Here is a 54,450-nt window from a genome sequence, read left to right as displayed (position 1 = left end):
GATGCCGGTGCGCTGGGCGGCGTGCCTGTTACGGTGAAGGTCAATATCGACCAGCAAGGTTTTGCCACCACCAACGGGCTGAAGCTGCAGCGCGACGCGATCGCCAAGAGCAACAGCCCGGTGATCGACAATTTGCATAAATCCGGCGCGGTCATTCTCGGGCGCACCAATTGCCCGGCGTTCTCCTATCGCTGGTTCACCACCAACCTCATCCATGGCGACACCAAGAATCCCCGTGACCCCGGCATCACCCCAGGCGGCTCGTCCGGCGGCGCTGGCGCGGCGGTCGCAGCCGGCATCGGTCATATCGCGCACGGCACCGACATTGCGGGATCGATCCGCTATCCGGCTTACGCCTGTGGCGTGCACGGGCTGCGGCCGACCATGGGACGCATCGCGGCGTTCAACGCGGCGCTCCCCGAACGGCCGATCGGGCCGCAGATCAGCGCCGTGTCAGGCCCGCTGGCCCGCACCATCGGCGATATCAGGATCGCACTGGCTGCGATGTCGGCGCAGGATTATCGCGATCCCTGGTGGGTGCCGGCGCCGCTCGAAGGGCCGGCAATGCCGAAGCGCGTCGCGATGTGCCTCAACCCTGGCGGCCTTGATCCGGTACCTGAAGTGAAAGCCGCGGTGACGGACGCCGGCAAGCGGCTCGAGCGCGCGGGCTGGATTGTCGAGGAAATCGCCGACACGCCGCCGCTGCGCGAAGCCGCCGATCTGCAGACAAAACTCTGGCTCGGCGACGGCTACGAGGCGCAGTTGGAAGCCGCCGAGCGCGAAGGCGATCCCGGCGCGCTGGCGTGCCTGCGCGGCAACCGCGCGAAAGTGCATCCCTTCGACCTGTCGAAAGCGTTGACACGGCGTGCGACATTGACGCGCGAATGGCTGGCGTTCTTTGAAAACTATGCCGTGCTGCTGATGCCGGTATCCGGCGAATTGCCGTTCCCTGATCAACTCGACGGCAAGGACGAGGCGTCGTTTGCGCGCGTCTGGCATGCGCAATTGCCGCAGATTGCCATTCCCTTCATGGGCCTGCCTGGGCTAACGGTTTCGACCGGGCTGGTCGGACGCGTTCCCGTCGGCGTGCAACTGGTTTCCGGGCGCTATCGCGAAGATCTCTGTCTCGCCGCGGGCGAGGCGGTGGAAGCCGGCGGAACGCCCTCGGCAGCGATCGATCCGGCGAGCTAGCAGAGAGGACGATGCCAGGCGTTTATGATTTTACGGCGCAGTCGCTCGCCGGCGAAGACATTCCGCTGAAGCGGTTCAAGGATCAGGTGCTCCTGATCGTCAATACCGCCAGCGCCTGCGGGTTCACGCCGCAATACAAGGGCCTGGAGCAGTTGCATCGTGAACTGGCGCCGCGCGGCTTTGCGGTGCTTGGGTTTCCCTGCAACCAGTTCGGCGGGCAGGAACCGGGCGACGCCAAGCAGATCGAGCAATTCTGCGCAGGCAAATATGACGTAACGTTTCCGATGTTCGCCAAGATCGACGTCAACGGCAGACATGCGCATCCGTTGTTCAATCATCTGAAGAACGCGAAATCGGGACTGTTGGGTTCGTCGATCAAATGGAATTTCACCAAATTCCTGGTCGACCGCTCGGGCAGGGTGGTTGGGCGCTACGCCCCAACCGCGACGCCCGAGGGAATCAGAAGAGAAATCGAGGCACTGCTGTGAACGAGACCAACAAAGCAATGAGCGACCAATTCCCCGACCGTCTTTCGGTCGATCCGAGCAGCCCGTACTACAACGCCGAGATCCTCGCGCGCGACGTCGGCATTCGCTTCAAGGGCGTCGAGAAGACCAATGTCGAGGAATATTGCATCAGCGAGGGCTGGGTGCGCGTCACCGCCGGCAATGCCAAGGACCGCCACGGCAATCCGCTGACGATCAAGGTGCATGGCCCGGTCGAGCCGTATTTCCGGGACAAGCCGAAGTCCTGAGCCAAATCTGCATCAACCGCCATTGCGAGGAACGAAGCGACGAAGCAATCCATCCGTCCTTATGCAGCGGCTCGGCGACCAGCCCTGCGCCTTCAGCACCGCCAGCGTGCGCTGGTATTCGCACAAGCCAGATGTCGCTCAACGTCGCGGCGGGCCCCGGCCTCGGCGGCAATGAAAGCTATCCCGACCTGTTCCAGCCCTATGGCGGCTTCCCGGATGGCGTCCGTGTCGAGAACGGTCACATCACCATGCCTGACCTGCCGGGTATCGGGTTCGAGGGGAAATCCGATCTCTATGCCGAGGTGAAGGCGCTGGCGGCGTAGGGCTGGATGCCATAGGAAAGGCCGGAATCGGTGGCCTGGACAGGGCGTTCGCCCTGCCGCCGATCGTGGATTTCCGGGCCGCCAGTTTACCGTTCATCCATCACTGAAGGACGCCGCGATCTTGGCCACCACGCTTCCCCAACTCTCGCTTGCGAAGGACAAGATCCGCGTCTTGCTCCTTGAAGGTGTCAACGACAGCGCTGTGCAGATAATCGAGGCTGCCGGCTATTCCAACATGACACGCCTGTCCAAGGCGCTCGAGGGCGATGCGCTGAAAGAGGCCATCAAGGGAGTGCATCTGCTCGGCATCCGCTCGCGCACGCAAATCACCAAGGAGGTTCTCGACGCTGCGGACCGCCTGATCGCGGTCGGATGTTTCAGCGTCGGCACCAACCAGGTGGACATTGAGGCCGCGCGCCGGAGCGGGATTCCGGTGTTCAACGCGCCGTTCTCCAACACGCGGAGCGTGGCAGAACTTGTAATCGGCGAGATCGTCGTCCTGCTGCGCCGGATCGTCGCGCGCTCCAACGCCGCCCATGAGGGACGTTGGGACAAGTCGGCCAACGACAGCTATGAGGTGAGGGGCAAGACGCTCGGTATCATCGGTTACGGCAATATCGGCTCGCAGCTCTCCAACCTCGCGGAAGCGCTGGGCATGCGGGTGATCTTTTATGATCACACCGATAGGCTTCGTCACGGCAACACCGAGCCGACCGCGAGCCTGCATGAGCTTCTGACGCAAAGCGACGTCGTGAGCCTGCATGTGCCGGAAACTCCCGCCACGAACGGCATGATCGGGCGCGAGGAGATTCGCGCGATCAAGCATGGCGCGTATTTCATCAACAATAGCCGCGGCACGGTCGTGGACCTCGAGGCGCTCGCCGAGGCGCTGCGGGAAAACCGGCTCCGCGGCGCCGCGGTCGACGTCTTTCCGGTCGAGCCGCGCTCGAACTCCGACCGCTTCGTCTCGCCGCTGCAGGGCCTGGAGAACGTCATCCTGACCCCGCATATTGGCGGGTCGACCGAGGAGGCGCAGGAGCGCATCGGCGCCGAAGTCGCGCGCAAGCTGGTCGAGTACAGCGATTCCGGCTCGACCATGGGCGCCGTCAACTTCCCGCAGGTTCAATTGCCGCCACGGCCGTCAGGCACGCGTTTCATTCAGGTGCAGCGTAACCTGCCGGGCATGCTCGGGCGTTTGAACGAAGTGCTGGCCCGTCATGCCGTCAACATCGCCGCGCAATATTACGAGACCGCGCACGACGTCGGCTACGTGGTGCTGGACGTCGATGCCTCGGCCGCCGACGGCCAGCGCGTGCTCGCGGACATCCGGGCGCTGGAAGGCACTATCCGAGCCCGGTTGCTCTATGAGTACAAGTCCTGAACGAACGCCCTGTCATCGTCCACGAAGGCGGACGATCCAGTACGCCGCGTACTCTCGCTTCTATCGCTGACGTCAGCGACTACTGGATGCCCGCCTGCGCGGGCATGACACGAGAGGCAGATCGGCGATGATCCACGATCAGCCCTCGGACAACAACCCTTCTCGATGGCTGATTGCCTGTTCTTGAAAATGGCCATCGCGGTCTTCATCCGCAGGAAGCCGAATTTCGCATACAACGGCTCGCGGCCGGCGACCGCATACAGGATGATCTTCGCGTGTCCTTGCGATTGGGCAAGCAGTCTTTCGATAAGCTGTTTTCCGAGGCCTGTTCCTTGATGGCTCGGCAGAACCGCGACGTCGCAAAGATACGCGCAATCGCGTCCGTCAGCCAGAACGCGGCCGGCGCCGACGAGCCGGCCGCCATCGCGGGCAAAGCAGCAGAACATGCTGTTGCCGAACACCACTTCGAGATCGGCCGCGTTCTTGGTGCCGAGCGGGGCGGCCCGATAGAGCGCTTCGAGTTCCTGCCAGTCCACGCCGTCGCGGCTGTCGCTCCAAATGACCGTCATCGCGAAGGGCTCCGCGCCGTCCTACGACAGCCGCATGTCCAATAACCGGCGGCCTTCGGTCTTGAGCAGTTTCTTCACCGCACTTGATGCGGCGATCTCGCCCTGGTTGGCGTAGGCCTCGTGGTTCTTCTCGATGTCCTCGAGCCGGTAGAGGTAATTGACCATAATCCCGGCAGATTCCCGCAGGCCCTTGGGCGAGAGGTCGCCGAGCCAGTCGATCTTCTCCAGCCGTGCGCCGTTGCCGATGTGGAAGCGGGCCACCGAATCGACCAGCCGGCCCTTCGGCGTGCGGGCTTTCAGGAAATAGTACGCCGCCAGCGGTTCCAGCACGGTGCGCAATTGCGCGGTCAGTTCGGTATTCTCGAACCAGTCCGGCTTGTCGAGGCTTTCGAGCAGTATCCGGTCCTCGTCGCTCACCGGAACATCGTCGGCCTGTTTCAGCCATTGCATGAAGCCCGGCACCGGCGACAGCGTGATGAAGGTGTCGAGCTTCGGCAGTTCGCGCCGCAACTCCTCGACCACCTGCTTGATCAGGAAGCTGCCGAAGGAAATGCCGCCAAGCCCTTTCTGCGTATTCGAGATCGAATAGAACACGGCGGTGCGCGCGCGTTCGATCGGCACCGGCTGCCGTTCGGCGGCAAGCAGCGGTGCGATCGCGGTCGGTATAGTCTCGGTCAGCGCGACCTCGACGAAGATCAGCGGTTCGTCGTTGAGCTGGGGATGGAAGAAGGCGTAGCACCGCCGGTCGACGGGATCGATGCGGCGGCGCAAATCGTTCCAGTCGCGAATTTCGTGCACGGCTTCATAGCGAATGATCTGTTCCAGAATATTGGCCGGCGTCGACCAGTCTATCCTCCGCAGCACGAGAAATCCCCTGTTGAACCAAGAAGACAGCAAATGCACCACGTCGCGGTCGAGCGCGGCCAGATCCTTGTTGCCCTTCATCAGGGAAAGCAGGTCGGCGCGCATCGCCACCAGCTCGCTGGTGCCGCCGGGCGCACGGTTGAGCCGGCGGATCAGCTCCTGCCGCCGCGGCTCGGACGCAAAATGAAGGTCACTGGCATCGCTGTCGTTCGGCTGGCTGCGCCAGCTCTCGATCGCCTGGGACAGCTTCTCGCGGTCGGGGCCGAAGTTGCGGGCCAGCGTTTCGAAGAAGGTGAGCCGGCCGGCGGCGTCGAGATCGTGGTAGCGATCGAGCACCTCGCGCGCCATCGCGGTACCGGAGGCTTCGCCGCGGCCCGACAGCAGCGCTTCGCATAGTTCGATCAGCTCCGAAGCGTCCTGGCCGTCGTCGGACGGTCCGGCCCGCCGCAGCAGTGTACGGCCGCGTTCTGATATCGTCGCGAGAAGATCGGAGAAAAAGGCATTGGCCATGTGGCGGATCGAATCCAGCGGGGGTTTTGCGGAATCTTACATGGGATTTAGGTCAGTGCCGATCACAATCAAGAAGTCCAGTTCGTCATACCGCGCCACCGGTCTCGCCTTCGGCGAGCCCGATGACAGGCTCCTGTGGACATCCAGTACGCCGCCGCCTATCGATTGATCATCGACGCCTCTGGAATACTGGATTACCCGCTTCGCTGATAATGACGACAATACAATGTCACGGCCTCACTCCTTCCCCGCGAATTCCGTCGGTGTTTTGCCCGTAACCTGCCGGAAAGCATGGGAAAACGCCGGCACACTGGCATAGCCCAAATCAGCGGCAAGCTGCTTGACGGACACGCCGGCATCCGTCGACAGCTTCTCGATCGCCGCTGCAATCCGGGCGCGCTGGCACCAGCTCTTGAAGCTCAATTGCGTCTCCGACGAGAACAGCCGCGACAGCGTTCGCACCGAGGTGCCGACCTCGCGCGCCAGCGTTTCGATCTCATGGTCGCCGGTTGGGTCCGCGAGCACGATGTCGGCGGCGCGCCGGCAGCGCAGCTCGCGCGGCAGCGGGATGAAGGTCGCTGAATCTTCCGCCTGGTCGAGCTCCATCATGGCCAGTCGCAGCAGAAGCTCGGTTCGCTCGTGGTCGCCGCGATCGTCGAACAAAGCCAGAATGGTCTGATGCAGGAGCGGCGACACCCGCACCACGAATTCCGCATCCAGGCTGTGGCTGCGCACCTCGCGCCGTAGCCAGTCGAGTTCGAAATAGAGCGTCCGCATCTCGATATCGGCGAGCACGTCGATCGCATGCTCCGATAGCGCGGGCACCCACACCGCCCGGTCCGGCGGTACCAGCCAGCGACCCTTCGGCGTCGTCACCTGCATGGTGCCCTTCGCCGCATAGACGAGCTGCGCTTCGCGATGCATGTGGGTGTCGATCCGGAAGCCCTTCTTATAGCCGTTGGCGATCATGTGGATGCCGTCGCCGGTCGAAATGCGGCGCCCGATGATGGCGGCAATTGGCTTTTCGGCGATATTCATTGGCGACATCCCGTCAGGACAACCCCGTATAACCTATTTCGCAAAATTGCGGGATTCGGGAATCGACCATGAACAGCCCAAAGAACAGCCCGAGCCGGGTGATCACTTTCGTCAACGCCGCCCATTTCATCGACCATTATTCGATGCTGATCTTTGCCGCCGCCGTCATCATCATGGGCCCGGCGCTCGGCATGGCCTATTCGGAGCTGTTGCCTTACGCCACCCCGGGCTTCGTCGCCTTCGGCGCGGGCTCGCTCGTCACCGGCTGGCTCGGCGACCGCTGGAGCCGGCGCCACATGATGGTGATATTTTTCCTCGGCATCGGCGCGTCGATGATCGCCGTCGGCTTCGTGCAGACGCCCTTACAACTTGGCGCGGCGCTGCTGGCGATCGGCCTGTTCGCCTCGATCTATCATCCGGTCGGCACCGCGATGATCGTGTCCTATGCCGATAAACTCGGCCGCGAGATGGGCCTGAACGGCGTCTGGGGCAATCTCGGCGTGGCGTCCTCGGCGCTGGTCACCGGCGTCATCGGGCAATATCTCGGCTGGCGCTGGGCCTTCATCGCGCCGGGAATTGTCACGATCCTGATCGGCGCGGCCTTTGCGCTGATGGTGATGCACGAGGACCGAACCGGCACCAGGCAGGCCGCAGCGCAGGCACGGGTTGCGAAAGAAGACATGTGGCGGGTGTTTTTGGCCCTTCTGATCGTGGTGATCGCGATATCCACGACCTTCAACGCCATCACCGTGGCGATGCCGAAACTGTTCGCCGAGCGGTTGGCCGGCCTGACCAACAGTCCGGCCCTGCTCGGGGTGATCGCGGCCGGCGTCTATGTGTTCGGCGCGATGACGCAATACACCATCGGCAAGCTGATCGACCATTATTCGCTGAAGGCCGTGATGCTGCCGCTGTCGTTCTTGCTGGCGCCGTTCATGTATTTTGCGGCGACGCTGTCGAACCTGCCGCTGATCATCGCTTCCATCGGCATCGTGATGGGCGCGTTCGGCCAGGTCACCGTCAACGACGCCATGGTCGGCAAATACACCACCGAGGAATGGCGCTCGCGCGCCTATTCGGTGCGCTACTTCGTCGGCTTCACCGCGGCCGGCGCCTCCGTCGGCCTGGTGGCGTGGCTCTACGAAAAGGGCGGCTTCGTCACCATGCTCCAGACATTCGGCGCGCTCTGCCTTTTGGTGATCGTGGCGGCGATCATCCTGCCGCAGGAGATCAAGGTACCGGCCGCGCAAACCGCGCCGTGACATCACTAATCAATTGATCATGCACCACTTTCTGTCATGGAAAGGTGGGGGCGAGGTCGGACATGACGAACAGATGTACTGGCGCCTGCGACCCGTGTTGCGGCGCAATAGCTTCGCGTGCGGCCGTGAACTCAAACAGAACACTTGACCATCGCCACCCTCCTTGTGTGAGGTGCGCGCATGACCCGAATCCGGCTTTTCCTGTTCATCATTGCGGTGTTTATGCCTTCGCTGGCGACGGCGCAGACCATGAAATTCGAGGAGGCCGCGGCCATGCTGGCCGCGAGCTGCGGCAAGGACATCGATGACAATTGCCGCGGCGTCAATCTCGACGCGACGCGCCTGAAGGAGTGCCTGGGCCGCAACCAGGACGTGGTGTCGGCGAAGTGCAAGACCGATTATCCCCAGGCCCTCGGCGCCATCCAGCAGCGCGTTACCGCGCGCACCTCGCTTGTGAAACTCTGCAATTGGGAATTGAACCGCTTCTGCGGTGAGGTACGGCACGATCCTGTCAAGGGGCTGCAATGTCTGTTGGAATCCACCAAGAAGGCGACCCCGAACTGCAACAAGGCGATCAGCGCCGCGGGGTATCGCTGATGCTTGGGGAAGAAAAGCTGTGCGGTATCGGTCTCGTGCTGGGCGCCATGGCCGCCTTTGCCCTGCCGATAACGGCGAGCCGGGCGCAGACCGCCATGTCGAGCGGGGATATCATTGAGAAGCTTGCCGTCGAAGCCGAGTCGGATATCGACCTGGCTGCCTTGCGCCAGCAGGCTGCCGACCGCATCAAGGCGAGAGCGGACGCCCAGCCGCAGAAGCGGCCGCCGATCGCGCCGCAACTGACGAAGCTGCCGCAAATCCGTGTCGATGTCGTGTTCGACCAGGATTCCTCCCTGATCCGGCCGGCCTCCTATCAGACCATCGGCAGCATCGCGGACGCGCTCACAGATCCGAAGACGCGGCCCTATCGCTATCTGATCGTCGATCACGTCGAATCCGCCGGAAGGCGCGACCACAATCTGATCCTGAGCCAGCGGCGCGCCGAATCGATCCGCGACGTTCTGGTGAACACCTTCAAGGTGTCGCCTAAACGGCTTCAGGCGCTTGGACTTGGCGAGGAACAGTTGCAGGATGTCAATCGCCCGGCATCATCAGCCAATGCGCGCGTCCAGATCATGGCGATCGGCAAGTTCGAAACGGCCGAGCCGGCAACGCCGGCTGCGGCTCCAAAAGGCGCGGCTGCGGCAAAGAAGAAGCGCTGATCATCCGCGCAGGGATGAATGGGACGCCAACCGCCGGCTGGGGAAGGAGCTCCCGATGTTCAATCAACTCTCGCCGGCAACGGCCGGTCTCTTGCTGGGATTGACGGCCATGATGACGATGCCCGCTACAGCCGATGCCCTGAAGGATGAAATTGCGCCGACCGGCAAGCTGCGGGTGGCGATCGCGATCAGTCCGGCCGGCGGCGCATTCTGGTCGACCAAGACCGAAACCGGTTATGCCGGCGTGCCGGTCGATCTCGGCAAGGCGATGGCGGAACAACTCGGCGTCCCCGTCGAATATGTCGCGCACAACAATTCCGGTCAGATCGTCGATGCGGCGTCGAAGGGCACCTGGGACATCACCTTCCTGCCGAAGGATCCGGAACGCGAGGGCAGGATGTCGTTCGGACCGATCTATGAGGTGTCGGATGCGACCTACATCGTCAAGCCTGACTCGACGGTGACGAATTTCGCAACACTCGATCAACCCGGGATCAAGGTCGCGGCGGTCAACAACACGACCACGATGCGCGGCGCGATCGCGCATCTGAAGAACGCCAAAGTCACGGGCTACCAGACCTACGACGAAATCTTCGGCCTGCTCAAGAATGGCGAGATCGATGCGTTCGCGCTGTCGCGCGACCAGCTCAACGCGATGGCAAAGAGGATTCCGGGCACGCGCGTGCTGGATGAAACCTTCAAGCAGACCGTGACGGCGGTGGCGGTGCCGCCCAACCATCCGCTGTCGCTGGCGTTTGCGGTCAAGTTTCTGAGCGAAGCGATCTCCAACGGCACGCTACGCAAGGCCTACGACAATAACGGCCTGAAGGATCGGCCGATCCGGACGCAGACGAAGTAGAAGCTTGCTCCGCTGTCTGCGAACGCAGGGACGCATAGCCACAGGATCGAGTTGTTAGAAGACGCTGGGGCGCCAGCGTTCGCAAACCTTGTCCTGTGGTTATGGGTCCCGGATCGGCGCTCGCTGTGCTCGCTTGTCCGGGACGACAGCGAGTTTTGCGAATTCAGATTTCATTGCGAGGCGAGGCTTGTACCGCCGTCGTCCCTGCGAACGCAGGGACCCATAACCACAGGATTGGGTTGTTGGAAGACGCTGAGGCGCCAGCGTTCGCAAAACTTTGCCCTGTGGTGATGGGGCCCGGATCGACGCTCGCTGTGCTCGCTTGTCCGGGACGACAGCGAGTTTGTGACGAGGCGCTGCGCAGCAGGCGCTAACATATGTGCAACTGCACAAATACAAGGCAGCGGTTCATCTCCGGGCACCGCGCGATAGAACCATAACCACGTAGAAATACGCGCCTTTTTGAGCCTACGGCTCGATTTCGGGTTGGCACATCGATTGCTTAATCCTGTCTCAGTCAATGACGACTGCCGTCCGTTCGGATTGCCAAGGCCAGCGTTGGCCGAAGGCGTTGGGATCAAGCGGCCTCGCGTGAGGCGCTGCGAGCAGTCTTCGGGACCACCTCACGACAGCTCGCGCATCCTTAAGTTCCTGTCGGGCATGACCCCGCGTCGTTCTGTGCCGTTCAAAGGCGGCGCGGGATCTGTCGCGCACGAGGACGGCAAGATTTTTCATTCAATCGGTGCACGGCTGCGCAGCATCCGGCGCGCTTCAACGTTGTCTCGAAAGGGGAACTGGAATGGCCTATCTCGCGCCTTCGGAATTCGTGACCAAGATGGTCGACGCCGGAGAATCCAAAATCTTCATGTCGACGCGCGATACGGTCATCCGCGCCTACATGGCAGGAGCGATCCTTGCGCTTGCCGCGGCGTTTGCGATCACCATCAATGTGCAGACCGGTGTGCCGATCGTCGGCGCCGCGCTGTTCCCGGTCGGCTTCTGCATGCTGTATCTGCTGGGTTTCGACCTGCTCACCGGCGTGTTCGTGCTGGCGCCGTTGGCGCTGATCGACAAGCGCCCTGGCGTGACGATTGGCGGCGTGCTGCGCAACTGGGGCCTCGTCTTCATCGGCAATTTCGCCGGCGCCTTCACGGTGGCCGTGATGATGGCGATCGTGTTTACCTTCGGCTGGTCGCAGCCGCCGGATAAGGTCGGCCAGGTGATCGGCACAATCGGCGAGAGCCGCACCGTCGGCTATGCCGATCATGGCGCGGCCGGCATGCTCACGCTGTTCGTCCGCGGCATGCTCTGCAACTGGATGGTATCGGCCGGCGTCGTCGGCGCGATGATCTCCACGCACGTCAGCGGCAAGGTGATCGCGATGTGGATGCCGATCATGCTGTTCTTCTTCATGACCTTCGAGCATTCCATCGTGAACATGTTCCTGTTCCCGTCCGGGCTCCTGCTCGGCGGCAAGTTCACCTGGTGGGATTACATCTTCTGGAACGAGATTCCGACCGTCATCGGCAACCTCGTCGGCGGCCTCGCCTTTACCGGGCTGACGCTGTACGCGACCCACGTCAAGACCGGTCCGTCGCGCAGCGCGTCGGCTGCGGCATCTTCGCGGCCGTCCTCGCGCATTGCCGCTTGATCTTAAGATGAGGATGGGCCTCTCCTCGCAAGGGGAGAGGCCCATCGTCGTGAAAGCCGGGAATGCCGCGCGAGCTGAAAATATCGGTTGGACAATTTTCCGATAAGGGCCTCAAGGAAACCAACCAGGATTTCCATGGCGTCCTGATCCCGGACGAGCCGCTGCTCAGCCTCAAGGGCATTTCCATCGTGCTGGCCGACGGCATCAGCACGAGCAAGGTCAGCCGGGTCGCCGCGGAATCGGCGGTCAAGGGCTTTTTGACCGACTATTACTGCACCTCGGAATCATGGTCGGTGCGCACCTCGGCGCAGCGCGTGCTGGAGGCGACCAATTCCTGGCTGCATTCGCAGACGCGCAGCCAGTATGCCTATGACAAGGACCGCGGTTACGTCTGTACGCTCTCCGCCATGGTCATCAAGTCGACCACGGCGCATCTCTTTCACATCGGCGATTCCCGAATCTATCGTCTCTCCGGCAACACGCTGGAGCAATTGACCAACGACCACCGCATCGTCATCTCCTCGCAGCAGAGCTATCTCGGCCGGGCGCTCGGCGTAAATCCGCAAATCGAGATCGACTACCAGATGCTGCGGCTCGAGCCGGGCGACGTCTTTGTGCTCGCGACCGATGGCATCTACGAGCATCTTAGCGCCCGTCGCATTGCAAAGGCGGTGAACGAGGGCGGCGCCGATCTCGATGCGGCCGCGAAGGGGATTGTCGACCAGGCCTTTGAAGCTGGCAGCAAGGATAATCTCACGGTCCAGATCGTGCGCGTTGATGAGGTGCCCGACGGCGCCGCCAGCGAAGTGTTCGCCCAGCCGCACGAACTGCCGCTGCCGCCGCTTCTGGAGGCGCGGGCGGTGTTCGACGGTTACCGAATCGTCCGCGAGCTGCACGGCTCCAGCCGCAGCCACATCTACCTTGCCGTCGATATCGAAACCGACGCGGTGGTCACCATCAAGATCCCGTCGATCGATTTGCGCGACGATCCCGCTTACCTGAAGCGGTTCATGATGGAGGAGTGGGTGGCGCGGCGGATCGACAGCCCGCATGTGCTGAAACCCTGCCTGCTGCAGCGCAAGCGCAACTTCCTCTATGTCGCGACCGAATACATCGACGGTCAGACGCTGACGCAATGGATGATCGACAATCCGAAACCGAGCCTGGAAACCGTGCGCGGCATCGTCGAGCAGATCGCCAAGGGGCTGCGCGCCTTCCATCGCAAAGAGATGCTGCACCAGGACGTCAGGCCCGACAACATCATGATCGATGCTACGGGTACCGTGAAGATCATCGATTTCGGTTCGACGAAAATCACGGGCGTGGTCGAGGCCGAGCCATCCGGCATCCGCAATGACATTCTCGGTACCCAGCAATACACCGCGCCCGAATATTTCCTCGGCGAGCCGGCGACGACGCGCTCGGACCTGTTTTCACTCGGCGTCATCACCTACCAGATGCTGACCGGAAAACTGCCCTACGGCGCGCAGATCGCAAAGGCGCGGACCAGGTCGCAATTCAACAGGCTGGTCTATCGCCCGGCGTCGCATGGCGATCGCGAGTTGCCGCAATGGATCGACGGCACGCTGGAAAAGGCGGTGCATCCCAATCCCTACAAGCGCTACGACAGTTTCTCGGAATTCTTGTTCGACCTGCGCCATCCCAATGCAAACTATCTGAGCACGTCGTCAACGCCGCTGATCGAGCGCAATCCGCTGCTGTTCTGGAAAACCACGACGGTCGTGCTGGCGCTCGCCGTGATCGTGCTGCTCGCCATGCAGCACGGGATGCATCGCTAGCTCCGCCGTCATGCTCCGCCAACGGGTCGCGCGAATGCGCGCCCGATGACAGGCTCCGGCGGGGCATCCAGTACGCCGTGTAGCTAGTTTTTTTTAAAATGTGCGCCGCGGCGTACTGGATCGCCCGGTCGAGCCGGGCGATGACGGGTCAATTCGCCGCGATCGAATCCACGTCGGTATCGAAGTGGATTTGCCTGCCGCCCCATCCGATAATTTCCTCTCTTCCTGCCGAGGCCGACGCCGATACTCTTTCAAAGATCCTTAACGGCACTTTACCTGACGAAAGCGAGATCGAGTGAGCGCGACAATCCGGCGTTTGCCTTTATGGCTCGAGAGCCCAACCGCGGCAGATCACTCTCCTCCCTTCATGAAGCGTTAGGGCTCGCTCCTGATGGTCGTTTGCAACCGGTAGGTGCGACGTCTAACTTTATCTTCGGGAGACGAATCGGGCGTACATCCCGCATGAAGGGTTGGCGACATGATGGAGACAGGTGATGTCGAAGGCCGGCTCTGCGGTGAGCTTGCCGCCTCAATCGCGCGCCATGTGACCCTGCATGGGCATAAGGGAGAGGCCTTCTATCACGAGACAACGTCGGACCGTGAAGCCGCGACGGTCGCGTTGACGAAGTTCGGGCTGCTCGCGCCCGTCCCGCGGGCGGATATGCCCGGTGAGATCTGGTATTGTGAGCACGCCTTGACGATGGACGCCGATGCGATGCCGGAATATCTGGCAGGGCGTGTCGGGAAAGATGACCCACGCTTTGCAGAATTGCTGCAAGCATGGCTGTGGGTCGTTTGTGATAGCGCATCGCCGATGTCAACGCGCCGCGAGCCGATTGACTGCCTGGAGATACATCGCAACGTCGCGCGGGCGCTCGCCGAAACGGGCTATCTCGAGCCGGTGGGCGCGCAGTATCGTTGGACAGACAAGATCGGTCCGGCGATGGTCGCCGCATACTTCTGGAACGAGAACTTCGAGTCGGTGGAGGAGATAGAACAGCGCGAGCTGGAAGCCGCATCCGATGAAATCGTGCGGACAATGCCTGACCTGGTCGTGGAGATCTTCAGGGACCACCCTCACAATCTGCTGGGCATGTGGGTTGTTCTCGGCAAACTTTGGAGGGATGGCATGTGGCGGCTGGATGCGCCATCGGAGAACGAGCATGACATCGACGTGCCAGGAGGAACCGTTCTCGCGGGGCGCGTGCTGGAAAAATTCAGGGCCAAATATGGCATCGCAGAGGAGCGCGGCACATGAGCGTTGCGGCAAGCCTTCCGGCTCTGGCCTGTATCTGCAGCCACCGGAAGGTGTCTGAAGGCATGGAGGGGTGGCCGCATGGTTGAGACAGATGGTATCGAAGGCCGGCTTTGCGGTGAGCTTGCCGCCTCGATCGTGCGTCACCTGACCAAGCATAGCCAGGATGGCCCTCCAAGACGCAAGGGCGCGACCTTCTATCACGACTCCATGACGGCGTTCGAAGAAGCGACGGCCACGTTGACGAAGTTCGGGCTGCTCGCGCCCGTCCCGCGGGCGGATAAGCCGGGCGAGACCTGGTACTGCCTGCACGCCTTGACGATGGATGCCGATGCGATGCCAGAATTTCTGGCAGGGCGGGTCAGGAAAGATGACCCACGCTTCGCAAAAATGCTGGAAGCCTATCTGGGGGTCGTTTGCGGATATGGCGACCCGCCGATGCCTACCGGCCGCGAGCCGTTTGACTGCCGGGAGATACATCGCAACGCCGCGCGAGCGCTTGCCGAAGCGGGTTATCTCGAGCCGGTGGGTGCGCAATATCGTTGGACCGACAAGATCGGTCCGACGATGGTCGCCGGCCATTTCTGGAACGAGGACTTCAAGTCGCTGGCGGAAATAGAAGAGCGCCAGCTCGAATCCGAATCCGACGAGATCGTGCGGACGATGCCTGACGAGATTGTAGAGATATTCAAGGATCACGCTGACGACCCCCTCTCCTTGACGGTCGTGCTGAATAATCTTTGGCGGGATGGTGCCTGGCAGCCAGACGCACTACTGCCGGAGGGCGGTTATCAGTGGATCGCCCCCTCGCCGGGAGGAGGCATCATCCTCGCGCGGCGCGTGCTGACAAAATTCAAGGCCAAATATGGGATCGGACAAACGCACGGCTCATAAGCGTTGCGGCAGGCGTTCCGACCGTGTTGGTACACTCGTTGCGAAGTCTGAGGAAGATGGCGGCATGACGATCATACTCGATCCGGAACGACGACGCTCCACGCATGTGGAAAGCGGTCTGGCGGTTCAATGGGTGCGCGATGAGCCTCCGATGGAGCGCAGGACGCACTTCAAGTTGATCGTCGGCGGTGCCGATGTGCCGTTTGAGGCGTCATATGATTTTGGCTATTACAAAATAAAGCAACAGTATCCAGACGCCGACGCGGTGGAGCTTTACCGACGGTGCAGCGAGCTTTGTGAAATGAATTATAGAGCGGTCAACATAAGGACCCACTTCGACAAAGAGGTATTCGTTCAGGTCTGGCAAAATCTCGTTCAGCAAGGAGTTAGCCCGTATCGCGTCTCGACGTACTACACGGAACTTGCTGGACCTGATCCGAGCACCCGCAAGGAGTGGAAGTGCGAAGGATGAGCGGCAATCCACTGAAGCGCGCCGGCACCATGAAGCGGGTGTGCCGTCGCATGGACCTGGCGCTCGTTGCTGCGGTCGCATTGAGGGTGTTGGGCGGCTTCTGCGTCGATCTCGCCCATGCCGACGAAGTGCCCAATCTGGGCCGGGCGGATTATCTCCACTTCTTGCTCGACATGACCCCGATCCGCATCAGCCTCGTCAACGATGTGGTCGGCAAAGCCAACTTCCCAGACCTCGTCGTGCCGCGAGCCTATGTGGTTTTCGTCAATCGTGCGCCACACAGTGGCCAAGGGCCGCTGCCGCCGCAACTGAGTTCGAACGAGGTCGAACTCGTGTTCGCTGACGGTAGCGGCGAGGCCTGGAGCGTGGCGGTGGCGGAGCGGGCGCGGCGAGACGGCCTTGACCGTACGACTGCCGGCCAGCGCATGCGCACCGAACAGACGTCGGTTCAGATCAGCCCCAGCACAAAGCCAAATGAAGCCTATGCCGCTGATGTACGTGCCAATGTTACGCGATCCGCGCCGAATCGGCAGGCCGACAGTTTTGAAGGCTTGGCGCATTACCGGGGCGTCTCCAGCTTCTCCTATTATGTCGGCGGATCCGACGACGAGTTTTTCTCAGCGCGCTGTCAGGGGACGCTGAACCCCGTGTTCCAGTGCAACTACACGATGTCGATCACCGAGGGTGTCGTGGCCTTTGCCACGTTTGTCGACTTCCGCCTCTATGGCGGCCGCGCCTATGCCAACCGTCGCCTGCGCTTTGCTCGCGAGGTGGCGTGCCGTTATCTCACCCGCTGCTGAGCGCACATCCGGAGACCGACCAGCTACCTGGGTTGCTGGTGTGATGCCAGACATGGACGATGAGCGAGCTTTTTCTTCTCGTGCCCGGACGCAGGTCAGCACGAGTGCTGCGAGCCGGGGCGCAAGCCTACTGTGCATGGGGTTGTTTTCGCGATTTTGTGTCCAGGCCCTGCGGTGCTTTAGTTCGTCGCGCCCGCCGGAATCGGGTCCAGCCCGCTCTTGACGATTTCGGGACGCGCGGCGGGTGAGGCTAGGAACTTGATCAGCGCCTTGCCGGCCTCGGGTTCTTTCGAGACGCTGGCGATCCCTGCGGAGAACACCGTGATCTTCTGCAACTCGTTCGGCAGCGGGCCGACGATCTCGATGCCTTCCACCGGCTTTAATTCGCTCATCTGCTGAAAGCCGATCTCGGCATCGCCGCGCGCGACGATCTCGCCGACCGGCGTTGCCGGGATTTTCCTGGCTTTGTCTTTCATGGCGTCGGTAATGCCGAGCTTGCCGAACATCTCGGTCGAGACATAGACGCCGCTGGCGCTGTCGGAATAGGCGACCGTCTTCACCGCCAGCAGGGCGCGCTTGACCGCATCCGCCGTAGAGATGTCGGGCTTCGGCGTGCCCGACTTAACGGCAACCCCGATCGGCGACTTGACGAGATCAACGCTGGAGCCGGCAGTCACTTTGCCTTTCTTGGCGAGATCGTCGAGCGCATAACCGACCATGATGAGGACGTCGGCCGGCTCGCCGCGCTCCAGCCGCACCGGGATAGCATTCGTGGTCGTGCCCATCGACGGCCCGTAAGCGGTCAGCACCTTGTGGCCGGTGCTGCGTTCGAATTCCGGAATCAGCGCCTTGTAGGCGGCCGACAGTCCGCCCGAGATCATCACGCGCACCTCGGCAGCCGTGGCTGTGACGGTCAGCAGGAACGCACTGAGAGTGGCGAGCGCGAGGGTGCGAAGTGTTTTTGAAAGCCGCATCATGAATTCCTCCCGGGACGACTCTTGAGCGGTCGATCTTGGCAAATGCTAGCGCGCGAGAGGGAGGACGGCTAGACCCGCCACTCCGTCATTGCGAGCGAAGCGAAGCAATCCATCTCTCGGCGCACGGGGAGCCAATGGATTGCTTCGTCGCTTTGCTCCTCGCAATGACGTGGAGAGAGCGGTGCGCCCCTCACGAATTCAAATGCACGAAGTCCCGCAGCAGCGGATAGATCTCGTTGTTCCAGCGCTTGCCGGAAAACACGCCGTAATGGCCGACGCCGGCCTGCATGTGGTGCACCTTGCGATAGGCGCGCACGCCGGTGCAGAGGTCCTGTGCCGCCAGCGTCTGGCCGATCGAACAGATATCGTCCCTCTCGCCTTCGACCGTCATCAGGCCCATGCGCCTGATCGCGGCCGGGTCGACCTTCCGGCCGCGATGCATCAGTTTGCCCTGCGGCAACAGATGGTCCTGAAACACGTCGCGCACGGTCTCGATATAGAATTCGGCGGGCAGGTCCATGACTGCAAAATATTCGTCGTAGAAGGTCTTGATGATAGCGGCTTTTTCCTTCTCGCCCCTGGCGAGATGATTGGCGAGGTCGACGTGCTGCTTGATGTGGCGTTCCAGATTCATCGATACGAAGGCGGTGAGCTGCACGAAGCCGGGATAGACTTTTCGGAACGCGCCCTTGCACTGCACCGGCACGTAATTGATCAGGTTCTTTTCGAACCAGTTGATCGGCTTGCTCTTGGCGAATTCATTGACCTTGGTCGGCTGGATCCGGGTGTCGATCGGCCCGGCCATCAGGGTTAGCGTCGCCGGGCGGGCGGGGTGATTATCCTCCGACATCACGGCAGCCGCAGCCAGCGCCGACACCGACGGCTGGCAGATCGCCACCATGTGCGCACGCGGACCGATCTTGTCCAGGAAGGTGATCAGGTGGTCGGTGTAATCCTCCAACCCGAACCGGCCGGCATGAAGCGGAATGTCGCGCGGATTGTGCCAGTCGGTGATGTAGACGTCGTGGTCCTGCAGCAACGTCTTCACGGTGCTGCGCAATAGCGTGGCGAAATGGCCGGACATCGGCGCCACCAGCAACAGTCGCGGCTGCTCCGGCGCGTTCTCCTTCTTGAAATGCAAGAGCGAGCCGAACGGGGTGGCGAAGGTGACTTCCTCGGTTACCTCCAGCTCCCGATTGCCGACCAGTACGCTGTCGATGCCATAGGCTGGCCGGTGATAGGTGAGCGTGGAGCGCGAGATCAGTTCGAGCGAAGCGGCCAGCCGGCCGAACAATTTGTCGGAGACGCCCTGCGGCACCAGGTTCAGATATCTGAGCGCCGCTGCCGCCCCGGTCCGCCATGGCGACGTCAGGTCCATGTGGTTCTGATAGGCCTGGTACATCATTGACATCATTCACATCAGCCCCTGTCGCGTGATGCCATGCAATATCGACGCCAGAGCCGGGCTGGCCGCCTCTGAAACTGGCACGTGGCTTGCTGTACAAATGCCCGACGCACAGGCATTGGGCGGCGGCGCGGTCGGCCGTCCTTGCCTGGCAAAGGCGTTTTGGGTTCGAGGGAAGGCCATATGGCGACGACCACACTGACCATATCCAGCAAGAATTACTCGTCCTGGTCGCTGCGCGGCTGGCTGCTGGCGAAGTTCTCAGGGCTTGAGTTCGAGGAGGTCATCACCGCTCCCGACGATGCCTCGGCGCGGGCCGAAATCCTGCTGCTGTCGTCGTCGATCCTGGTGCCGTGCCTGCGCCACGACGGCGCCACCATCTGGGATACGCTGGCGATCGCGGAATATCTCAACGAGGTTATGCCCGACGCCGGCCTGCTGCCGGCCGACCGGATCCGGCGCGCCCATTGCCGCTCGATCTGCGGTGAAATCCATTCCGGCTTCACCACCCTGCGTGCCTCGCTGCCGGTCAACCTGAAGGGCCATTTCCCGGGCTTCAAGATCTGGTCGCGCGCGCAGGCCGATATCGACCGGGTCTGCACCATCTGGCGCGAATGCCTTGCGGAATCAGGCGGGCCGTTCCTGTTCGGCGAGCGCACCATGGCGGACGCCATGTACGCGCCCGTCGTGACCCGTTTCATGACCTATGACGTCAAGCTCGAGCCCGAGCTCGCGGCCTACGCCAACACCATCATGGCGATACCAGAGATGCAGGAATGGATCGAGGCCGCCAAAGCCGAGCCGGCCGATATCGAGGAACTCGAGGTCGAATATTAGGCAGGCCTGGCGCGGCCATGCCCGTTTGGACGGCTCAGGCAACGGGCAGGCTTTGCTCAAGCCCGTGCCACCCGTGACCGGCGCAGCGCCCGGTCCCCTCACCGTTTTCGCAAGCTGCTGAAACCGGATTTCTGCCTCCGGCCAAGCTGTTCACTGAACCGATGCCGGCCAGATCGCTGCATCGCAACGCGACTGGCGTGGATTTCGCATGGCAGCATGCAGCCGTGAACGCGACGATGCGACGCTGCCGAAAATTTGGACGCTCTTCGCCTGTCGCGGTCCCGCCAACGCGAACCGTGGAGGCTTCGATGAACAAGCAGGCCGTCGTCAGTAAATTCTCTCACGTCAAACCCGGCGATACCGAGTTTAAGGGCGGAGGTCTGCGCGACTTCTTCCTGTATCGCGATCTCGGCATTGCCGATGCCACCGGCGGGCAGGTGATTTGCCATCTGGTCAAGGCCAACCCCGACTTGCCGCCTGAAGAGGGCACCGGCTGGCACAAGCACGAATGCGAATTCCAGATCGTGATCATGACCAAGGGTTGGGCGCGCTTCATGTATGAGGACAAGTCAACCCTGGTGCAGGCCGGCGATGTCGTGCACCAGCGACCCGGCATCACGCATTACCTGTACGATTACTCGAAGGACATGGAGTACCTCGAGATCGTCAGCCCCGCCGACTTCAAGACCGTCGACGTGCCTCCGGCGGTCGACAAGGTGCCGCCGCCCACGCCGTGGAGCTGACCGCCGTGTCGTCGCCTGAGGAATTAACCTTTGTCGTCGGCCGCTGGCTGCGGCCGATTGCTGTGGTGCTTTATGTGGTGCGCCGGCTGGGATGGCGCCCGACATTTAGCCGTGAACAGGAGCGTACGACGCCAAATCAGTGATTCGGGCGCGGTTCGTTCCGTAGCTGTTCCGAACCTTAAAGTTCCGCGCGCGTCCGTCGCATTTTGACGCAATCTGCGACGGGTCAGGGCCTTTCCGCGGCATTTTCAGATCTCGGCCGCGGCAGTCGCCAACCGACCACGGTGGCCTCTACCATGCCGCCGGTCCTGTCATTGCGCCATTGACCGTCGATCCATCGACAGGCGAACGGCAGTTGATAGGTTCCGCTGTGATCCTCGCAAAGAACTTCCACCGGCAGGTTCTGCGGCGGCTCCCCATTGCCGTCGAACTGCGCCAGTCGTTTTTCACGCGTTGCCATCAATCAATCTCCACTGCCGCACCCGGCAAACACACCGGTTTGAGGTGCGGCGAAATCCATCCACTGTTAACGGGATGAAGCACAACGCCTGAATGAGGTATCAGTATGGTATCTCTGGGGACGGGGCCCTGCTTCGCGCAAATTGCTGTGATAGACGTTCCCCTGCGTGAGATGCTTGTGGAACGAGGATTTTGATGATTGCTCCGATGCCCAGGATCATGATCGTCGCCATCGCGCTGCTGATGGCTTTGTTGCCGGCGAGCGTCCACGCGCAGGACGTTCCCGGCATCGAGATCTGCACCGTCGAAAGAACCATGGAGCGGCGCACCTCTTGCCTGCAGAGCAATGTCGACTTCCTGCAGAAGACGATCACAAAACTCACCACCGATCATCAGCAGAAAATTGATGCCAGCAACCGGCAGATCGAGGCGCTGAAGAGCGCGGTCATTGGCTTGCAGAAGCTGGTCGGCGAGTTGCAGGCGGCGCAGAACAAGGCGGCGGAGGATGCGAAGAAGACCGCTGCGCCCACGGCGAAGGATTCAGCGCCTGCTGCGAAGGATGCGGCGACGCCGAAAGACGGCACCAAGTAGGGCTGCCTCGCGGATTACGCCACGCGGTATTGCTCCATGACGGCCTTATCCGGTTCGTAACCAAGTCCCGGCCCCTGCGGCACCTCCACATTACCATTGGCATCGACGTCGATGCGGCCGCGCCACAAGCAGGCGGCGCGTTTCATGGAGAACACCTCGACAAAGCTCGAGTCGTCGCGCAGCGACATCAAGTGCAGCGTCGCCAGGAAGCCCGGGCCGAAATACGGTGAATGCGGTGCAAGCTTGACGCCGAATTCGTCGGCGAGGTCGACGACCCTGAGATACTCGGTGATGCCGCCGACCTTGATGACGGAGGGTTGCGCATGGCTTACCGCGCCCGCCTTCAGCATCTGCCTGAATTGATGAACCGTGCAGGCATTCTCTCCGGCCGCAACGTTAAGCCCGCCCTTGCTTCGCACGTCGGCCAGCGTTGCAAAATCTTCCGGCGGCCAGACCGGCTCCTCGAGGAACATCGGCGCTGCGTCGCGGCAGGAATGCGCGAAGGCGATCGCGGCCTCGCCATTCAGCGGACAGTTCAAGTCGACCATCAGCGGAATGCCGGCGCCGATCGCCTGCCGCGCGGCATATACCGCAGGCGTTGTGGTCTCGTGCAGCTTGATCGCCTTGTAGCCCTCCCGCAGCGCGGTCTCGCATTCACTTGCGATCAGCTCTGGCTTTCCGATCCGCAGCAGGCTCGCATAGGCAGGAATCCGAGTGCGCCTGGCTTCGCCGATCAGGCGGTGCAACGGCAGGCCCTTGACCTTTGCCGCGAGGTCCCACAGCGCAATATCCAGCGCTGAGATCGCAAACATGGTGATCCCATAGCGGCCGAACAGATGCAGGTTGCGCTGAATCTGTTCCATGAAGGCGGGAATGCCGGCCGCATCTGGGACTTCCTGTCCCCGCGCCTGCGGCGCAATCATTTCGTCGATGGCGGCGTAGCTGGTTCGCGGGCAGACATAGGCAAAGGCATCGCCCCAGCCGGTGACGCCGGCGTCGGTCGAAACTTCCACCATGACGATTTCCAGCGCCGAGATGGCGGACGCGCCCTGCTTGAAACTCGCGACACCGGCGTCATAGGGAATACGGATATGGTGCGCCCGGACATTGGTGATCAGCATGGTACCCTCCGAAAGCGTTCCCTACCTTGTCAGTGGCACGATCGGAGAGCAAGGACTGTCAAATGAAGCGCGGCGGAACCGCCGATAATGCCAACGCTTCGCATGAGAGCTGTCCGTCATGAATCCAGCCCAGAAGGCGCTCTGGTACATCGAAAGCCATCTCGCCGAGCCGCTGACGCTCGATGAGATCGCGGGCATTGCCGGTGTCTCGCGTTTCCATCTGGTGCGGGCGTTTGCCGCCGCGACCGGCCTTTCGGTGATGCGCTATGTGCGCGCCCGCAGGCTGACCAAGGCGGCGCAGGCGCTGGCCGCCGGCGCGCCCGACATCCTCAGCCTCGCGCTGGATGCGGACTACAGTTCTCACGAAGCGTTCACCCGTGCGTTCCGCGACCATTTCGGCACAACGCCCGAAGCGGTCCGCGCCACAACGTGCCTTGATCATCTCAGGCTTCAGGAGCCCATCATGATGGATTCAACCCTGCTCGATACTCTCAAGCCGCCGCGTTTCGAAGCTTCTAAGCCGTTGCTGATCGCCGGCATCAGCGAACGCTGCACGCATGAGAACGGCGGCGCCGGCATTCCGAACCAGTGGCAGAAGTTTCACCAAACTGTCGATGACATCCCGAACCGGGTCGGCAACGTGGCCTACGGCGTCTGCTGCAATGGCGACGATTCCGGCTTCGATTACATCGCCGGCGTCGAAGTCGCCGACTTCTCCGACCTGCCGCGCGAGTTCGCCCGCGTGCGCATTCCGGAACAGAAGTATGCGGTGTTTACCCACACGGACCACATCTCGACCATTCGCCGCACCGTCAACACCATCTGGAATCACTGGCTGCCGGCATCCGGCGTGAAGGCGGCAGATGCGCCGAGCTTCGAGCGCTACGACGAGAATTTCGACCCCGCCACCGGCAATGGCGGGCTGGAGATCTGGATTCCGGTCAAGGAGTAGCGTCTCCGCAATGCTGCCCTGCGCCGCTTCGTTGCCCGTGATTGCTTGGCAAGCCAAACCGACTTTGCCATAACAGCCGCAACGAATTGTTGCGCGTGCGGGGCCGAGCCAGAAATCCGCCTGCAGCCAAAAGCAAGCCGGGAGGATTCATGGCCGATATCCGCGTTCTCGCCACCGATCTGGAGTTTCCGGAAGGCCCGGTTGTCATGCCGGACGGATCGGTGGTGCTGGTCGAAATCCGCGGCAAGCGGCTGACGCGGGTTTATCCTGATGGGCGCAAGGAGGTCGTCGCGCAAATTCCCGGTGGCCCCAATGGCGCAGCGCTCGGCCCCGACGGCAAGATGTACATCTGCAACAATGGCGGCTTTAGCTGGATTCCGACCGGCAAGATGATCATGCCGGGGCCGCAGCCCGATGATTATCAGGGCGGCTCGATCCAGCGCGTGGATCTGCAGAGCGGCAAGATCGAGACCGTCGTCACCAAATGCGGTGAGCACGCCCTGCGGGGCCCCAACGACCTCGTGTTCGATAGGCACGGCGGCCTCTGGTTCTCCGATCTCGGCAAGCGTCGCGCCCGCGAGATGGATGTCGGCGCGTTCTATTATCTCAAGCCGGGCATGACGGAGATCGTCGAGGCCGTGCACGGTGTGCTGCCCGCCAATGGCATCGGCCTGTCGCCGGACGAGAAGACCGTGTACCTCGCGGAGACGCCGACCGCGCGGCTGTGGGCCTATGAAATCTCCGAGCCCGGCACCATCAAGCCGCGCGATGTGATCTATCGCGGCGAGCGCGGCAAGCCGATCGCGGGGCTCGGCGGCTACCAGATGTTCGACTCGATGGCGGTAGAAGCAAACGGCAATGTCTGCGTGGCGACGCTGGTGTCGGGCTGCATCTCGGTGATCGCGCCCGATGGCACCCTGGTCGAGCAGGTGCCGACCGGTGACCGCGTCACCACCAACATCGCATTCGGCGGGCCGGAGCTAAAGACGGCGTACATCACGCTGTCTGGCAAAGGCGAATTGATTGCGATGGACTGGGCGCGGGCGGGACTGGCGCTGAATTTCTTGAACAAATGACGATTGCGCGACAACGCAATCGTCATTCCGGGATCGTCCGTAGGACCAGACCCGGAACCTCGAGATTCCGGGTCTGGTGCTAGCGCACCATCTCGGAATGACGGGGAGGATGGATCGCGACCGCTCCACAATGAGTGCGTGACAACGGAGTTTTTGAATGGCCTTTCTTGAACCTGTTACCCTTCGCGGCGAGCACGCGCGGCTGGAGCCGTTGTCGCACGATCACGTCGACGGCCTGGTGGAAGCGGTAAAAGACGGCGAGCTGTGGAAGCTCTGGTACACCGCCATTCCGACCGCCGAAAACATGAAAAAAGAAATCGATCGCCGTCTCGGCCTGTTCGCGGCGGGATCGATGCTGCCGTTCACGGTCTGTGACGCCGAGGGCAAGATCGCGGGCATGACGACCTATATGAACGTCGATGCCGCCAACCGTCGCGTCGAGATCGGCTCGACCTGGTACGCCAAGCGCGTGCAGCGCAGCGCGCTCAATACGCAGTGCAAATTGCTGCTGCTGACGCACGCGTTCGAGAAGTTGAATTGCATTGCAGTGGAGTTCCGCACCCATTTCTTCAATCACCAGAGCCGGCGCGGCATCGAGCGCCTGGGCGCCAAGCTGGACGGCATCCTGCGCAGCCATCAGATCGCGCCGAACGGGACATTGCGCGATACCGTGGTTTACAGCATCATTGCCAGCGAATGGCCGACGGTGAAGGCGCATCTCACCTATCAACTCAACGATAAGCCGCGGTAACCAAGCCGCGCCAGAAAAGAGACGATGGAAACGTTCGATTATGTGATTATCGGCGCGGGCTCCGCAGGCAGCGTGCTCGCCAACCGGCTCAGTGAGGATCCTTCCAGCCGCGTCTGCGTGCTCGAAGCGGGTGGCAAGGACTGGCATCCCTACATCCATCTGCCCGCCGGCTTCATCAAGACGTTCCACATGAAGAGCGTCAACTGGGCCTATCAGCAGGAACCGGGGCCATGGACCGGCGGGCGCAGCATCTACGCGCCGCGCGGCAAGACGCTGGGCGGCTCGTCGTCCATCAATGGCCATATCTACAACCGCGGCCAGCGCCAGGATTTCGATACCTGGGCGCAGCTCGGCAATCGCGGCTGGGGCTATCCGGACGTGCTGCCCTATTTCAAGCGGCTGGAGTGCCGCGTCGGCGAATGCGACGAGACCTATCGCGGCCGCGAAGGCAGCCTCACCGTCACCACGATGGATTGGCAGGATCCGCTGTGCGAGGCCTTCATGGAAGGCGCTGTCAGCCTCGGCATTCCCAAAAATCCCGATTACAACGGCGCGATCCAGGAGGGCGTCTCCTACTGCCAGCGCACCATCCAGAATGGTCTGCGCATGAGCGCCGCGAAGGCGTTCTTGCATCCGGCGCGGAAGCGGCCGAATGTCGATGTGCGCACGCACGCGCATGTCACCAACCTCATCTTCAAAGGCAAGCGGGTGGTCGGCGTGCGTTATCTCCGGGGCGGCAGGGGCGGCACGCCCGTCGAGGTGCGCGCCAACAAGGAAGTCATTCTTTGCGGCGGCGCTTATAACTCGCCGCAGGTGCTGCAATTGTCCGGCATCGGCTCGCCGGAGTTGTTGCAATCGCATGGCATCGAGGTCCGTCACGCGCTGCCGGGCGTCGGCGAAGGCCTGCAGGATCACTATGCGCCGCGCTCGGTCGCTCGCGTCAAGAACATCAAGACCATCAATGAACTCAGGCGCGGTTTGAGCCTGTGGGTCGAGGCGTTGAAATGGGCGACGACAAGGCGCGGCCTGCTGTCGCTGTCGCCCACCATGGTCTATTGCTTCTGGCACTCCGGCGAGACCACCGAAAGCTCCGACCTGCAGCTCACCTTTACGCCGGCGAGCTACAAGGAAGGCGTGCAGGGCCAGCTCGAGGACGAGCCCGGCATGACGGTCGCCTCCTGGCAGCAGCGCCCGGAGAGCCGCGGCTATGTCCGCATCCGCTCCGCCGATCCGTTCGCGCCGCCGATCATCCAGACCAATTATCTGGTGGAAGAGATCGATCGCCGCGTCGTCGTCGCCGGCATGAAACTGGCGCGCCGGCTGCTCGCGTCCAAACCGCTCGCGCCATATTACGCCTATGAGGATTTCCCCGGACCCAAGGTGCAGAGCGACGACGAATTCCTGGCGGCCGCCACCGAGCGCGGCACCACCACGTTTCATCCCGGCTGCACCTGCCGCATGGGCCCGGCGGATGCCAAATGGGCCGTGGTCGACGATCAGTTGCGCGTGCACGGACTGCAGGGCCTGCGCGTCGTCGACGCCTCGATCATGCCGCGTATGATCTCCGCCAATCTCAACGCCTCGACCATGATGATCGCCGACAAGGCCTCCGACATGATCCGCGGCAAGACCGCGCTGGAAGCCGTCAGATTCCCGGTGTCGGCCTAGCATTGGCACGAGGAGCATGGCGTTCGCGATCAAGGCCGAGGTTTCCGATCTGCGGCCGAAGACGTTCGCATTCACCGCGCAAAAGACCATGTACGGCGGCAAGCGTATCGCCGAAGGCGATATGGTTTTCGTGTTCGCGAGCGAGAACGAGGGCGGGCAGGGCCTTATCGCGCGCGGCGTTGTTATTTCAGCCGAAGCGATCGCCAGGAAGCGCGGCATCATCAGGCAAACACCGCGCGTGAGCGTCACCATCAGACGCACCGCGCTCGCGAAGCGGCCGCTGGGCCGGAGCGAACTCAAGCATTTCACCGACTGGAATGACGGCCAGCCCGGGACCGAGCTCAATTTCAAGTTCTATCGTCAGGCAACGAACAAGATCGCCGGCATCTCGGACGAAGCGGCCGCGTTCCTCGACGAATTCTTTTAGGGGCGTGGACTCATAAGGGCGTAGATGTCCGCTTCTGAGAGAAGCGGACAGCTTACGATCAGTTGGAGTATTGCCGCTCGTGGCCCAACTCGGTCATCGAGGGCAGCAAATGTCAGGGATGGCGGCACGGAGGCTCGGCTGGCTTGTCGCCCTCCTGGGCGCAACCTGCCGGACTGCCATAGTTCGTTCGCGCTACGTCCAGTAAAAAGTAAGAGAAGGCGCACGGATGCGTTTCGGCTTTTTCTAACCAGCTATGGCTTGAGGTTCAAACGAGCGGCTAATCGGGGAGGGATGGACCCGGGAGACAAGACGAGATTGGTGACGAGCCGACGCTCGCGCCAAGGCATTTAGGGCTAGCGCCAGACCAAAGTTTCAAAGCCGCGATCGCCCTTCGCAATAAGTTCCGGCGGCTCCAAGCGATGCTCACGGGCCATCGCTTTCGCCGCGGCAAATTGCGCGTAGAACGCGCGCTTGGGGAGGATACAGTGAATTATTGAATGTGACCCAGGGCGGGTCACAAGGACATGACGATTGGCATAAGCCGTTCGGCGACGCGCGCGAGCAGCGGCTCGACCAGATGCTGACGCAGCCGTTCCGAGAAGACGACCGCAGCTACCCACTTCGGGCTTGGAAGCCTGGCGCATGATCCTGTCCGCTCTCATGGGGCGCATTCGCAACGAGGAGGACATCGCCATGACGCCCACACGTTTCGTTTCGACTGCCAGCGTGCTGGCGGCAATCTGGCTCGTGACCGGAGCCGCGACAGTGCGCGCCCAGGACAGTGCGCTGCCGGCCGGCTTCAAGACCCAGCCGTTGCTGAAGACAGGTCAAACCCGAGACAAGCAGCCGATTGTTTATCCGAAGACAGACAAGCCAGAAATGATCTCCGTTATTGGGACCATCGAGCCCGGTGGCCGCACGCCACTGCATGAGCACCCGGTACCGACCTACGTCTATGTCCTCGAGGGCGAGGTGGAGTTGCAGAGTCACGGCGGACAACCGTATCAATATAAAACCGGCGAAGCCTACATCGAGGCTCTCAATCACCAACACCAGCTTTTCAATAAGGGCAATGTTCCGGCTAAGGTCCTGGTGGTCTTCGTCGGCGAGGAGGGTAAACCCACAACCATCGCGGCGAAATAGCCGCCGGTCCTAGCGCCAGTCGGCACGCCCGCTATCTAAAGAAGCCCGCGCCGCCGCGCTGATCAGGGTCAACGTCGTGGCCGCGGATTGACATTTCTCTCTACGGGAGATCGCCCGGCGCGCACAGCTTGGCTTTACGGACCTCGTCATGAAGCTTATTGCGCATCGTGGATGGTCCGCAGGTCCGGGTGAAAACTCGCTCGCGGCGTTCGCACGTGCCGCCCGTGACGGCAGAATATCTGGCGTCGAATTCGACGTCTGCCTTGCAGCGGATTCCGACACATTGGTGGTGTCACACGACCCGCCGCTTCATGTCGAGAATGCGCTTACCCTCGATGCGGCACTGTCGCTTCTTTCACCAACTGACCTTGAACTGTTCGTGGAGGTGAAGGAGACGGGACTTGTCTCTGGAGTCATCGAGAGGCTGGTTGCTAGCGACGTGGCCCGTCGCTCGGTCGTATTTGCCTTTGCCGCCGTCGCGAGATCCTTTCCGTGGGAGGGTGCGCGACCGGTGCGCCTGGGCATCATCGTCATGTACCCGTGGAACCTGAATCGTGCGGTGCGCAGGTATGCGCCGGATGTCCTCCTGCTCGGCTGGGACGCACGCACTTGGACACGAGTCGCTTTTCGCGCCTGGTGGTCCGTTTTCTCTCTTGAGCAGCTTGTGCGACGCCACCACGTGCCGGTTGTGGTAGGAATCGTGCAACGCATGGACGACCTTCATTGGCTCTCACGGCAGCGCCTCTACAGGGCGGTTGCCGACGTCGACAGTACTATCGGCCGCAGCACCATGCCTGATTAGGCCGCGCAAACCCGTTCGTGGCCCGTGAAGTTATGACAGATCGGCCTAATCTGGCGTGGCGGACCGGCTGTTTCGGTGATGTCGCCTTTTCGCCCCTTCGAGACATGCCGACCGGCCCCGAAAACATCTACTAGTCGGGGAAGAGCGGAAGTGATTGGCCTTCGATTCGAATGTCGCTAATGACCCTCAACGGACTTTCGCTCGCATCTGCTGAGTTCAGGAAAGGTTCTGGAATTGCCAATCTCTGCCATGCGCGGCCGGGTGCTGGCTTGATTTGATCCCTATTGGCCTAGTTTGAAATTTCGGGTGGCCTAGTATGGATGATTGCCAGAATGGAGTAACCTAAGCTTGGGGCCGACGGTTAACTTACGGCGGAGCCACTTGTCATGACGCCTCTCAATAGAAACATACTGATCGCTGCCGTGGTGGTTATTCTTGCTGGAGTGCTCATTTATATTTACGGCGGATTCGATACGACTACGACAACGCCCTCGCCGCCTGCAACGCCGCCCGCGCCAACACAGAAGTAGCCGTCGAAGCGACGATCACGATGGGCAACGTCTGTTCTCGCGGCAGAACGAAGTGCCGGAGATAGGCTGCAAGTTCAGCTAATGCTCCCGCGGTGGAAATGCCGATCCGTCCGATTGGGTGTGCTTGCCGGGGTAGACCGGACATGGCCAAGTAAACCGCCACTTCCGCTCAACTGACAATAGCCTGAAATTTTCGAACCAAGCCGGCTCCGCTGACGTTCGAAAATTACTGGCACGCAACGAATTCCGCACCTCGTGAACATAAAACATTTGACGCGTCGAATTTTCTCTGCGCTTAGATCATGACATTCGTCGCGGGTGAAATTGCCTGCACTCTTGAGGACCGCAATGCGTAACGCGCGCACACACATCGCAGAGACTGCCGCCCGCGTCCGGCCGCTTATTCGGCTGGCCGATTGGTCGTGCATGCCCGTGATGACGCGGGGTCCGAATTTTCAGCTCGAAGCGGGGCTGATCCGCAAAGCAAGAGTGTAACTCTCGGCGCAGGGCCGCTCCCTCCGCCGAACCGGCAGGAGGGCAAGATGAACGCCCGCAACGACGTCAAGAAACCATGCGATCAGAGCTTGGGCGCGAGGCCTGTGCTAGCAGCGGCTCAACGGCGATTTGCCGCGCGGGTTGATTTTCTCGTGGCTCGCTGGCTCGAGCGGTGCGCCACAAACGCCGAGGCCGCACAACGGTTGTTGGGGACCGATCCGAAGCCCACACGTGAGTTCGGGATGGGCGTGAGCCTTGTCGTTTCATCTCCACGTTGGGATGAGTCCCCATGACGGGGCCAGGCGACGGTGTGGGGATAGCTTCAAGGCATCGAGAGGCTGCCCGCATGGCAGCCTCTGTTACTCTATTGCCGATCACCTCCGGACTTCCCAGTGTGACTCTAAGCCGAACAACGGAGGCCCGTCGTCAATGTCGGCTTGGCATCGCCATCGGATGGATTGGGCGCGACACTGGCGTTCGGCTATCGCGCCATAGACCCAATAAGGGTCGAGGTTCCCGCGTGTCTCATATCTGCCGCACTGCAGACCTATCGCTCGAACCTGTCTGATCTGCCGCACTGTAGACGTATTCCGACGGTCATGCTCACGGCGGGTCTGAGGGGAACGCGAAGCAGTCTACTGCCTCGTTTCTTCTAACCTAGAGGAAAAGTACCGTGATGAAGATTGTGATTGTTGCCGGTGCAACGCTTGCCGTGGTGACTGCCGCTGGTGCTGCCGACATTCCGCGCCGACAGCCCGTCTATCAGACGGCCCAAATCGGCAAGATGCCGATCGGCAAGACCCCAATCGGGAAGACGCCAATCGGCAAGACGCCTGTCGCACCGCCGCGGCCCTATGCGCGGTATTGACTTAAGGTCTCGCTGAATCTGACCTTTATCGTCGACAGTTGAAGGGCGAAGCGTGTCAAATAGGCCGAAGAGGTTGGGAATATGCTTGCTTGCGGGATTCACACTCGCTGTCCTGCTTCAGAGCAACATCCAATCAGCTTCTGCACGCGAGATTGACACTCGCGCCCGCTCGGAACGTGTCATTTCCCAGAAACGGGAGGTCTACAAGCGCGCCGCCGCCGCGAACGCGCTTGTTTCCAGTGATGCGCCCATTGAATCGAAACCGGCGCCACAGTCGACTCGAAAGCCGAGATCGGGATCAGCAAAGGGGCCGTACTACGTTGATTTCAGAGCCAGGACGGCGGCGAGCTGGGGACACGCTTTCGTCTGGTTCGGGAAGACAAGCGAGCGAGCAGTTGAAGTCGCGGGCCTTACCCCTGCTGGAGACACTGCAGCTTATGTCCTTGGTCATTTGTTGTGGGTGCCGTCCGAGACCACGGCAAGCTATGGCGATCTTGATCCGCAGTACTTGACCGCTAGTTACCGGGTTTACTTGAATGAGCCGGATGCAAAAAAGGTTTTCGCATACATCAAGAAACTACAGGCGAGTTCACCGGTTTGGAACGCTGAGACAACCAATTGCACTGCGTTTATCGGTAGCATCGCGGAGTTCATGGGACTAAAAGTTCCTCACCGCTGGCAGCGCCCTGAGGAGTACGTCAACAATCTCAAGGCGATGAATAGCGGGCGCCAGATAATCCAGCTGTCGTCACAACAATAGCTCGCGTTCGTCCTTGGCCCTAAGGATGAACTTAGACAGCCTCAGCCCGGTACAGCGTATCGATGGTCACGACACCGATCGCGCGTGACACGCAGGGGCAGATCTTGCGGTTGTCCTGCTTCTGCTGATCGCTGAAGAACACGTCGCGATGATCGATCTCGCCCTCGACGGCCACGACATTCACGGCGCAGACGCCGCACTCCCCGCGCTGGCAGTCCGATATCACCTCGAAGCCGGCGCCGTTCAGCGCATCCAGCATCGAGCTGTTCTGCGGCACGATCAATTCGGTGTTGGTATCCTTCAGCCGCACGCGGAATTCAGCCGTTGGCTTCACGCCGCTTGATCCAAAAGTTTCATAGCGCAGATCGGCGGGCGCTCTACCTGCCTCGTTCCAGGCGCGCCGCGCAGCTTCCAGCATCCGCATCGGTCCGCAGATGACGGCGATGGCGTCGCCCGGCAGTGCGCGGAAGGTGGCTTCGAGATCGAGCCGTGCGCCTTCGTCGGAGGCGTAGACGTTCAGCCGGTCGCCGAGCAGCGCGGAGAGTTCGTCGACGAAGGCTGCATCACCGCGCGATTTCACCGCGTAGTGCAAGGTGACGTCGATATTCCTGCGGTACAGCGCGGCGGCGATACCGGTGATCGGCGTGATGCCGATGCCGCCGGCGATCAGGCAATAATTTCGCCTCGTCCAATCGACATGCAGCAGAGAGCTCGGGTTGCAGATTTCGATCCGCGCGCCAGCTCGCAAATTCCACATGCCGCGCGAGCCGCCGCGGCTGTCCGGCGCCAGCCGCACCGCGATGCGATAAGTGCCGGCATCGTCATTCTCCACCAGCGAATAGGAGCGCCGCGCCGGCTGTCCATCGATCAGCACGGAGACGCCGATATGGCTGCCTGCCGAGTAGGGCGCCACTCGGCCGCTTTCAGGACGCAGGCGGAATTCGCGGACCGTCGGCGTCACGTCGCGGATCGATTCGACGGTGCACCAGCTCCATTGCTCAGCAAAACGCATGGGCTATCTCTATTCGACTGGCGATTTCAAAAGGGCGAGCGCGGGCAGCAAATCGAGATGCGTGCGGTTTCGGATCGCGAGCCGCAGGTTGCGCGCGGCGAGGCGGGAATGTTCGCGCATCACGGCTTCGGCCCGCGCGCCCTCGCGGTTCTCGATCGCATCGACCACGACGCGGTGATGATCCTGCCCGATCAGCAGGATCTGGTGCGCCTCGGGCAGCGCCGACTGCGCCATCACGAACGCGCTTGGCGAAGCGAACGGCAGCGCCGAGACGCGGTCGATCTCCCGGATCAGCGGCGCGCTGGCGGACAATTCGTTCAGCAGCGCGTGAAACCGCGCGTTCATCGTCACATAGGCGGAAAAGGCTTCGACCGAGATCGGGTCCTGCCGAACCAGTTGGTCGAGATCGGCAAGGCACTCCTTGAGCGGCTCAAGGCTACGCGCGCTGACGCCGCGCTCGGCCGCAAAGCGCGCGGCGAGGCCCTCAAGCGTGCCGCGCAACTCGATCGAGTCCAGAATGTCGCGCTCGGTGAATGCTTTCACCATGAAGCCGCCGGACGGGATCGCTTGCAGCAGGCCTTCATCCTCCAGCCGGACCAGCGCCAGCCGCACCGGGGTCCGCGACACGCCGGTGACGTCGACCGCCTGCAGTTCGGAGATGCGTTCGCCCGGGCGCAGCCTCCCGGACAGTATCATGTCACGCAGCGCGAGCTGCGCCCGCACGGTCTGCGACACGGAGCGTTCGGCGTCACGCTCGCTCATTTCCTCACTCCGCAGCCTGCATGGTCTGCGGTGCGCTCTCGCGCGCCACCATCCGGTCGATCACGCGCCGCGCCCACATCGCTCCCGCATCGATGTTGAGATTGTAGAACGTGCGGTCTGGATTCTCGTCCATCGCGCGCTGCTGCGCTTCGAGGATGGTTTCATCCTCGTGGAAGATGTTCGACACGCCTTCGCGAATTTCGGTGGTCAGTTTCTGTTCGGTCGTCCGGTAATTGCGGACGAAGGCCCAGAAGTAATGACAGGTGGTGTCGGTCTCCGGCGTCATGGTGTTGAGCACAAAGCCGTTGACGCCCTGCGAGCGGTCGCCCTCCGGCGCGCCGGTGCCGGCGGGCGCGACGCCAACGTCGATATTGACGGTGCCGGGCGCCTGGAAATGGATGATCTGCCAGCGGTCGACCGGGCCCGGCTTCTGCAACTGCGCGGACCAGAACGGCGGCGCGTCGATACCCTTCATCCAGCGCGTCACGGTGACGGTCTTGTCGCCATGGGTGACGTCGAACGGGGCTTCGGCGACGTGATCATTGCCGATGCTGGAGCCGTGCACGAAGGTTTCGTGGGTGAGGTCCATCAGATTATCGACCACGAGGCGGTAGTCGCATTTGACGTGAATGGTCTTGCCGTCACCCGCCCAGGCGGGGTCGTCGTTCCAGTGCATGTCAGGCACCAGCGCGGGATCGGCCAGTGCCGGGTCGCCCATCCACAGCCAGATGAAGCGATGGCGCTCGACCACCGGGTAGGACCGCACGCAGGCGGAGGGATTGATAGTCTCCTGCGAGGGCATGTAGGTGCAGCGGCCCTGCGCATTGAATTTCAGCCCGTGATAGCCGCAGACGACTGTATCGCCGTCGAGTCGTCCCTTCGAGAGTGGCACCAGACGGTGCCAGCAGGCGTCCTCCAGCGCGCAGACCCGCCCGTTGGACTGGCGGTACATCACGACATGCTTGCCGCAGATCGTGCGCGGAAACAGCGCGCGCTTGATGTCGACGTCCCAGGCGGCGGCGTACCAGGCATTGAGGGGGAATGAGGACGGCATTGATGCACTCCTGACGTTCTGAGTTCAGAGTGTATACAGTACTATAGGCTTTAAGGCAAATTTCAGCAGTCTAGATTATCATAATACCTACAAAGTATACATGGCGCTAAGCCCGCATCAAACAACGCGATTGTCCCCACCGTCGAACTATCGTAAGAATTCTTATTATAAGAATATTCAGCGTATGGGACATGTCAGAGCATCACTCCCGGCCACACAAATCATTGGTCCTGCCGTCGCACCGGGTGCCGGCTCATCTGGCTCGGCGCTTTCATCAAATCTGTCTCGGTGTCACGGCCGAGATTCTCGCGCCCGAAGATCTGACCCCGCTGCTCTGGGGTGTGATGGCGTCGGTCCAGGAGGCCCCGGGAAGCGGCCAGAAAGAGGCTGCAAATCGCATGGGAGTTGACGCGGTCAATTTCGGCCAAATGATCGACGTGCTCGAAGGGAAGGGCCTTGTCGAGCGAAAGATCGATCCCGAAGATCGGCGGTCACGCAAGCTCTATGTCACGGCGCGAGGCACTGACTTGCGCCGCCGCTTGCGTCCCACGTTGCTGTCGGCCCAGGAGCGCCTGCTGGCGCCCTTATCGAAAGCTGAGCGTGCCGCCCTTCTGGATATGCTCGTCCGCGTTATCGAAGCAAATGATTCCTACGCTCGTCCCGGCAACGGACGACGGAAGCCGAAGCGCAAATCGAATCCTGAAACCAAAATGGGAGGTCGCCGTGAAAGCGGTTTGGAAGGCGCTTAGTCGATCGATACCGTCAAATTCTCAAAAAGCCAGCCGTTGCAATACGCGAAGACGGCGTTGCTTCTCAGCCATCTCGGTTTGCGTCGTGGCTCTCGCCTGGTCACTTCCCGCAAGTGCGGATTGGCCTGAACGTCAGGTCAAATTGATTGTAACTTTTCCGGCCGGAAGCGCCAACGATGCGGCGGCTCGAATATTCGCCGATGCTCTCAGCAAAAAATGGGGCAAGCCTGTCGTGGTTGAGGTTAAACCCGGCGCTGAAGGCACCATTGGCGTTGGATCGTTTGTCGCGAGCCGTGACGACCATGCGCTGCTGTATACCGTTGGAGGGTCGATCACTGTGGCACCGTTGCTCGTCGACAAGCTGCCGTACGATGTCAATCAGGATCTGGTGCCAATCGCAGCCACCACTTCGATCGTACTGACCCTTGCTGTGAGCAACCAACTTCCAGTACAGAGCATTCCGGAGCTGATCGCGGTACTGCGATCCAACCCGGAGAAATATGCATGGACGTCCGGGCCGACCTTACCGCGATATGTATTTGCGGCGTTTCTGAAACAAAACGATCTGAAGATGAACTTCGTCAGCTACCGGGACGCTTCGCAACCCCAAGCTGATCTTGGCGAAGGCAGGATACAAGCGCTGCTGACGTCTTTGACGGCGTCCTCCTCACCAGTGCAAGCCGGAAAGGCGCGCTTCCTCGCGGTCGTAAACCCTAGTCGCGCCGCCGCGCTGCCAGAGATCAAGACTGTTCGCGAGCTAGGTCACCCCGAACTTGAAATTGATGGGCTGGCCGGAATTTTTGGTGGCAAGGACATGCCTGCAAATCTGCGAAGCCGAATTGCGGCGGACGTTGCCGCAATCTGTCGGGATGCCGACGTTCGCCGGAAACTGGAAGCAAGCGGCCACAATGTGCTAAGTGGCACGCCCGAGGAACTGATGGGCGCGATAGAAAAGCAACGCGCCTGGGTGAGCGAAATCACGAAACTGATCGATATCCGGAATCCGCAATAATGAGCGATCGGAGATACGATGTCATCGCAAGTATCCGCTCTCAAACTTTTCGACTTGATACAGTCGCACCGTGTGACGGACGTGATCTATGTCGCGGCCAGACTTGGGCTCGCCGAATTGTTGCGGGAGGGACCAAAGTCGCCTGGCGAACTCGCAAAGGCAACCGGCGCGGATGAACGGACGCTTGGACGTCTGCTCACCGCGCTTTCCACCATCGGCATATGCGCGCGGACCGGCGACGGCGGCTATGCGTTGACGGAAGTAGGTGCCTGCCTCGACGGCTCTGCCGAGCACTCGTTCAAGAGCTGGGCCATTCTTGAAGCTGAAATGCTTTCAAAATCCTGGAGCGGAATGCTCGAAACCATCATGACCGGCAAGACTGCCGCGCAGTTGATGGGTCTTTCCAACAGTTTCGATTTGATGGGCCGAAGCCCCGAATATGTCGACAAATTCAATGCCGCGATGGTGGAGCTTACGCGGCTGGTAACGCCGAATGTCCTTCGCTCCTACGATTTCAGCGGGATACGCCACCTGATGGACGTGGGCGGCGGATCCGGCGAATTGCTCGGCCCCATCGCGCAACAAAACCGGAAACTGCGCGGAACTGTTTTCGACCTTCCAAGATGTGCCGAGGCCGCGAGCAAGCATCTCAGGCAGATCGGCGTCGATGACCGCGTGGAATTTGTGGCCGGCGATTTCTTCAAGACCGTGCCGGCGGTCGCCGATGCAATCATTCTCAAGAGCATCATTCACGACTGGGATGATGCGCGCAGTGTCACGATCCTGCAAAACTGTCGCAAGGCGCTCCCGGGCGAAGGCAAGCTGCTTCTGGTGGAACGGCTGATGCCGGAGATGCCAACCATGGCGGACGAAGACCGGGAGCAGGCGCTGAGCGATCTGAACATGCTTCGCGGGCCCGGAGGGCTCGAGCGCACCAAGGGACAATACCGCGAATTGCTCGACCAGAGCGGATTCGATCTGGCCGCGGTTTATCCAGCCGGCCGCTTTAATGTGATGGAGGCTCGTCCCCGCTGACACCGAGTGACGGGATGTACACCCGTCACTCAGAACATCAGCCGGCCAGCTTCAGCCGTAAACGAATGCCTTGTCCTTGAGGTCGATCGCCGGAAATTCGTCCTTTTCCGCCCAGTAGTCCTGATTGTGCTGCCATTCCGGCTTGTCGCCGCGCTTGGGCAGCAGATGCATGCCGCGCATCATGTAGCCAGGATTGAAATTTTCCGGATCGATCCAGGGCAACAGCGGCATGTTGTGGTCTTCGGGACGAAGCTGCGGCGTTACCTTTTTCGCGCCGGTCTTTTTCATGTGCGAGAGCAGCCGGCAGACGAAGTCGGCAACGAGATCGACGCGCAGCGTCCAGCTCGCGCGGAAATAGCCGAACACCCAGACGAGGTTCGGCACGCCCGTGAACATCATGCCGCGATAGGTCACGGTATCGGCGAAGTCGAGCGGCTTGCCATCGATGGCAAACTCGATGTCGCCGGTAGCGCAGAGGTTAAAGCCGGTCGCGGTGATGATGATGTCGGCTTCCAGCTCCTTGCCGGATTTCAGCAGGATGCCCTTTTCGGTGAAGCTCTCGATCTCGTCGGTGACGACGGAGGCCTTGCCGGACTTGATACCCTGGAACAGGTCTCCATCAGGAATGAAGGCGATGCGCTGCCGCCACGGCCGGTATTTTGGCGTGAAGTGCGTTGCGATGTCGTAGTCCTTGCCGAGATAGGCTTCGACCGCCGACAACAAATCCTTCTTGGCCGCTTCCGGCTCATTGAACGTCTTGCGGGTGAAGGCGTCCTGGTCGAACAGGATTTTCCGTCGTGTGATTTCGTGAATCCAGGTTTCGTCGACCTGCAGCTTCCGCAGCTCCTCGGCGATCTCGATCGCGTTGCGCCCGGTGCGAAAATACGTGGGCGAACGCTGCAGCATCGTGACGTGCGCGCAATCGGGAGCCAGCGCCGGGATCAGCGTCGCCGCGGTCGCGCCCGAGCCGATCACGACGACGCGCTTGTTCTTGTAGTCGAGGTCTTCAGGCCATTTCTGTGGATGAACGATCGGTCCCTTGAACTTGGCCATGTCCTTCCACTCCGGCGTATAGCCCTCGGTGTGGCGGTAATAGCCCTGACACATCCAGAAGAAATTGGCGGTGAAGCGCAGCCTCTCGCCAGTGTCGGTGCGCGTGGCTTCGATGGTCCAGAGGTTTTCCTCGCTCGACCATCTCGCTGAAGTGATGGTGTGCCGGTAGCGGATGTGAGGAGCGAGATCGTTTTCCTCGATCACCTCGCCCATGTATTTCAGGATTTCCGCGGCGCTCGCGATCGGCGCTGTTGTCCACGGCTTGAAGCGGTAGCCGAAGGTGTGCAGGTCGCTGTCGGAGCGGATGCCGGGATAGCGGTGGGTGGTCCAGGTGCCGCCGAAGGTTTTTTGCGCTTCCAGCGCCACGAACGTCGTTCCCGGGCACTGCGTGGTGAGGTGATAGGCCGCTCCCACGCCGGAGATGCCGGCGCCGGCGATCAGGACGTCGAAATGCTCGGTCGTGCGGAGCGACGTTGCGTCGATCTGGCTTTGAACGTTCATCTTCCCTGTTCTTTTTTCGTTGGTCGTGTTCTGAAAGCAAAACGCCAGAACCTCAGGTTCTGGCGTCGCGGTCGTCAGCGAATTACACTTCGCGTCGGCTGAGAAACGCCAGCCGCTCGAACAGGTGCACGTCCTGCTCGTTCTTCAAAAGTGCGCCATGCAGCGGCGGGATCAGCTTGCGCGGATCGCGCTCCCTCAGCATTTCCGGCGTGATGTCCTCGTTGAGCAGCAGCTTGAGCCAGTCGAGCAGCTCCGAGGTCGAGGGCTTCTTCTTCAGGCCCGGCACTTCGCGCACTTCGAAGAAGATGCGCAAGGCTTCTTCCACCAGGCGCTTCTTGATGCCGGGGAAGTGCACGTCGACGATCCGGCCCATGGTGTCGGCGTCCGGAAACTTGATGTAGTGGAAGAAGCAGCGGCGCAGGAACGCGTCCGGCAGTTCCTTTTCGTTGTTCGAGGTGATCATCACGATCGGGCGCAGGCTCGCCTTGATGTTCTCGCCGGTCTCGTAGACGAAGAACTCCATGCGATCGAGTTCGAGCAGGAGGTCGTTCGGAAACTCGATGTCGGCCTTGTCGATCTCGTCGATCAGAAGCACCGGGCGCTTGTCGTGGGTAAAGGCTTCCCACAATTTGCCGCGCTTGATGTAGTTGGAGATGTCGGATACGCGGGGGTCGCCGAGTTGGCTGTCGCGCAGGCGCGACACTGCGTCGTATTCGTAAAGGCCCTGCTGCGCCTTGGTGGTCGACTTGATGTGCCAGGTCAGAAGCGGCGCGCCGAGCGCTTTCGCAACTTCTTCCGCCAGCACGGTCTTGCCGGTGCCGGGCTCGCCCTTGATCAGCAGCGGGCGCTCGAGCACGATCGAGGCGTTGACGGCGACCTTGAGGTCGTCCGTGGCGACATAGTCCTTGGTGCCGGTAAATTTCATCTATCCGTTTGCCTTGTTGTCGTTCGTCAGCCGCTCGCGGCCTGAACAGTAAACGACCGCCGGTCCGGCGGTCGCGATTGGAGTTGCTGCAGCTTCGTCAGCGTCTGATCAGTGACAGGATCACCAGGATGATCACCGCGCCGATCGTGGCGTTGACGATATCGCGGACCCAGCCTGCGCCGAGGCTAACGCCGAGCTGCGGCAACAGCCAGCTCGCCAGCAGCGCGCCGATGATGCCGATCACGATATTGCCGATCAGCCCGAAGCCTGCGCCGCGCACGATCAACCCGGCAAGCCAGCCCGCAATACCGCCAATGACCAGCGCCGCTACGATTCCCATTGAATTTCCCCTGCCGGAATAAGCCTTTTGCAGGTCAATTGTAATTGAAAAACCCACCCGGTCTAGGTCTGACAGCTATGCGCCGGCCTTTGACAGGCTCTGGCCCTTGACGTGTGCCGCCCGGCGGGCAATCTGTATCCCATGTTCCTGCAATTCTTCACATCGTTGCGCGACGCGCAGGTCCCGGTGACGCTGCGCGAATATCTGACTCTGATGGAGGCGCTCGACGCCGACCTTGCCGATCAGACGGTGGAGAATTTCTACTATCTCTCCCGCGCCGCTTTGGTGAAGGACGAGCGCAACCTCGACAAGTTCGACCGCGTCTTCGGTACCGTGTTCAAGGGGCTGGAAAGCCTGCTGGACGCCATGGAGAAGGCGGACATTCCCGCCGAATGGTTGAAGAAGCTCGCGGAAAAATACCTCACCGAGGAAGAGAAGAAGCAGATCGAGGCGATGGGCTGGGACAAGCTCATGGAGACGCTTCGCCAGCGCCTGAAGGAACAGCAGGGCCGCCATCAGGGCGGCAACAAGTGGATCGGCACGGCGGGCACCTCGCCATTCGGCGCCTATGGCTACAATCCCGAAGGCGTCAGGATCGGGCAGGAGAAGAACCGCAACAACCGCGCGGTGAAGGTGTGGGACAAGCGGGAGTTCAAAGATCTCGACGGCAATGTCGAGCTTGGCATCCGCAACATCAAGATCGCGCTGCGCCGCCTGCGCAAATTCGCCCGCACCGGCGCGCCCGACGAACTCGATTTGGACACGACGATCAGGGAAACCGCCAACCACGGCTATCTCGACGTGCACATGCGCCCCGAGCGGCGCAACGCGGTGAAGGTTTTGGTGTTCTTCGACATCGGCGGCTCGATGGATTCCCATATCGAGCAGGTCGAGGAGTTGTTCTCGGCCGCCAAGTCCGAGTTCAAGCACATGGAATATTTTTACTTCCACAACTGCCTCTATGAAGGCGTGTGGAAGCAGAACAAGCGTCGCTTCACCGACCGCACGCCGACTTGGGACGTGCTGCACAAATATCCGCACGATTACAAGGTGGTGTTCGTCGGCGACGCCTCGATGTCACCGTATGAGATCATGGTGCCTGGCGGCTCGGTCGAGCATGTGAACGAGGAAGCCGGCGCGGTCTGGCTGGAGCGCATCACGCGGACCTATCCGCATACGGTGTGGCTCAATCCGGTGGCGCAGAAGCACTGGGACTATTCGGAATCCACCACCATCATCCGCCGGCTGCTTTCCGATCGCATGTATCCGATCACGATCGAAGGCCTCGAAGCCGCGATGAAGGAATTGGTGCGGTAACGGCTTTCGCGCCCCGGATGCAGCGCAGCGCGCCAGCGATGCGCTGCAGAGCCGGGGCCCATCGGTTGGCCGCGATGTAGGTCCCGGCTCTGCGTCGCGTCACTCCGTGCCGCGCCGCGTCCGGGACACGCGAGGGCAGGCACAAGCATAAAGAGGTAACAAATGCCCCAGACCATTCACCGCGGCATCAAATCCCTGATCGACGAAGCCAATGCCGAGATCGAGACTGTCAGCGCCGCTGAGGCCATCAAGGCCGCGCAGGATCCGGGCGTCGTGATCGTCGATATCCGCGATCCCCGCGAGATCGAACGCGAGGGCAAGATTCCCGGCGCGTTCTCCTGCACGCGCGGCATGCTGGAATTCTGGATCGATCCGCAAAGCCCCTATGCCAAACCGATCTTCCAGGAAGACAAGAAGTTCATCTTCCACTGCGCCGGCGGCATGCGCTCGGCGCTCGCGGCCAAGACCGCGCAGGACATGGGCCTGAAGCCAGTTGCGCATATGGGCGGCGGCTTCGCCGCCTGGCGCGACGCTGGCGGTCCGGTCGAGAAGTGGGAGCCGAAGAAGAAGGGGTAGTGTTGCCCGTGTCATTCCGGGGCGATGCGAAGCATCGAACTATGGTGCGCAATTGCGCACCTGAGAATCTCGAGATTCCGGGTCTGGTCCTTCGGACCATCCCGGAATGACAGCAAGGATTTTGTCATGACCACCACTGACCCGCTCGTCTCCACCGAATGGCTCGCCGCGCACCTGAACGATCCCAACGTCAAGATCGTCGATGCCACGTTCAAGATGCCGGGCGTGATGCCGGTGCCGAAGGACGACTATCTCGCCGCGCATATTCCGGGCGCGGTGTTCTTTGACGTCGATGCGGTGTCCGACCATTCCAATCCGCTGCCGCACATGTTTCCTCCCGCCGAGCAATTCGGCCGTGACGTCGGCGCGCTTGGGATCGGCAATGACGACACCATCGTCGTCTATGATTCCGGCGGCTGGGTCGCTGCAGCCCGGGTGTGGTGGATGTTTCTGTCGTTCGGCAAGGACGTGCGCGTGCTCGATGGCGGCCTGAAGAAGTGGGTCGCGGAAGGCCGTAAGGTCGATAGCGGGCAGGTGACGCCGAAGCCTTCGACGTTCAAGGCGACGTTCGATGCCCGGCGCACGCGCAGCATGCAGCAATTGGTCGAAAACCTCGCGAGCCGCGCCGAGCAGGTGATCGATGCGCGCGCCAATGAACGCTATCAGGGCAAGGTCGCCGAGCCGCGGCCGGGACTTCGCTCCGGGCACATCCCGGGTAGCCTCAACCTGCCCTACAACAATCTGTTCGATGCCGCGACCGGCACGATGAAGCCGCTCGAAGAGTTGCAGGCGGCGTTCTCAGGCGCCGGCGTGAAGCTTGACGCACCCATCGTCACGAGTTGCGGATCCGGCGTCAGCGCCGCCGTGCTGACGCTGGCGCTCTATCGTCTCGGCGTCGAGAACCCGGCGCTCTATGATGGCTCGTGGACGGAGTGGGGCGCAGCCGACGGCCCGCCGGTCGCGACCGGCCCGGCCTGATCCTCAAATTTTGGACGTTACCTCGTCGCGCTCGTCATCGGGAGCGGAAAGAACGGATTGGGTTGCTGCTGCTGCAGAGTCAGCGCTGCCTCACGTGCCAAACGTGCGCGGCGCGCCGCCGCAATTCGCCGCTTTTCCCGGGCCCGCTGTGCAGCCTGCTTCTTGATTGCGCTGCGATCCGGCTTCGCTTCCGTGGTCGTGGCTGATGTCTTTTCATCGATGAGGACGGCGGGACCGCCGAGCGTCGCGATCCGGGTCACAGTGGCATTGTCTTCAAGTGACGGCGCATCCGTTGCCGGCGCCGCGGGAGGCGAGGCGGCAGCGGCGGTGTGCTCCGGCTCAGGGGCGGCGACGAGCTTCACTTCCGCACCGGGAGCGGGTGCCTCGGTTTGGGCCGCGGAAGCCGGAGCAACCGGTGTCTCCGCAATCATTTCCGGCTCTGCCGGCGTCACTGAAGCCAATTTCTCGGGCTCCGCCGGACTGATGTCTGGAGTCTGCGCGGTCGATGCCGGTGCCTCCGAGGCTGCTTCCGGAACGGCGGCGGCCGCGACATTGTCGGCTAGGACATTGTCGACCGGCCTCTCCGCGACAGGTGGGTCGACGCGCAGCAACGCCAGGCTCGGCAGCGGGTCACCGTTCGGGCGGGCGAACATCGGTTCGGGCGCCGCCCGTCGCGAGGGAAGATTGGCGAATTCCTCATGCGCAGCCCGCAACAGGGCCGCAGCGCCAAGACCAAAAACCAGGATCGACATCGACAGCACGATCGCGATGAACAAAAAACGAAAGCCGGGAAGCATGGACTCGGGTTCCACCCTCCTTGATCTCTGAGGGTTATTGCTTGCTAAGGGAACGCGGTGACCACTGGGCGGGCCGGATGCGGCGGAGGGTGGGGCGCGCGCGAATCAGGCCGATTTGAGAGTATCTCAATGCCCGGTGGCTTTTTGTTACAAAATCTGCGGTTCGACGTTCGCGCACACCCGCCGACGGCGATTTCCGCCGTCCTGAGGCATCTTTGCCGCAGCTTGGCTGCGATCACACGCACCTTGGCTGCGATCACAAATGACTGGTTTAGGCCGAATTTCGCGGATTTGTCTTGAATGCGCCGCGATCTTCCGTCATCTGCCGTTAACCGTCCGGTGGGGCTTGGGGTCTATACAAAGGCGATGATGAACAACCGCATTTTGACGATTTGTGCCGCCATTGCCGCTGGCATGGCGGGAACTTCGCTCGCCCATGCGCAGAGCTATCCGTCAGCTCCCGGCCAGGTCTATTCGGCGGCGCCAGGACCGTACGTGCCCGGTGGCTATGCGGTTGACGAACGACACCCCGGCGAACCTGATTTCGACGCATTGGAGGACGACGAGGCGCCGAACGCGCCGAGTTCGGCGGCGTTGCCGCCGCCCGGCCCGGTGCTGTCGCCCAGCGATCCCCGCTATGGCCGCCCGGCGCCCGCCCCGGTGTATTCGGACCGCGGCGCGCCGTTGCCCACGGGCCCCATCCTTTCTCCGGACGACCCGCGCTATGGCCGTCCGGCCGCTGGCCCGGCCTATTCGGACCGTGGCGCCGCGACGCCAACGGGCCCGATCCTTTCGCCCGACGATCCGCGTTACGGCCGCCCGGCCGGTCCGCCGCCGGTGATCTATGCGGACCGTCCGCCCGGTTCGCAGCAGCCGGTCTATTCGGATCGCGGCGATAGCCGCATTCCCGGCGCCGGTATCGTCTATCCGAACGACGACCGCGCCGGCCTGCGCCCGCCGGGGGCCATCGGCGCCGCACCGGCGGCCGCGCCCGCCGCCACTGGCGCGCTCCCGCAGTCGCAGCAACCCGCCGTTGGAGCTGATGGCAAGCCGGTGCAACTCGCCGCGCTGCCGCCGGAAGAGCAGCCGGAAGTCGGCCCTGCGCAGCTTCCGCCGCATCTGCGCCGCCAGGAAGTGGCCTTCACGACCAAGGAGCCCGCGGGCACCATCGTGGTCGATACCGCCAATACCCATCTCTATTACGTCCTCGGTGGCGGACGCGCGATTCGCTACGGCGTCCGCGTCGGCCGCGACGGCTTCACCTGGAACGGCGTGCAGAAGATCAGCCGCAAGGCCGAGTGGCCGGACTGGCATCCGCCGACCGAGATGATCGAGCGCCAGCCCTATCTGCCGCGCTTCATGGCTGGCGGCCCCGGCAATCCGCTCGGCGCACGTGCAATGTATCTGGGTTCGACCATCTACCGCATCCACGGCACCAACCAGCCTTCGACGATCGGCAAGTTCGTCTCCTCGGGCTGCATCGGCATGCTGAACGAGGACGTCTCCGACCTGTTCGAGCGCGCCAAGGTCGGTACCCGCGTAGTCGTGTTGCCGGGCAGCCCGCCGCCCGCCAACGTCGCAAACGCGTCGGCCGCCCCGCCCGCCGCTGGCCCGGCTGCCGCAGCAGCCCCCCGACCGGCTCAGGCCCAACTGGCGCCCGCTTCCGGTGCGCAGCCGGCGGTGGTGCCGCCGCTGCCCGCGCCGGTCACGATTCGGTAAGAATCTGAGTCACGACGACGTTTCGAAGGCGCGCCGACGGCGCGCCTTTTTCGTTGTCGATGCGCGCACGATGCGGCTTGGCCTTTGCGGAACAAGTCCGGATGAACAGGGGCCTTCAGCCACATCCGCGCGCTTGAATTCACATTTCAATCGACTACCTGCCGGCCAGAAATTTTGGGGCAGCAGCAGGAGGATTCGGCATGCGGATTTTTGTTGCAGGCGCCACTGGCGCTGTAGGCCGTCCACTACTTGCCGCCCTGATTGCGGCCGGTCATTCCGTCGTTGGCACGACGCGAACGGCGGCGAAGGCCGAGATCATCAGACGGATGGGCGCGGAACCTGTGATCGCCGATGGGCTCGACGCGCCGGCCATTCGCGCCGCAGTGCGTGCAGCGAAGCCGGATGTCATCATCGATGAGATGACCGATCTCGCAGGGGTCACGGATCTCAGGCATTTCGATCGCGCGTTCGCTACCACCAATCGATTGCGCACGCAGGGCACCGATTTTCTGTTGGCAGCCGCACGCGAGGCCGGCGTCAAGCGCTTCATCGCCCAGAGCTTCTGTGGCTGGACCTACGAACCGATCAAGGCCGAGGCCGATCCGCTCGATTTCAATCCGCCGGAGGAACTGCGCCGCACGCTGGACGCGATTCAGTATCTGGAGGACGCCGTCACCAGCTCGGCGAATCTCGAAGGCATCGTCTTGCGATACGGATCGTTCTACGGGCCGGACACGGGCATGCTGTCGCGTGCGATGATCGAACAGGTGCGCCGCCGCCGCGTGCCGCTGATCGGCGGTGGTGGCGGACGGTGGTCGTTCATCCACGTCGATGACGCGGCTGCCGCGACTGTTGCTGCCATCGAGCGCGGCACATCAGGCGAAATCTACAACATCGTCGACGATGAACCGGCGCCGGTCAGCGAATGGCTGCCTGCGCTTGCCACGCTGGTCGGAGCTAGGCCCCCCATTCGCGTGCCGGCCTGGCTTGGTCGGTTGTTCGCCGGCGAGCACCTGGTTTCGATGATGACCGACGTGCAGGCAAGCTCCAACGCCAAGGCCAGGCGGGAGCTGGGCTGGCAGCCGGCGCATCCGTCGTGGCGTCAGGGATTTGCAGAGGTTGTCAGCGGCGCAACCGCGCAGCACGCAGCGTAAACGTGACTAAAGCATGATGAAATTAGATTTGATTGCGACCACGCAGAAGGTGCGCTCCCTCTCCCGCTTGCGGGGGAGGGCTGGGGTGGGGGTGTCTCGGCGGGTGACACTGCCCGAGTGGAGAGAGCCCCCACCCGACGCTTCGCCATAGCCGAGGCTTTGCCTCGGCATCTCAGAGGACGGCCACCGAAGGTGGCCTACGCCTCCCCCGCAAGCGGGAGAGGTAAAGCGCCTGCGGCTAACTCATCTGACCAAAAATCATCATGCGTTAAGCCAGCCGCTGCTTCGGCTCGCCCTTGAACCAGGCATCGATGCCCTCGACCATCTGCTGATAGTGGTTTCGAAAGCTGTCCTCGGTGACGTAGCCGAGATGCGGCGTCAGCACCATGTTATCGAGCTTGCGGAAAGGATGGTCGACCGGCAGCGGCTCGACCGAGAACACGTCGATGCCGGCGCCTGCGATCTTCCTTTGCGTCAGCGCTTCCAACAGCGCGCCCTCGTCGGCGATCGGCCCGCGCGCGGTGTTGACGAGATAGGCGGTTGGCTTCATCCGCGCGAGGTCATCACGCCCCACCAGCCCGCGCGTGCGCTGGCTCAGCACCACATGGATGGTGACGATGTCGGCGGTCGAGAACAGCTCTTCCTTGCTCACATAAGTGACGCCGACCTCCTTGCATTTTTCAGCCGTCAGGTTCTGGCTCCAGGCGATCACGTTCATGCCGAAGGCCTGCGCCAGTTTCGATACTTTGGTGCCGAGCTTGCCGAGGCCGATCACCCCGAGCGTGCGGCCCTCGATTTCCATGCCGACATGGGCCTGCAACGGCTCGCCGGCATGCATGCGGGCGTTCTCGCGGCCGATATTGCGGGTCAGCTCCAGGATCAGGCCCATGGTCAGCGGCGCCGTCGGGTCGCGGCCCCATTGCGTGCCGCACAGCACCACCTTGTGGTCCTTGGCGGCCTCCATATCGATGGCGGCATTGCGCAGGCCCGAGGTGATCAGGAGTTTTAGATTGGGCAGACCTGCAAACATGGTGCGCGGGAACGGGGTGCGCTCGCGCATCGCGCAGATGATCTCGAAATCCTTGAGCGCGGCGGCTGCGGCTTCGGCCGTGGCAAACGGCTGGTTGAACACCGTGACGTCGACGCGGTGGGTGACCTTGGACCAGTCGGCGACCTTAAGCGCCACATTGAGATAGTCGTCGAGGATTGCACAGCGCAGCCGCGTCATTTGAGAGGTCCGTTGATGGCGAGGATGACGGCGGGAAACGCGTCGGGAAGGTCGCCATGGTTGCGCGCAATCAGTAGCGGCGCAAGCGGACTAAACGCAGGGCAGGCTCAATGCAGGGCAGGCTCAAAACCAGGAAATCTCAGTTCGAATGGCCGAGATGCTTGGCGCGCCAGGCCGGTCCCGGACCGCGCATATAGTGCAGTTCCGGGCGGTAGGGGTTGAACGCCTTGGCCACGAACTGGCGCCAGAAAGCGCGGAGTTCTGCCAACGGTTTCGCCAGTCCGGCGTGTGGATGAGCCGGGGCGGAAAGGGATGCCAAACCGATCGTAGCCATGACGCAGGCCCTTGTTTTCAAGACGCCTTTTTCGGCGCTGAAGACGAGTTTTCGCCTGATTTACTAAAAAATAGTTTCAATTGTCGGGATCTCGGCGGACATGGTGACCATCCCGTATTCATCCGTGGTGAACGGATGGAAAACGCCCCTGCCGCGGTTGCCCTTTGGGGGCCGCGCCGCTACATCAGCGGCAGCAAATTTCCGTAAAATCCAACGTTTCCAAGGATCGCGATGGCTCGCCAATTCATCTATTTCATGCAGGGTCTGACCAAGAGCTACCCGACCCGAAAGGTGCTCGATAACGTCCATCTGAGCTTCTACCCGGACGCCAAAATCGGCGTGCTCGGCGTCAACGGCTCCGGCAAATCGACGCTTCTGCGAATCATGGCCGGCCTCGACAAGGAATACAGCGGCGAGGCCTGGGTCGCGGAGGGCGCGCGCGTCGGCTACCTCGAGCAGGAGCCCCACCTCGACCCTTCCAAATCGGTTCGCGAGAACGTGATGGAGGGCGTCGCCAAGCAGAAGGCGATCCTCGATCGCTACAACGAACTGGCGATGAACTATTCGGACGAAACCGCCGACGAGATGACCAAGCTGCAGGACCAGATCGAGGCCGCGAGCCTCTGGGATCTCGACAGCAAGGTCGACCAGGCGATGGACGCGCTGCGCTGTCCGCCCGACGATGCCGACGTGACGAAGCTTTCCGGCGGCGAGCGCCGCCGCGTCGCGCTGTGCAAATTGCTGCTCGATCAGCCGGATCTCTTGCTGCTGGACGAGCCGACCAACCACCTCGATGCAGAGTCGGTGTCGTGGCTGGAAGGCCACCTGCGCAATTATCCCGGCGCGATCCTGATCGTGACCCACGACCGCTACTTCCTCGACAACGTCACCGGCTGGATCCTCGAGCTCGACCGCGGCCGCGGCATTCCCTACGAGGGTAATTATTCGTCTTGGCTGGTGCAGAAGCAGAAGCGCCTCGAGCAGGAGGGCCGCGAGGAGGCCGCGCACCAGAAGACGCTGGCCCGCGAGCAGGAATGGATCGCGTCCTCACCGAAGGCACGCCAGGCCAAGTCCAAGGCGCGCTATCAGCGCTATGAGGACTTGCTCAAGCAGGCGAGCGAGAAGCAGACTCAGACCGCGCAGATCACCATTCCCGTGGCCGAGCGCCTCGGCCAGAACGTGGTCGATTTCGAAGGACTCACCAAGGCGTTCGGCGACCGCGTGCTGATCGAGGATCTCACTTTCAAGCTGCCGCCCGGCGGCATTGTCGGCGTGATCGGCCCCAACGGCGCCGGCAAGACCACGCTGTTCCGCATGATCACCGGCCAGGAAAAACCGGACAAGGGCACCATCACCGTCGGCGAGAGCGTGCACCTCGGCTATGTCGACCAGTCGCGTGACGATCTCGACGGCAAGAAGACGGTGTGGGAGGAGATTTCCGGCGGCAACGAGTTGATCCTGCTCGGCAAGCGCGAGGTCAATTCGCGAGGCTATTGCTCGTCGTTCAATTTCAAGGGCGCCGACCAGCAGAAGAAGGTCGGCGCGCTGTCAGGCGGCGAGCGCAACCGCGTGCATCTGGCCAAGATGCTCAAATCAGGCGCCAACGTCCTGCTGCTCGACGAACCGACCAACGACCTCGACGTCGATACGCTGCGCGCGCTGGAAGAGGCACTGGAGGATTTCGCCGGCTGCGCCGTCATCATCAGCCACGATCGCTGGTTCCTCGACCGCATCGCGACCCACATCCTGTCCTTCGAAGGGGACAGCCATGTCGAATGGTTCGAAGGCAACTTCCAGGATTACGAGAAGGACAAGATGCGCCGGCTCGGCCAGGACAGCATCATTCCGCACCGCGTGAAGTACAAGAAGCTGACGAGGTGAACCAATCGGGCGTTTGCATAATTAAATGTCCCGCTTGTGCTGCGGCCAGTTGTCGCTTCACACGGCGGTGACAGTGCGTAGATATAGGCCTTGTTTCGAAATTCCAATCCTGCAGCGAGCCATCCTGATGTCCCTTACCCCCGAAACACCGTTGCCACCTAAAGGTAAGGGGAAGGCATTGCGCCCCGTTCCGATGCTGATTTTCGGCTCCCGCTGGCTGCAATTGCCGCTTTACGTTGGGCTGATTGTCGCGCAAGGCGTCTATGTCGTGCTGTTTCTGAAGGAACTGTGGCATCTGTTCGCTCACGCCTTCGATTTCAGCGAACAGCAGATCATGCTGGCGGTGCTGGGCCTGATCGACGTCGTCATGATCTCCAACCTGCTGGTGATGGTGATCGTCGGCGGATACGAGACCTTCGTCTCCCGCCTCAACCTGCAGGGCCATCCCGATGAGCCGGAATGGCTCAGCCACGTCAACGCCAGCGTGCTCAAGATCAAGCTGGCGATGGCGATCATCGGCATCTCCTCGATCCATCTGCTGCGCACTTTCATCGAGGCCGGTGCACTGGCGTCGGGAAAGAGCGTCTACACCGAAACCGGCGTGATGTGGCAGACCATCATCCATACGGTCTTCATTCTGTCGGCCATCGGCATTGCCTATGTCGACCGTGTCTCGAACATGGCCGTCGACGAAGCAAAGCGCGCCAGCGCTCATTGATGGGCGGCTTGTCGATCATCGGATTTTCGGCTTTGCGAACGAGGGCGGCTGCCGCAGTTCTGATAGTGACTGCGGTGACGCTCGGCGGGTCGCAACCGGCGTTCTCTGCCGACGCCGCCTTTGCCCAGTTCGTCGCCTCGCTGTGGCCAGAGGCGCAGGCGGCCGGCGTGTCGCGCGCGACCTTCGATCGCGAAACGCAAGGGCTGGAGCCTGACTACAAACTGCCTGATCTCTTGCTGCCGGGCCGGCCGCCCACCGGCGCGCCGGCGCAAGCCGAATTTGTGCAGGTGCCGGCCGACTATGTGAAGGAATCCTCGATCGCGCGGCTGGCGGCCGAAGGGCAGAAGCTGATGCAGAAGCATCGCGCGGCGCTCAGCGATATCGAGGAGCGCTTTGGCGTGCCGGCCACCATCGTGCTTGCGATCTGGGGCCGCGAGACCGATTTCGGCCGCTACCGGTTGCCTTACGATATGCTTCGCGTGGTCGCGACGCAGGCCTATGTCGGCCGGCGCAAGGATCAGTATCGCACCGAGTTCATTCAGGCGCTCAAACTTCTCGGCGAGGGCGCGGTGGCGCGCAAGGATTTTCGCTCGTCCTGGGCTGGCGCCACCGGCCTCACCCAGTTCCTGCCGTCCGAATATTACAAGCATGGCATCGATCATGACGGCGACGGTCGTGTCGACATCTGGAATTCCGTGCCGGACGCGCTGGCATCCGCCGCGCAACAGCTCGTCAACAAGGGCTGGCAGCGTGGGGTGCGCTGGGCCTACGAGGTGAAGGCGCCGGCCAATGTCGATTGCACCATGGGCGTGCCCGAGGTGACGAAGCCGATCGCCGAGTGGCTGCGCGCCGGCTTCGTGCCGGTGCGCGGACAGAGGCTGAGTGCGGCCGAACAGGCGCAGCCGGCCTCGCTGTTGCAGGTGGAGGGCATCTACGGCCCGTCGTTCCTGACGACGAAGAACTACTTCGTTATCAAGGAATACAATTTCTCCGATCTGTATGTGCTGTTCGTCGGCCATCTCGCCGACCGCATGGCGAGCCCGCTGCCGTTCGCAACACCGTGGTCTGCCTCGACGCAGTTGCGCTCCGCCGATGTCGAGGCCATGCAGCGCCATTTGACGCGCATCGGTCTCTACAAGGACAAGCTCGACGGCAAGGCGGGCATGCAGACCCGTGCGGCATTGGGCGCCTATCAGAAGTCCGCCGGGCTGAAGGTCGATTGCTGGCCGAGCGAGGCGGTGCTGCGCTCGATGAGCGGGGGACGCTGACTACGTCGTAGACATCGTAGCCGGATGAGGGCCAGCGATATCCGGGAGCGGTGGTGCCGGCGCCATCCCCGGACGTCGCTGCCTCACCTCGGCTACAGGACTGGCGGGGCGGTCTCTTGGATATCTAGTTGCAGTAAGTCTGATTCCCTGTGCGTTGGCACGTACGGCCGTCGCTGAAGTAGGTGAAGTTCCCAATCGTTTGGGAGCTGGTGCCGTCACCGTAATAGTTGAAATTTCCGCTTCTCTGAGGACTTGAGCCATCGCTGTTGTAAGTGAAATTTCCTGCGCGCTGGGATGAAGTCCCATCACTCCAATAGGTGAAACTTCCAATCTGCTGGCCTGAGAGACCGTTGTCGCAACTAACGAAGTTACCGATTTGCTGGCAACTATCGGCCTGTGCAGCGGTCGCGACGAATACTAGGGCAACCGAAAACAGAAATCGCATGTCTCAACCCCATTGTTGAACGTGGATGAGACCACACGATCCGTTAAATTGGAACACTGGCAACTTCAAACTTGGACACGTGCCTCGGAATACGGACAGTCCCCTACATCGTCACAAAGAAAAACCCGGCCGAAATATCGGCCGGGCTCTCGATCAAAGCGCGCATCTCGTGCGCCAGTCGGTCAGATCAGTGGCAGACCTCGACGCGGCGATAGCGCCAGTCGTAGCCATCCCAGAAGCGCTCGCGAACCATGCGGCACGCCGGATAGGGCGCCTCTTCCACATACACCGGACCGCCGTAAGCCGGGCGGCTGGAGGCGATCGCACCGCCGATGATCGCGCCGCCGAGCAAGCCGGCCGCAACGCCTGCGGCAACGCCACGCTGTGCGCTCGCGGGCGTCGAGGCAAGCGAACCGGCAATCGTTGCGACCGCGACGAAGGCAGCAAATGTCTTCTTCATGTCTTGGGCTCTCCTGGAGTGACGCCGTCGGGCGCCGGGTTTAGGGATGACTCACACGCTGTTTCGAACTGCCGCTTCGCTAAAAAAGCGCACATGGGTCAATCGAAAGTAAACGTCTTCAAACGGTCGTCGAAAAAAGCGGTTTTTTCGGGCCGAAAATCGCATGCACCCCGGAAAAGCACTGCCTTTCCGGGGTGTTGAGCGCAACTTTAATGAAGATGAACGGCTGCTAGTCGCAGACCCTGACGTTGCGGACCCGCCAGCCATAGCCATCCCAGAACCGCTGTCGCTGCCAGAAGCAGGACTCGCCGTAACCGGGATCGACGACATAGGCCGGGCCGCCATAGCCGGGCCCATAATAGCCCGGGCCGTAATAGTAGCCGTTCTGCGAAGCAATCGCGCCGCCGACAATAGCGCCGCCGATCAATCCGGCGGCGACGCCCGCCGCAACGCCGCGCTGCGCCTGGGCGGGAGCGGGAACAGCCACGGCCGAAACGGCCAACGCGGCGGCGGCACCGAGCGCCATCAATGTCTTCTTCATGGCCTCACCTTTCTCGTGGAGCAAACGACGTTAAGTTCCGTCCGGGCAAAAGTTCCACATTTCGCTTGAATGATGAACGGCCGTGCAGGGGGGCGACGAAACGGG

Annotated in this window: 56 protein-coding genes and 1 pseudogene (1 of these 57 only partly in view); 39 read left to right on the top strand and 18 right to left on the bottom strand. The window is 61.9% G+C overall.

Translation table 11 applies throughout. The features are described 5' to 3' along the window. The 5 genes and pseudogenes from KJQ96_RS21185 to serA form a co-directional block, all read left to right on the top strand. Nucleotides 1-1,191 carry the 3' portion of an amidase family protein gene (locus KJQ96_RS21185; RefSeq protein WP_213288478.1) on the top strand. Its footprint begins 201 nt before the window's first position, so 1,191 of the gene's 1,392 nt are visible here — the last part of the coding sequence; its start codon lies beyond the left edge, outside the window; it ends in the stop codon at nt 1,189-1,191. Between the two features lie 11 nt (nt 1,192-1,202). Beyond that, nucleotides 1,203-1,679, top strand: a complete 477-nt coding sequence (locus tag KJQ96_RS21180; protein ID WP_213288477.1) for a glutathione peroxidase — start codon at nt 1,203-1,205, stop codon at nt 1,677-1,679. Between the two features lie 17 nt (nt 1,680-1,696). Next, nucleotides 1,697-1,945: a DUF3297 family protein gene (locus tag KJQ96_RS21175; RefSeq protein ID WP_213288476.1), complete on the top strand. Its 249-nt coding sequence runs from the start codon at nt 1,697-1,699 to the stop codon at nt 1,943-1,945. A gap of 125 nt (nt 1,946-2,070) precedes the next feature. Beyond that, nucleotides 2,071-2,268: pseudogene (locus KJQ96_RS21170) on the top strand (mandelate racemase); the annotation flags it as partial. A 121-nt stretch (nt 2,269-2,389) separates the two neighbouring features. After that, on the top strand, nt 2,390-3,649 hold the full coding sequence (gene serA / locus KJQ96_RS21165) for a phosphoglycerate dehydrogenase (protein ID WP_213288475.1): 1,260 nt from the start codon (nt 2,390-2,392) through the stop codon (nt 3,647-3,649). On the opposite strand, the gene KJQ96_RS21160 is transcribed toward serA, so the two are convergent. From KJQ96_RS21160 to KJQ96_RS21150, 3 genes are all read right to left on the bottom strand, one after another. Continuing rightward, nucleotides 3,631-4,218, bottom strand: a complete 588-nt coding sequence (locus tag KJQ96_RS21160) for a GNAT family N-acetyltransferase (RefSeq protein WP_213288474.1) — start codon at nt 4,216-4,218, stop codon at nt 3,631-3,633. The two genes, serA and KJQ96_RS21160, sit on opposite strands and share 19 nt — an antisense overlap. 21 nt (nt 4,219-4,239) lie before the next feature. Next, on the bottom strand, nt 4,240-5,592 hold the full coding sequence (locus KJQ96_RS21155) for a malonyl-CoA decarboxylase (RefSeq protein WP_213288473.1): 1,353 nt from the start codon (nt 5,590-5,592) through the stop codon (nt 4,240-4,242). A 237-nt stretch (nt 5,593-5,829) separates the two neighbouring features. Continuing rightward, nucleotides 5,830-6,630, bottom strand: coding sequence for a helix-turn-helix transcriptional regulator (locus KJQ96_RS21150; RefSeq protein WP_249734298.1), 801 nt, complete (start codon nt 6,628-6,630; stop codon nt 5,830-5,832). A gap of 68 nt (nt 6,631-6,698) precedes the next feature. Here KJQ96_RS21150 and KJQ96_RS21145 point away from each other — a divergent pair, with 68 nt between their 5' ends. From KJQ96_RS21145 to KJQ96_RS21095, 11 genes are all read left to right on the top strand, one after another. Next, nucleotides 6,699-7,892 (top strand): MFS transporter, encoded by a 1,194-nt coding sequence (locus KJQ96_RS21145; protein ID WP_213288471.1) that lies wholly within the window; start codon nt 6,699-6,701, stop codon nt 7,890-7,892. A gap of 180 nt (nt 7,893-8,072) precedes the next feature. Further along, nucleotides 8,073-8,489 carry a hypothetical protein gene (locus KJQ96_RS21140; RefSeq protein ID WP_213288470.1) on the top strand — a complete coding sequence of 139 codons (417 nt, stop codon included), beginning with the start codon at nt 8,073-8,075 and terminating at the stop codon, nt 8,487-8,489. Beyond that, a complete protein-coding gene (locus tag KJQ96_RS21135) occupies nt 8,489-9,151 on the top strand; it encodes an OmpA family protein (protein WP_213288469.1) in 663 nt (220 codons plus the stop codon). Before KJQ96_RS21140 ends, KJQ96_RS21135 begins: the two co-directional genes overlap by 1 nt. A 112-nt stretch (nt 9,152-9,263) precedes the next feature. After that, entirely contained in the window at nt 9,264-10,010 is a 747-nt protein-coding gene (locus tag KJQ96_RS21130; RefSeq protein ID WP_249734323.1) for a transporter substrate-binding domain-containing protein, read from the top strand. A 799-nt stretch (nt 10,011-10,809) separates the two neighbouring features. After that, nucleotides 10,810-11,661: a formate/nitrite transporter family protein gene (locus tag KJQ96_RS21125; protein WP_213288467.1), complete on the top strand. Its 852-nt coding sequence runs from the start codon at nt 10,810-10,812 to the stop codon at nt 11,659-11,661. A gap of 62 nt (nt 11,662-11,723) precedes the next feature. Then, a complete protein-coding gene (locus KJQ96_RS21120; RefSeq protein ID WP_213288466.1) occupies nt 11,724-13,460 on the top strand; it encodes a bifunctional protein-serine/threonine kinase/phosphatase in 1,737 nt (578 codons plus the stop codon). A gap of 140 nt (nt 13,461-13,600) precedes the next feature. Further along, the gene (locus KJQ96_RS21115) at nt 13,601-13,759 is read left to right on the top strand and encodes a hypothetical protein (protein WP_213288465.1); all 159 of its coding nucleotides are present in this window, start codon (nt 13,601-13,603) and stop codon (nt 13,757-13,759) included. 179 nt (nt 13,760-13,938) lie between these two features. Beyond that, nucleotides 13,939-14,718, top strand: a complete 780-nt coding sequence (locus KJQ96_RS21110) for a hypothetical protein (RefSeq protein WP_213288464.1) — start codon at nt 13,939-13,941, stop codon at nt 14,716-14,718. Nucleotides 14,719-14,796: 78 nt separating this feature from the next. After that, nucleotides 14,797-15,609, top strand: a complete 813-nt coding sequence (locus KJQ96_RS21105; protein WP_213288463.1) for a hypothetical protein — start codon at nt 14,797-14,799, stop codon at nt 15,607-15,609. A 64-nt stretch (nt 15,610-15,673) separates the two neighbouring features. After that, complete coding sequence (locus tag KJQ96_RS21100) at nt 15,674-16,081, top strand: hypothetical protein (protein ID WP_213288462.1); 408 nt, start codon at nt 15,674-15,676, stop codon at nt 16,079-16,081. Further along, nucleotides 16,078-16,881 carry a hypothetical protein gene (locus KJQ96_RS21095; RefSeq protein ID WP_213288461.1) on the top strand — a complete coding sequence of 268 codons (804 nt, stop codon included), beginning with the start codon at nt 16,078-16,080 and terminating at the stop codon, nt 16,879-16,881. Before KJQ96_RS21100 ends, KJQ96_RS21095 begins: the two co-directional genes overlap by 4 nt. Before the next feature lie 179 nt (nt 16,882-17,060). Here the strand turns inward: KJQ96_RS21095 and KJQ96_RS21090 are convergent, their stop codons facing one another. Both KJQ96_RS21090 and KJQ96_RS21085 read right to left on the bottom strand, forming a co-directional pair. Then, nucleotides 17,061-17,855: an extracellular solute-binding protein gene (locus KJQ96_RS21090; protein WP_213288535.1), complete on the bottom strand. Its 795-nt coding sequence runs from the start codon at nt 17,853-17,855 to the stop codon at nt 17,061-17,063. 193 nt (nt 17,856-18,048) lie between these two features. Beyond that, nucleotides 18,049-19,272, bottom strand: a complete 1,224-nt coding sequence (locus tag KJQ96_RS21085) for a polyhydroxyalkanoate depolymerase (protein ID WP_213288460.1) — start codon at nt 19,270-19,272, stop codon at nt 18,049-18,051. Between the two features lie 174 nt (nt 19,273-19,446). Here KJQ96_RS21085 and KJQ96_RS21080 point away from each other — a divergent pair, with 174 nt between their 5' ends. Further along, entirely contained in the window at nt 19,447-20,100 is a 654-nt protein-coding gene (locus KJQ96_RS21080; RefSeq protein ID WP_213288459.1) for a glutathione S-transferase family protein, read from the top strand. Nucleotides 20,101-20,408: 308 nt separating this feature from the next. Next, entirely contained in the window at nt 20,409-20,843 is a 435-nt protein-coding gene (locus KJQ96_RS21075; protein ID WP_213288458.1) for a cupin domain-containing protein, read from the top strand. A 226-nt stretch (nt 20,844-21,069) separates the two neighbouring features. On the opposite strand, the gene KJQ96_RS21070 is transcribed toward KJQ96_RS21075, so the two are convergent. Next, the gene (locus KJQ96_RS21070; protein ID WP_213288457.1) at nt 21,070-21,303 is read right to left on the bottom strand and encodes a hypothetical protein; all 234 of its coding nucleotides are present in this window, start codon (nt 21,301-21,303) and stop codon (nt 21,070-21,072) included. A gap of 206 nt (nt 21,304-21,509) precedes the next feature. Between KJQ96_RS21070 and KJQ96_RS21065 the strand changes: the two genes are divergently transcribed. After that, nucleotides 21,510-21,893, top strand: a complete 384-nt coding sequence (locus tag KJQ96_RS21065; protein WP_375293192.1) for a hypothetical protein — start codon at nt 21,510-21,512, stop codon at nt 21,891-21,893. A gap of 14 nt (nt 21,894-21,907) precedes the next feature. Here KJQ96_RS21065 and KJQ96_RS21060 read toward each other — a convergent pair whose 3' ends face one another. Then, on the bottom strand, nt 21,908-23,014 hold the full coding sequence (locus KJQ96_RS21060; RefSeq protein ID WP_213288456.1) for a mandelate racemase/muconate lactonizing enzyme family protein: 1,107 nt from the start codon (nt 23,012-23,014) through the stop codon (nt 21,908-21,910). A 118-nt stretch (nt 23,015-23,132) separates the two neighbouring features. Between KJQ96_RS21060 and KJQ96_RS21055 the strand changes: the two genes are divergently transcribed. From KJQ96_RS21055 to KJQ96_RS21015, 9 genes are all read left to right on the top strand, one after another. Beyond that, nucleotides 23,133-23,966 carry an AraC family transcriptional regulator gene (locus tag KJQ96_RS21055; protein WP_213288455.1) on the top strand — a complete coding sequence of 278 codons (834 nt, stop codon included), beginning with the start codon at nt 23,133-23,135 and terminating at the stop codon, nt 23,964-23,966. A gap of 149 nt (nt 23,967-24,115) precedes the next feature. Further along, a complete protein-coding gene (locus tag KJQ96_RS21050) occupies nt 24,116-25,042 on the top strand; it encodes an SMP-30/gluconolactonase/LRE family protein (RefSeq protein ID WP_213288454.1) in 927 nt (308 codons plus the stop codon). A gap of 157 nt (nt 25,043-25,199) precedes the next feature. Further along, nucleotides 25,200-25,793: a GNAT family N-acetyltransferase gene (locus KJQ96_RS21045; protein ID WP_213288453.1), complete on the top strand. Its 594-nt coding sequence runs from the start codon at nt 25,200-25,202 to the stop codon at nt 25,791-25,793. 24 nt (nt 25,794-25,817) lie between these two features. Continuing rightward, the gene (locus tag KJQ96_RS21040; protein WP_213288452.1) at nt 25,818-27,461 is read left to right on the top strand and encodes a GMC family oxidoreductase; all 1,644 of its coding nucleotides are present in this window, start codon (nt 25,818-25,820) and stop codon (nt 27,459-27,461) included. A 16-nt stretch (nt 27,462-27,477) separates the two neighbouring features. Next, nucleotides 27,478-27,888 carry a hypothetical protein gene (locus KJQ96_RS21035; RefSeq protein ID WP_213288451.1) on the top strand — a complete coding sequence of 137 codons (411 nt, stop codon included), beginning with the start codon at nt 27,478-27,480 and terminating at the stop codon, nt 27,886-27,888. A gap of 642 nt (nt 27,889-28,530) precedes the next feature. Next, nucleotides 28,531-29,031, top strand: a complete 501-nt coding sequence (locus KJQ96_RS21030) for a cupin domain-containing protein (RefSeq protein WP_213288450.1) — start codon at nt 28,531-28,533, stop codon at nt 29,029-29,031. Nucleotides 29,032-29,179: 148 nt separating this feature from the next. Then, entirely contained in the window at nt 29,180-29,833 is a 654-nt protein-coding gene (locus KJQ96_RS21025) for a glycerophosphodiester phosphodiesterase (protein WP_213288449.1), read from the top strand. Between the two features lie 1,701 nt (nt 29,834-31,534). Further along, a complete protein-coding gene (locus KJQ96_RS21020; RefSeq protein ID WP_249734296.1) occupies nt 31,535-31,726 on the top strand; it encodes a hypothetical protein in 192 nt (63 codons plus the stop codon). Between the two features lie 52 nt (nt 31,727-31,778). Further along, the gene (locus tag KJQ96_RS21015) at nt 31,779-32,486 is read left to right on the top strand and encodes a hypothetical protein (protein WP_213288447.1); all 708 of its coding nucleotides are present in this window, start codon (nt 31,779-31,781) and stop codon (nt 32,484-32,486) included. Nucleotides 32,487-32,517: 31 nt separating this feature from the next. Here KJQ96_RS21015 and KJQ96_RS21010 read toward each other — a convergent pair whose 3' ends face one another. From KJQ96_RS21010 to KJQ96_RS21000, 3 genes are read right to left on the bottom strand one after another with little or no spacing between them, the layout of a single operon-like run. After that, a complete protein-coding gene (locus tag KJQ96_RS21010) occupies nt 32,518-33,498 on the bottom strand; it encodes a PDR/VanB family oxidoreductase (protein WP_213288446.1) in 981 nt (326 codons plus the stop codon). A gap of 9 nt (nt 33,499-33,507) precedes the next feature. Next, a complete protein-coding gene (locus KJQ96_RS21005) occupies nt 33,508-34,260 on the bottom strand; it encodes a GntR family transcriptional regulator (protein WP_213253809.1) in 753 nt (250 codons plus the stop codon). A gap of 4 nt (nt 34,261-34,264) precedes the next feature. Next, nucleotides 34,265-35,314 carry an aromatic ring-hydroxylating dioxygenase subunit alpha gene (locus tag KJQ96_RS21000; protein ID WP_213288445.1) on the bottom strand — a complete coding sequence of 350 codons (1,050 nt, stop codon included), beginning with the start codon at nt 35,312-35,314 and terminating at the stop codon, nt 34,265-34,267. 224 nt (nt 35,315-35,538) lie between these two features. Between KJQ96_RS21000 and KJQ96_RS20995 the strand changes: the two genes are divergently transcribed. From KJQ96_RS20995 to KJQ96_RS20985, 3 genes are all read left to right on the top strand, one after another. Beyond that, nucleotides 35,539-36,063, top strand: a complete 525-nt coding sequence (locus KJQ96_RS20995) for a MarR family winged helix-turn-helix transcriptional regulator (protein ID WP_213288444.1) — start codon at nt 35,539-35,541, stop codon at nt 36,061-36,063. A gap of 85 nt (nt 36,064-36,148) precedes the next feature. Continuing rightward, nucleotides 36,149-37,075, top strand: a complete 927-nt coding sequence (locus tag KJQ96_RS20990; protein WP_309142446.1) for a tripartite tricarboxylate transporter substrate binding protein — start codon at nt 36,149-36,151, stop codon at nt 37,073-37,075. 18 nt (nt 37,076-37,093) lie between these two features. After that, nucleotides 37,094-38,110, top strand: a complete 1,017-nt coding sequence (locus KJQ96_RS20985; protein ID WP_213288442.1) for a methyltransferase — start codon at nt 37,094-37,096, stop codon at nt 38,108-38,110. Between the two features lie 51 nt (nt 38,111-38,161). On the opposite strand, the gene KJQ96_RS20980 is transcribed toward KJQ96_RS20985, so the two are convergent. The 3 genes from KJQ96_RS20980 to KJQ96_RS20970 form a co-directional block, all read right to left on the bottom strand. Continuing rightward, complete coding sequence (locus tag KJQ96_RS20980; RefSeq protein ID WP_213288441.1) at nt 38,162-39,664, bottom strand: NAD(P)/FAD-dependent oxidoreductase; 1,503 nt, start codon at nt 39,662-39,664, stop codon at nt 38,162-38,164. 82 nt (nt 39,665-39,746) lie between these two features. Then, the gene (locus KJQ96_RS20975; protein WP_057836460.1) at nt 39,747-40,589 is read right to left on the bottom strand and encodes a MoxR family ATPase; all 843 of its coding nucleotides are present in this window, start codon (nt 40,587-40,589) and stop codon (nt 39,747-39,749) included. A gap of 97 nt (nt 40,590-40,686) precedes the next feature. After that, nucleotides 40,687-40,929 (bottom strand): GlsB/YeaQ/YmgE family stress response membrane protein, encoded by a 243-nt coding sequence (locus tag KJQ96_RS20970; RefSeq protein WP_213288440.1) that lies wholly within the window; start codon nt 40,927-40,929, stop codon nt 40,687-40,689. A 141-nt stretch (nt 40,930-41,070) separates the two neighbouring features. On the opposite strand from KJQ96_RS20970, the gene KJQ96_RS20965 reads away from it, so the two are divergent. The 3 genes from KJQ96_RS20965 (at nt 41,071) to sseA (ending at nt 43,800) form a co-directional block, all read left to right on the top strand. Further along, nucleotides 41,071-42,246 carry a VWA domain-containing protein gene (locus KJQ96_RS20965; protein ID WP_028347038.1) on the top strand — a complete coding sequence of 392 codons (1,176 nt, stop codon included), beginning with the start codon at nt 41,071-41,073 and terminating at the stop codon, nt 42,244-42,246. A 162-nt stretch (nt 42,247-42,408) separates the two neighbouring features. Beyond that, entirely contained in the window at nt 42,409-42,822 is a 414-nt protein-coding gene (locus tag KJQ96_RS20960) for a rhodanese-like domain-containing protein (RefSeq protein WP_213288439.1), read from the top strand. 126 nt (nt 42,823-42,948) lie between these two features. Then, the gene (sseA, locus tag KJQ96_RS20955) at nt 42,949-43,800 is read left to right on the top strand and encodes a 3-mercaptopyruvate sulfurtransferase (protein ID WP_213288438.1); all 852 of its coding nucleotides are present in this window, start codon (nt 42,949-42,951) and stop codon (nt 43,798-43,800) included. Nucleotides 43,801-43,817: 17 nt separating this feature from the next. On the opposite strand, the gene KJQ96_RS20950 is transcribed toward sseA, so the two are convergent. Beyond that, the gene (locus KJQ96_RS20950; protein ID WP_213288437.1) at nt 43,818-44,597 is read right to left on the bottom strand and encodes a hypothetical protein; all 780 of its coding nucleotides are present in this window, start codon (nt 44,595-44,597) and stop codon (nt 43,818-43,820) included. A gap of 366 nt (nt 44,598-44,963) precedes the next feature. On the opposite strand from KJQ96_RS20950, the gene KJQ96_RS20945 reads away from it, so the two are divergent. Continuing rightward, nucleotides 44,964-46,316: a L,D-transpeptidase gene (locus KJQ96_RS20945; protein WP_213288533.1), complete on the top strand. Its 1,353-nt coding sequence runs from the start codon at nt 44,964-44,966 to the stop codon at nt 46,314-46,316. 200 nt (nt 46,317-46,516) lie between these two features. Beyond that, a complete protein-coding gene (locus KJQ96_RS20940) occupies nt 46,517-47,470 on the top strand; it encodes an NAD(P)-dependent oxidoreductase (protein ID WP_213288436.1) in 954 nt (317 codons plus the stop codon). Between the two features lie 268 nt (nt 47,471-47,738). On the opposite strand, the gene KJQ96_RS20935 is transcribed toward KJQ96_RS20940, so the two are convergent. Beyond that, a complete protein-coding gene (locus KJQ96_RS20935) occupies nt 47,739-48,698 on the bottom strand; it encodes a D-2-hydroxyacid dehydrogenase family protein (protein WP_213288435.1) in 960 nt (319 codons plus the stop codon). 139 nt (nt 48,699-48,837) lie between these two features. After that, nucleotides 48,838-49,032: a hypothetical protein gene (locus tag KJQ96_RS40305; protein ID WP_249734291.1), complete on the bottom strand. Its 195-nt coding sequence runs from the start codon at nt 49,030-49,032 to the stop codon at nt 48,838-48,840. Between the two features lie 231 nt (nt 49,033-49,263). Between KJQ96_RS40305 and ettA the strand changes: the two genes are divergently transcribed. The 3 genes from ettA to KJQ96_RS20915 all read left to right on the top strand — a co-directional run bounded on the left by ettA (nt 49,264) and on the right by KJQ96_RS20915 (nt 52,899). Continuing rightward, nucleotides 49,264-50,913: an energy-dependent translational throttle protein EttA gene (ettA, locus tag KJQ96_RS20925; RefSeq protein ID WP_213288433.1), complete on the top strand. Its 1,650-nt coding sequence runs from the start codon at nt 49,264-49,266 to the stop codon at nt 50,911-50,913. A gap of 127 nt (nt 50,914-51,040) precedes the next feature. Next, nucleotides 51,041-51,631, top strand: coding sequence for a TIGR00645 family protein (locus KJQ96_RS20920; RefSeq protein ID WP_213288432.1), 591 nt, complete (start codon nt 51,041-51,043; stop codon nt 51,629-51,631). Beyond that, a complete protein-coding gene (locus KJQ96_RS20915) occupies nt 51,631-52,899 on the top strand; it encodes a lytic murein transglycosylase (RefSeq protein ID WP_213288431.1) in 1,269 nt (422 codons plus the stop codon). The genes KJQ96_RS20920 and KJQ96_RS20915 overlap by 1 nt, the downstream gene beginning before the upstream one ends. A gap of 632 nt (nt 52,900-53,531) precedes the next feature. On the opposite strand, the gene KJQ96_RS20910 is transcribed toward KJQ96_RS20915, so the two are convergent. Together KJQ96_RS20910 and KJQ96_RS20905 are read right to left on the bottom strand one after the other, a co-directional pair. Continuing rightward, nucleotides 53,532-53,804, bottom strand: a complete 273-nt coding sequence (locus tag KJQ96_RS20910) for a hypothetical protein (protein ID WP_057841791.1) — start codon at nt 53,802-53,804, stop codon at nt 53,532-53,534. A 229-nt stretch (nt 53,805-54,033) separates the two neighbouring features. Continuing rightward, nucleotides 54,034-54,345, bottom strand: a complete 312-nt coding sequence (locus KJQ96_RS20905) for a hypothetical protein (RefSeq protein WP_213288430.1) — start codon at nt 54,343-54,345, stop codon at nt 54,034-54,036. Nucleotides 54,346-54,450: the final 105 nt, after the last annotated feature.

This window comes from Bradyrhizobium sp. sGM-13, from assembly GCF_018398875.1.
Taxonomy (GTDB): Bacteria; Pseudomonadota; Alphaproteobacteria; order Rhizobiales; family Xanthobacteraceae; genus Bradyrhizobium.
Note: the sequence above shows the minus strand (reverse complement) of the source record. Positions and strands in the feature narration are given on the sequence as shown.

Excerpts from the sequence above, each read along its gene's own strand:
- KJQ96_RS21180 (WP_213288477.1), top strand. The coding sequence starts at position 1,203 with ATGCCAGGCGTTTATGATTTTACGGCGCAGTCGCTCGCCGGCGAAGAC.
- KJQ96_RS21175 (WP_213288476.1), top strand. The coding sequence starts at position 1,697 with ATGAGCGACCAATTCCCCGACCGTCTTTCGGTCGATCCGAGCAGCCCG.
- KJQ96_RS21160 (WP_213288474.1), bottom strand. The coding sequence starts at position 4,218 with ATGACGGTCATTTGGAGCGACAGCCGCGACGGCGTGGACTGGCAGGAA.
- KJQ96_RS21155 (WP_213288473.1), bottom strand. The coding sequence starts at position 5,592 with ATGGCCAATGCCTTTTTCTCCGATCTTCTCGCGACGATATCAGAACGC.
- KJQ96_RS21150 (WP_249734298.1), bottom strand. The coding sequence starts at position 6,630 with ATGAATATCGCCGAAAAGCCAATTGCCGCCATCATCGGGCGCCGCATT.
- KJQ96_RS21145 (WP_213288471.1), top strand. The coding sequence starts at position 6,699 with ATGAACAGCCCAAAGAACAGCCCGAGCCGGGTGATCACTTTCGTCAAC.
- KJQ96_RS21140 (WP_213288470.1), top strand. The coding sequence starts at position 8,073 with ATGACCCGAATCCGGCTTTTCCTGTTCATCATTGCGGTGTTTATGCCT.
- KJQ96_RS21135 (WP_213288469.1), top strand. The coding sequence starts at position 8,489 with ATGCTTGGGGAAGAAAAGCTGTGCGGTATCGGTCTCGTGCTGGGCGCC.
- KJQ96_RS21130 (WP_249734323.1), top strand. The coding sequence starts at position 9,264 with ATGACGATGCCCGCTACAGCCGATGCCCTGAAGGATGAAATTGCGCCG.
- KJQ96_RS21125 (WP_213288467.1), top strand. The coding sequence starts at position 10,810 with ATGGCCTATCTCGCGCCTTCGGAATTCGTGACCAAGATGGTCGACGCC.
- KJQ96_RS21120 (WP_213288466.1), top strand. The coding sequence starts at position 11,724 with ATGCCGCGCGAGCTGAAAATATCGGTTGGACAATTTTCCGATAAGGGC.
- KJQ96_RS21115 (WP_213288465.1), top strand. The coding sequence starts at position 13,601 with ATGACGGGTCAATTCGCCGCGATCGAATCCACGTCGGTATCGAAGTGG.
- KJQ96_RS21110 (WP_213288464.1), top strand. The coding sequence starts at position 13,939 with ATGATGGAGACAGGTGATGTCGAAGGCCGGCTCTGCGGTGAGCTTGCC.
- KJQ96_RS21105 (WP_213288463.1), top strand. The coding sequence starts at position 14,797 with ATGGTTGAGACAGATGGTATCGAAGGCCGGCTTTGCGGTGAGCTTGCC.
- KJQ96_RS21100 (WP_213288462.1), top strand. The coding sequence starts at position 15,674 with ATGACGATCATACTCGATCCGGAACGACGACGCTCCACGCATGTGGAA.
- KJQ96_RS21095 (WP_213288461.1), top strand. The coding sequence starts at position 16,078 with ATGAGCGGCAATCCACTGAAGCGCGCCGGCACCATGAAGCGGGTGTGC.
- KJQ96_RS21090 (WP_213288535.1), bottom strand. The coding sequence starts at position 17,855 with ATGCGGCTTTCAAAAACACTTCGCACCCTCGCGCTCGCCACTCTCAGT.
- KJQ96_RS21085 (WP_213288460.1), bottom strand. The coding sequence starts at position 19,272 with ATGATGTCAATGATGTACCAGGCCTATCAGAACCACATGGACCTGACG.
- KJQ96_RS21080 (WP_213288459.1), top strand. The coding sequence starts at position 19,447 with ATGGCGACGACCACACTGACCATATCCAGCAAGAATTACTCGTCCTGG.
- KJQ96_RS21075 (WP_213288458.1), top strand. The coding sequence starts at position 20,409 with ATGAACAAGCAGGCCGTCGTCAGTAAATTCTCTCACGTCAAACCCGGC.
- KJQ96_RS21070 (WP_213288457.1), bottom strand. The coding sequence starts at position 21,303 with ATGGCAACGCGTGAAAAACGACTGGCGCAGTTCGACGGCAATGGGGAG.
- KJQ96_RS21065 (WP_375293192.1), top strand. The coding sequence starts at position 21,510 with ATGCCCAGGATCATGATCGTCGCCATCGCGCTGCTGATGGCTTTGTTG.
- KJQ96_RS21060 (WP_213288456.1), bottom strand. The coding sequence starts at position 23,014 with ATGCTGATCACCAATGTCCGGGCGCACCATATCCGTATTCCCTATGAC.
- KJQ96_RS21055 (WP_213288455.1), top strand. The coding sequence starts at position 23,133 with ATGAATCCAGCCCAGAAGGCGCTCTGGTACATCGAAAGCCATCTCGCC.
- KJQ96_RS21050 (WP_213288454.1), top strand. The coding sequence starts at position 24,116 with ATGGCCGATATCCGCGTTCTCGCCACCGATCTGGAGTTTCCGGAAGGC.
- KJQ96_RS21045 (WP_213288453.1), top strand. The coding sequence starts at position 25,200 with ATGGCCTTTCTTGAACCTGTTACCCTTCGCGGCGAGCACGCGCGGCTG.
- KJQ96_RS21040 (WP_213288452.1), top strand. The coding sequence starts at position 25,818 with ATGGAAACGTTCGATTATGTGATTATCGGCGCGGGCTCCGCAGGCAGC.
- KJQ96_RS21035 (WP_213288451.1), top strand. The coding sequence starts at position 27,478 with ATGGCGTTCGCGATCAAGGCCGAGGTTTCCGATCTGCGGCCGAAGACG.
- KJQ96_RS21030 (WP_213288450.1), top strand. The coding sequence starts at position 28,531 with ATGATCCTGTCCGCTCTCATGGGGCGCATTCGCAACGAGGAGGACATC.
- KJQ96_RS21025 (WP_213288449.1), top strand. The coding sequence starts at position 29,180 with ATGAAGCTTATTGCGCATCGTGGATGGTCCGCAGGTCCGGGTGAAAAC.
- KJQ96_RS21020 (WP_249734296.1), top strand. The coding sequence starts at position 31,535 with ATGAAGATTGTGATTGTTGCCGGTGCAACGCTTGCCGTGGTGACTGCC.
- KJQ96_RS21010 (WP_213288446.1), bottom strand. The coding sequence starts at position 33,498 with ATGCGTTTTGCTGAGCAATGGAGCTGGTGCACCGTCGAATCGATCCGC.
- KJQ96_RS21005 (WP_213253809.1), bottom strand. The coding sequence starts at position 34,260 with ATGAGCGAGCGTGACGCCGAACGCTCCGTGTCGCAGACCGTGCGGGCG.
- KJQ96_RS21000 (WP_213288445.1), bottom strand. The coding sequence starts at position 35,314 with ATGCCGTCCTCATTCCCCCTCAATGCCTGGTACGCCGCCGCCTGGGAC.
- KJQ96_RS20985 (WP_213288442.1), top strand. The coding sequence starts at position 37,094 with ATGTCATCGCAAGTATCCGCTCTCAAACTTTTCGACTTGATACAGTCG.
- KJQ96_RS20980 (WP_213288441.1), bottom strand. The coding sequence starts at position 39,664 with ATGAACGTTCAAAGCCAGATCGACGCAACGTCGCTCCGCACGACCGAG.
- KJQ96_RS20975 (WP_057836460.1), bottom strand. The coding sequence starts at position 40,589 with ATGAAATTTACCGGCACCAAGGACTATGTCGCCACGGACGACCTCAAG.
- KJQ96_RS20970 (WP_213288440.1), bottom strand. The coding sequence starts at position 40,929 with ATGGGAATCGTAGCGGCGCTGGTCATTGGCGGTATTGCGGGCTGGCTT.
- KJQ96_RS20965 (WP_028347038.1), top strand. The coding sequence starts at position 41,071 with ATGTTCCTGCAATTCTTCACATCGTTGCGCGACGCGCAGGTCCCGGTG.
- KJQ96_RS20960 (WP_213288439.1), top strand. The coding sequence starts at position 42,409 with ATGCCCCAGACCATTCACCGCGGCATCAAATCCCTGATCGACGAAGCC.
- sseA (WP_213288438.1), top strand. The coding sequence starts at position 42,949 with ATGACCACCACTGACCCGCTCGTCTCCACCGAATGGCTCGCCGCGCAC.
- KJQ96_RS20950 (WP_213288437.1), bottom strand. The coding sequence starts at position 44,597 with ATGCTTCCCGGCTTTCGTTTTTTGTTCATCGCGATCGTGCTGTCGATG.
- KJQ96_RS20945 (WP_213288533.1), top strand. The coding sequence starts at position 44,964 with ATGATGAACAACCGCATTTTGACGATTTGTGCCGCCATTGCCGCTGGC.
- KJQ96_RS20940 (WP_213288436.1), top strand. The coding sequence starts at position 46,517 with ATGCGGATTTTTGTTGCAGGCGCCACTGGCGCTGTAGGCCGTCCACTA.
- KJQ96_RS20935 (WP_213288435.1), bottom strand. The coding sequence starts at position 48,698 with ATGACGCGGCTGCGCTGTGCAATCCTCGACGACTATCTCAATGTGGCG.
- KJQ96_RS40305 (WP_249734291.1), bottom strand. The coding sequence starts at position 49,032 with ATGGCTACGATCGGTTTGGCATCCCTTTCCGCCCCGGCTCATCCACAC.
- ettA (WP_213288433.1), top strand. The coding sequence starts at position 49,264 with ATGGCTCGCCAATTCATCTATTTCATGCAGGGTCTGACCAAGAGCTAC.
- KJQ96_RS20920 (WP_213288432.1), top strand. The coding sequence starts at position 51,041 with ATGTCCCTTACCCCCGAAACACCGTTGCCACCTAAAGGTAAGGGGAAG.
- KJQ96_RS20915 (WP_213288431.1), top strand. The coding sequence starts at position 51,631 with ATGGGCGGCTTGTCGATCATCGGATTTTCGGCTTTGCGAACGAGGGCG.
- KJQ96_RS20910 (WP_057841791.1), bottom strand. The coding sequence starts at position 53,804 with ATGAAGAAGACATTTGCTGCCTTCGTCGCGGTCGCAACGATTGCCGGT.
- KJQ96_RS20905 (WP_213288430.1), bottom strand. The coding sequence starts at position 54,345 with ATGAAGAAGACATTGATGGCGCTCGGTGCCGCCGCCGCGTTGGCCGTT.